Below are 55,501 nucleotides of genomic sequence, written 5' to 3' on the forward strand. Positions count from 1 at the left end.
CGGAGGGGTGGCCGAGCGGCTTAAGGCAGCGGTCTTGAAAACCGCCGATGGGAAACCATCCGAGAGTTCGAATCTCTCCTCCTCCGCCACATTTTACAGGCCAGCACATAGTGCTGGCCTGTTTCGTTTCTGCCACTCCTGTTTCTTCCTCCAGTCTGAAAAATTACGCCTCTTCTGATGACGTGCGGCTGCACATTCATCTGCCCTATGCATCTCTGCTATAGTCCACTCACTGTTTTTGCAAACATCTGGCGCTTTTCTGAGGCGAGCTGAGTTACACTGTTAAATACATCGCTCTGAGGCGAGCTAATCGGTTGATAGCCTGAGTGTTTCTTTACTGAATGAATGGAATAGGCACAATGATCAAGAAACTGAGTCTTTGCGCATTGTCAGTGCTCGCTGCATTGCCGGTCGGAACGGCAGCATTTGCTGCTGATGGCGATATGCAGCTGCAACAGGTGCTGATGGTAAGCCGTCACAATCTGCGCGCGCCGCTGGCCGATAATGGCAGCGTGCTGGAGCAGTCGACCAAAAAGAGCTGGCCGCAGTGGGATGTTCCCGGCGGACAGCTGACCACGAAAGGTGGCGTGCTGGAAGTTTACATGGGTAACTACACCCGTCAGTGGCTGGCACAGCAGGGCCTGGTAAAGAACGGCAGCTGTCCTGACAGCAATAATGTCTTTGTTTACGCGAACAGCCTGCAGCGCACTGTCGCTACCGCGCAGTTCTTTGTCAATGGTGCCTTCCCAGGCTGTGACATTGCCGTCACGCATCAGGATGAAATGGGTTCCATGGATCCTGTCTTCAATCCGGTCATCACCGATGACAGCGAAGCCTTCAATAAAAAAGCGTTAGCCGCCATGGCCGCCGCCAATGAAAAACTGCCGCTAAAACCCGCCTTCCAGCGTCTGGAAAAGATTGTCGACTACAAAAATTCGCCTGCCTGTAACAATAAAAAGCAGTGCGACCTCAGCAGTGGTCAGAACACCTTCAGCGCTGAAAATGGTAAAGAGCCTGGTGTCAGCGGTCCGCTGAAAGTGGGTAATTCGCTGATGGATGCTTTCACGCTGCAATATTATGAAGGCTTCCCGCTGGAGCAGGTTGCCTGGGGGCAGATCAAAACGCCTGAACAGTGGAAAGAGCTGTCAGCCATTAAAAATGGTTATCAGGATGCGCTATTCACCAGCCCGGATGTTTCCCGTGAAGTGGCTGCACCGCTGGTGGATTACATTCGCAGTCAGTTAGTGGATCAGGACAAAGCTAACGCGCCGAAAATTATGCTGATGGTCGGCCATGACTCGAACATCGCCTCGCTGCTGAGTGCGTTACAGGTCAAGCCTTATGACCTGCCTGACACCTGGGAAAAAACGCCGATTGGCGGTCAGGTTGTTTTCGAACGCTGGCATGATGCGAAAAACGATAAAGACCTGCTCAAGGTGGAGTATGTCTATCAGACCGCCGATCAGCTGCGCAATGCGGATGTACTGAGTCTGAAAAACCCGCCGAAGCGCGTGACGCTGCAACTGGCGGGTTGTGAGGCCGATGCGAACGGCTATTGCAGCTGGGATCAGTTCTCTCAGGTGCTGAATGCTGCGCTGCAGGGCACGCCAATGCAGCCAGCGGCGGCACCACAACCGGCAGCCCAGTCTGACGACGACAGTGCGAAAGCCGCAGCGACGAATGACGCTGCTGCTGATAAGGCTGAAGCGGATAAAGCGACCGCAGCCAAAGAGAAGGCTGACGCCGATAAAGCTGCCGCTGAGAAGTCTGAAGCGGATAAAGCTGCCGCAGAAAAGGCAAAAGCGGATAAGGCTGCAGCCGAGAAAGCTGCAGCAGAAAAGGCAAAAGCGGATAAGGCTGCAGCCGAGAAAGCTGCGGCTGAAAAGGCAAAAGCTGACAAAGCAGCAGCAGAAAAAGCCGCTGCTGAGAAAGCGAAAGCTGACAATGCAGCAGAATCAGCCAGTGATAATAAAGCCACGACTGACAAAGCTGACGCCGCAAACGCGCCTGCAACCGCGAAAGAGGACCATTCAACGTCAGCAGCTGTGGCCACACAGTAATTGCGCTTTACGGCCAATACGAAAAAACCCCGTCGAGACGGGGTTTTTTTATGGCTGCAGGACAATTATCCCGCTACGACAACCAGTTTCTGATTAGCAAACTCTTTGATGCCCAGATCAGAAAGCTCACGACCATAGCCTGAACGTTTCACACCACCAAACGGCAGCTCAGCAGAGGTATCGCTCTGGGAGTTGATAAACACCATACCGGTTTCAATGGCAGAAGCCAGTTTACGACCACGTGCAATGTCACGGGTCCAGACTGAGCCACCCAGACCGTAGTGCGAGTCATTTGCCAGCGCCACAGCTGCGTTATCATCACTCACAACGTAGATCTGCGCGACAGGACCAAAGAACTCCTCATAATAGGCGGGGTTGTCCGGGGTAATGCCAGTCAGAATGGTTGGCTGATAAAAGCAGCCCGTTCCTTCAACAGCTTTGCCGCCCGTCACCAGTTTTGCGCCACTCGCTACGGCTTCGTCTACCTGCTTCACCAGGCGGTCGCGCGCGTCAGCAGAAGAGAGTGGGCCAAGGGTGGTCTTCTCATCCAGTGGATCGCCCAGTGTGGCAGAACTCAGCGCGGCGCTGAACTGGCTGATAAAGCGGTCGGCAATCTTCTCATGCAGAATGAAACGTTTTGCGGCGGTACAGACCTGGCCGCAGTTACTGAGACGCGCCTGCACGCCCTGACGGACGGCTTCATCCAGATCGGCGTCATCCAGCACCACAAACACGTCATTGCCGCCCAGTTCAAGCGTCGATTTCTTCAGATGCTTACCGGCCTGCTCAGCCACGGCACTGCCCGCGCGCTCGGAACCGGTCAGGGCAACACCCTGAACCCGATCATCAGCAATCAGATCGGCGACCTGATCTGTAGAGATGAACAGGTTAGTCCAGGCGCCTTCTGGCGCACCTGCTTCACGCACCAGCTTTTCAAAGACATCGGCACAGTGCGGCACAATGTTAGCGTGTTTCGCCAGTACCGGATTACCCAGCGCCAGGTTAGGAGCCAGTACGCGCATCAGCTGATAGTAAGGAAAGTTCCACGGCTCGACAGCGACTAACACGCCAATCGGGTGATACTCAACCCAGGCTTCGCCCAGATCGCTGGGATAGGACTGCGGCTGCAGAATACGTTCCGCATTCTCTGCGTAGTAGCGGGCAATCTGCGAACAGATTTTCACTTCGCCACGGCTCTGACCAATCAGTTTCCCCATCTCTTTACTGGCGATGGTGGCCAGTTCTTCCGCGCGGCTATCAATCAGGTCAGCCAGTTTTTTCAGCACCTGCAGACGCGGCTGAATGTCACCTTTGCTCCATGAGGAGTGGAAAAGATGATCGGCCACATCCAGGGCATGGCTGACGGCGGCCTCATCATGTGACGGCCAGCTTTTCAGCAACTGGTTGTTCGCGGGATTAATGCTTTGATAGGAAGACATAGCGTACTCCTTGGTGAGGTAAAAAAATTGAGGGCGGGAAAGTCCCGCCCCTGAATCAGACGTTCTTACGTTCTACGGGCTTGTCATCCCAGGTCAGGAGATCTTTATCGGTTTTTTCAAAGGCACGAATCAGCACGTCATCGCTGCCTTGCTGACGCCAGATCTCTTCTGCCAGTCTCTCATCGTAATTCGCCACTTCGAAAATGGCCTCGGCAATTTCAGGGGAGGTATGACGCAGACTGGCCCATTCGCCAACGTGATGTGCTTTCGATTGTTCAGTAGACATACTTTTCTCCTTTGTTTAAATCAGTCCTGCAGTTTCACTGTCAGTCCGGCAACATGTTCACCCTGGAAACGGGCAATATTCAGTTCCGCTTCAGTCGGCTGACGCGAACCATCGCCGCCCGCCAGCGTGGTCGCACCATATGGCGTGCCACCGCGAACCTGTGAGATATCGAACAACTCTTTGGTGCCGTAGCCGATAGGCACAATGACCATGCCGTGATGCGCCAGTGTGGTCCAGACCGAGGTAATGGTCTGTTCCTGACCGCCGCCGGTACCGGTTGAGGTAAAGACGCTGGCAACCTTGCCAAACAGCGCGCCTGACGCCCAGAGACCGCCAGTGCGATCCCAGAACGTCCGCATCTGTCCGGACATGTTGCCAAAGCGGGTCGGAGTACCGACGATAATCGCGTCATACTGCGGCAGTACCTCAGGCGTCGCTTCTGCTGCCTGTTGATGGGTTTTGCCGCCCACCTGTGCAAAGCGATCGGCCTCCATCGTTTCAGGAACCCGAAGGATATCCACTTCCGCGCCGGGAACCCGACGAGCGCCTTCTGCAACAGCGTTCGCCATCGTTTCGATATGTCCGTACATCGAGTAGTAGAGCACCAGAATCCTGGCCATAGGTCTCTCCAGATGGTTTTGACGTCCAGAAAAGTATAGAAGAGCTTTCGCTTTACGCAGGCGATGCTTACTCCGCAGTGGATGAGTCGGGCAAGAAATCTGCAGCTAATCGGTTATATGTCGGCAGAATGTTCGTTCTTTAATCAAATTGCTGATGATTACTCTGTTGCTAAATGTGACTGTCGCGGGAGTTAAAGAAGAATCTGGCTATTATTTAACCATGAGTTGAATTCGGCTTCGGGCCGTCAGCTCTCTGCTATTTCATTCTTATTTATCGCACTATGCGACAGGAGCAAATCATGGCAACACATCGTGGAGGTTCAGGGAATTTTGCTGAGAACCGTGAACGTGCCGCAGAAGCGGGACGTAAAGGGGGCAAAAACAGCGGTGGGAATTTCAAAAACGATCCGCAGCGCGCCGCGCGTGCCGGTGAGAAGGGCGGGCGCAGCAGTCCTAAAAAAACGGACGCATAATCCCACTCTGCCGCCGGTTAAGGCCGGCGGTTAACGTCGTTGCTTTTCCCCCTCGCTCTCCCCACAATATCGTCCGGACACATCATCAGGTGAATTATGTCGGACACATCCCGCAGTTTAACCCTGCGCCTGACGCGGCAGGAGCTGGTATTACTTTTTATCACCATGATCTGGGGCGGCACCTTTCTGGTGGTGCATCGGGCGATGCAGCACTCCGGCCCGTTCTTCTTTGTCGGCCTTCGTTTTGCCACCGCCGCACTGCTGCTGGCGCTCTTTTTTCGCCGCTATCTGGCCGACATGACCTGGCTGGAAGTGAAAGCGGGCGCACTGATTGGTCTGTCTATCGCCGGAGGTTATGGTCTTCAGACCTGGGGCATGCAGACTATCTCCAGCAGTCAGTCCGCCTTTCTTACTGCGCTTTATGTTCCGGTGGTGCCATTGCTGCAGTGGCTGTTTTTACGCCGTCCGCCGGGGTTAATGTCGTGGCTGGGGATTGTGCTGGCCTTTGCCGGCTTGTTGCTGGTGGCCGGGCCGCAGGATGGCCGTATCAGCCTGAATGCAGGTGAAATCGCGACGCTGCTCAGCACCCTGGCGATTGCCGCCGAAATTATCTTGATCAGCCGCTATGCCGGTCAGGTTGATGTACGCCGCGTGACGCTAATCCAGCTGGCGGTGGCGTCGCTGTGTGCCTTTGCTTTGATGATCCCCAATGGCGAAACAGTGCCCGCAATTTCAACGCCGCTGCTGCTCAGCGCGCTGGGGCTGGGCGCGGCCAGCGCCCTGATTCAGGTCACCATGAACTGGGCGCAGCGCAGCGTTTCGCCAACCCGCGCCACGGTAATCTATGCCGGGGAACCGGTCTGGGCGGGCGTGGTAGGGCGAATTGCCGGTGAGCGACTGCCTGCGCTGGCGTTGCTGGGTGGGGCGCTGATCGTCTGCGGGGTTATCGTCAGTGAACTGCGGCTGAAACGGAAAAAAGCGGTGCAGCCTGCTGCGACACCGCTGGAGTAGTTAACCCTGCTGTCGCACCAGCGGTTTATCCTGCTGTGTCGCACTGCGTCGGCGCAGAATGGCATTGAGGATAATCGCGCCAAAGGTAGCAGTGCCGATCCCGCCAAGCGTGAAAGAGCCAATTTTCAGCGAGAAATCCCCTGCGCCAAGCACCAGCGTAGTGGCGACCATAATCAGGTTGCTGTTCTGACCTAAATCGACATGGTTCTGCACCCAGATGCGTGCGCCCGCCACCGCAATCAGCCCGAACACCACAATGGATGCACCGCCAATCACCGGGGCCGGAATGGTGTGGATCAGCGCACCAAACTTCGGTGAGAAACCGGCGAGGATGGCGATAATAGCTGCGGCGACAAACGCCAGCGTGGAGTAGACCTTAGTTACGGCCATCACCCCGATGTTCTCAGCATAGGTGGTTACGCCACTGCCGCCCATCGAGCCGGAAAGCATCGTAGCCAGTCCATCGCCCACAAAGGCTCGTCCCATGTAAGGGTCGAGGTTACGGCCGGTCATCCCCGCCACGGCTTTCAGATGTCCCAGGTTTTCCGCCACCAGAATGATCGCGACCGGGGCGATCAGCACCATCGCCTGCAGATCAAAGGTCGGTGCGGTGGTATGCGGCAGGCCAAACCAGGCTGCCTGTGACAGCAGCTTAAAATCGACCGGCTTGCCCAGCCCCAGAACGTTAGTCAGCAGCGCATAGATCGCCCAGGCCAGAATCAGTCCGACCAGAATCAGCAGACGCTGTACCATCCCGCGGGTAAACACTGCGACCAGACCGATACAGAGCACGGTCATCACCGCAACCCAGCTGTCGAATGAAGAGGCGGAGACGCTATGCACCGCGATGGGAGCCAGATTCAGCCCGATTGCCATCACCACCGCGCCGGTCACCACTGGCGGCATCAGATTTTCAATCCAGCGCGTGCCTGACTTCATGACCACCAGCCCAATCAGTGTGTAGAGCAGGCCGCAGGCGATCACGCCGCCCAGCGCCACGCTGAGGTTGGGATTCAGTCCCTGACCGCTGAAGCCGGTCACCGCAATCACCACGCCAACAAAGGCAGCGCTCGACCCGAGATAGCTGGGCACGCGACCACCGGTTATAAAGAAGAACAGCAGGGTGCCAATACCCGAGACCAGAATCGCCAGATTGGGATCCAGCCCCATCAGCAGCGGCATCAGCACCGTTGCGCCAAACATCGCTACCGCATGCTGCAAACCCAGCACCAGCGTCTGCCCCAGCGGCAGTGTTTCATCCGGGGCGATAATACCGTTTTCGGTCAGTGCCGACTTCTTTTGCCATTGCGGAAACCAGGATCGTGCCATCGTTTACTCCAGAGCGTGATGAATGCCGGTAAGGTTCAGGGAAGAGTTATCAGGCTTCCTGCCGCATCAGGGGATGATAGCCCCGGTCAAACCACATGAGGCCATGGGTATCATCATTTCGCACTATGCCCACGACTTCGCAGAACAGCGTGTCATGTGTACCGACGCTGACAATCTGCGTAATGCGACAGTCAAAGGAGGCAACTGCGCCGCTCAGTACCGGCGAGCCGGTCACGGCCGTCGACCACTCAGCGGCAATAAAACGGTCAGCCATCGGCGTTTTTCCGCCGAACAGACTGGAGAGCGCTTCGTGTCCCGCCGCCAGCGTATTGACGCAGAGCTGCATGTTTTCGCGGAACACCGGATATACCGAGGCTGAGCGGTTCAGGCAGACCAGCAGCGTTGGCGGCGAATCGGTGACGCTGCACACCGCTGAGGCGGTAAAGCCTGCGCGTCCGGCCGGGCCTTCCGTCGTGATGATGTTGACCGCAGCGCCGAGCCGCGACATCGCATGACGAAACTCAGTTTTCTCAACGGCGGGGGTAAGGGTATCCAGGCTCATAGTGTTCTCCGCGAAAGGGTTATCCTGCGACGCGCTGCAGCGGCTGCACATCATCAGTCTGATCCAGCCACTGCAGCAGCAGGGCATTAAATTTTTCGGGGTCGGTAACGCTCATGGCGTGGCCGCCCCAGGCCATCATCTGTTCAGTCGCGTTCGGCAGCGCCTCGGCCAGTTCGGTTGAACAGCTCCACGGCACCAGCAGATCGTCCTGGCTGGCAATTACCAGCATCGGTTGCGGAATGGCGGCAGCCCGGGCGCTGAAGTCGGCGCTCATCAGGGCATGCAGCCGTCGCATCAGATTTTCCATCCCCTGAAAATGCGTGACGTGATGGCTGTCTTCCTGCTCCAGACGCGTCTGATGCCCGGCCATCCACTCAGCAGGATAGAGAAACAACGGCTGAGCGCGGACGAAAGCCTCGACGCCGACATTGAGCAGCAGATCCTGCCGCACCTGGAAGCAGCGGCGGGTATGCGGATGCAGCGTCAGCCAGCCGTTGATCACCACGATCCGTTCGATCCGATCCGGATAATCCAGCGCCAGCTGCATTCCCACCAGACCGCCCAGCGCGTGTCCAATCAGGCTGAATCGCAGGATGCCATGCTGCGCCAGCGCGTCGGCCAGCTCCGCCGCCATCATCGTCATGCTGTAGCCTTCCGGTAAGCTGTCCGCGCTGCGACCGGTGCCGCGCTGGTCATAGAGCACGACCCGATAGCGTGCTGTCAGCGCCGCCAGTTGCGGCTGCCAGAAACCCGCCACGCCGCCCAGACCGGAAGAGAGCACCAGCGTCGGTGCTTCGGGATTTTGCAGGCCCAGAATATCCAGCTGCATCAGACCTCCGGCTTGCCGATGTGCGCCACGCTGGCGATCTCAATCAGCGCGTCAGGCTTGACCAGCCCACACTGAATGCAGAAACGGGCAGGCTTATCACCGGGGAAGTATTCGGCGTAAACCTGATTTACCGCGGCATAATTCGACCAGTCGGTGATAAAGATCGAGTTAAATGTCACATCGGCCATGTTGCCACCAGCGGTCTCAATCACCTTTTTAATGGTTTCCAGCACGTGACGGGTCTGCGCGGCAGCATCACCCACATGGACCACGTTGTTGTCACCATCAAATGGCAGCGTGCCGGAAACATAGATCACGCCGTCCGCCAGCGTGCCAGGGACAAACGGGGCGATGGGTGTGGTGGTGCCTGGTGGCACAATAATACTTTTCGGCATAGCGACGTCCTCTTAGTGGATTAGCGGGCATTCAGGCTTTCGCAGAAGGTATCGACATCCGATACCCAGCCAAAAAAGGTTTCGATATTGAACAGCGCTGCCTGCTGAGCAAAGGGCGGGCCAGCCTGATACGTGGCGTCTTCCAGCACCACACCGAAATACTCCAGAAAGAAGCCGTCGCGCAAGGTCGACTCCACACAGACGTTGGTGGCGATGCCGGTGAAAATCAGATGGCGGATCCCGCGACTGCGCAGCATGCTGTCGAGTGGGGTGTTATAGAAGCCGCTGTAGCGCGATTTTGGCAGCACGATGTCACCGGCTTGTGGCATCAGCTCATCGACCAGCGCGTAATCCCAGCCGCCTTTTGACAGCAGTGAACCCTGCAGTTCTGGCCGTTTACGCATGGTTTTCAGCGCATTCGATTTGTGAAAGTTAGGGGAACCGGCGTCACCGGCTTCAACATAGTCGCTGTCCCAGCCGTTCTGGAACCAGATGATCTGAACGCCGGCCGCACGGGCCGCCGTCACCGCCTGATGGATCTTCGCAATCACCGGCTTCGTCGCGGAAACATCAAAGCCCGCCAGGTCGAGGTAGCCACCTTCGGTGGCGTAGGCGTTCTGCATATCCACAACAATCAGTGCCGTCTGGCCAGGCGGAAAGGCGATCGGCTCAGGACGAGCAGGCAGTTCAACCTGGGGAACATCCGGCGTGTGGGCGCAATAAACGGTATTCATTATGCCACCTCCTGCTGTGCGTCGAGCAGGGCGCTGCGACAGGCCATCAGCGGCTGAATGTGCTGGCCGAAGTTCTCAATACCTTCCAGGAAATCATCAAAGGTCAGCAGCACGCCGTGCGTGCCTTCTACCTGCGCCACTTCATCCAGCATCCGCGCGACACTGGCGTATGAACCCACCAGGGTGCCCATATTGATATTGACGGCTGAGGTCGGGTCCGCCATCTGGCGCACATTGGTGTCGCTGCCTGATTTGGTATCCTGCTGACTCTGGGTGGTGAGCCAGGAGAGCGCCTCTTCATCTGCACCAGCTTTGTAGTGTTCCCACTTAGCCCGCGCCTCTTCATCTGTTTCGGCGGCAATAATCATAAACAGCACGTAGGAGCCAACATCGCGGCCCGCTTTTTCGGCGGCCTGCTTCATGCGAATCGAAGTTGAACTGAAAGCAGCAGGTGTGTTAACCCCTTTGCCGAAGCAGAAGTTGTAATCGGCGTGCTGAGCAGAGAAGGCCATACCGGCATCGCTCTGTCCGGCGCAGATCACCTTCATCGGACGCTGCGGCTGTGGACTGACGCGGCAGTCATTCATAGTGAAGAACTCACCTTTGAAGTCCGATTTTCCGGTGCCCCACAGGTCGCGCAGCACGGTAACGTACTCGGTCAGATAAGAATAACGGCTGCCGAAGTACTCATCGCCTGGCCACATTCCCATCTGCTCATATTCAGGTTTCTGCCAGCCGGTCACCAGATTAACGCCGAAACGACCGCCTGAAATGGAATCGATAGTGGACGCCATGCGCGCCACAATCGCCGGTGGCAGCGTCAGGGTGGCCGCGGTAGCGTAGATTTCGATGCGGGAGGTAACGGCCGCCAGGCCCGCCATCAGGGTGAATGACTCCAGGTTATGATCCCAGAATTCTGTTTTTCCGCCGAAGCCGCGCAGTTTGATCATCGAGAGTGCAAAGTCGAAGTGGTAATGCTCTGCTTTCAGCACGATGGCTTTGTTCAGTTCAAAGGTCGGCATGTACTGCGGCGCGTTGGACGAAATCAGCCAGCCATTGTTACCAATCGGAATAAAGACGCCTATCTTCATGTGAAACCTCGTTGCGATGGGGGAAAGGTGTTTCACGCGCTGCACTGCATCCTGCTACGTCCGTATAAGCCGCGCTCAGCCACAATTCTGCAAATCGTGTGCCACATTTTTTATTCTTATAAATAACAAACAGTTAAAATTAAACCGAAAGAGGTAAGTGGAGTAACTGGTCCATTTCGGACCATCTGGTCAAAATTCACTGCACGTTTTGCATGCAGGCTGAGCAAAAAAGGTGCAGGGCGCGGATTGGGCAGCGACTCATCCCTTTGCTATGATGCGCTGACACCAGAAGGATGAGGTAAACGTGTGAATAGCGATGAAAAAAAGCCAACGCGTCGTTCGCGTGCGGTGGCAGCGAAGCGGGCTGCCATACTGGAAGCGGCCTTAACCTTCTTCTCACAGTTTGGCATTCACGGCACCAGCCTCGATAAGGTGGCCGAACGGGCCGATGTCTCTAAAACGAATCTGCTCTACTATTTTCCCTCTAAAGAAGTGCTCTATGTGGCCGTGCTGAAACAAATTCTGGATGTCTGGCTGGCCCCGTTGCGCGCGCTGGCGCATGACCAGGATCCGCTGGTCGCCATCCGGCGTTATATCCGGCTAAAGCTGGAAGTGTCGCGCGATCATCCTCAGGCTTCTCGTCTGTTCTGCCTGGAGATGCTTCAGGGCGCACCCTTGCTGAAAGGGGAACTGGCGGGCGACCTCAAGCAACTGGTGGATGACAAAGCAGCCATTATTGAACGCTGGATTGATGAGGGACGGCTGGCGGGCGTACAGCCACAGCACCTGATCTTCATGCTGTGGGCCACCACGCAACATTACGCCGACTTTGCCACCCAGGTTGAGGCCGTGACCGGTCAGACGCTCAGCGATCCGGCGTTTTTCGATCAGACCGTCGAAAACGTCCAGCGCATGATCATTGAAGGGATTCGCGTACGCTAATTCAGGACACATTTACAATTCGGTGACGGAGTGAATCAATGGATTCTGTTTCGCAGTTGGTGTTGGGTGCTTCAGTCAGTGTTGCGGTGATGGGACGTCGGGTGCCGATCTGGCAGGCCGCGCTGGTGGGCGGCGTCTGCGGCACCTTACCCGATCTGGATGTGTTTATTGACCATGGCGATGCGATACGCAACATGACCCTGCACCGTACGGAAACACATGCGCTGCTCTGGCTTACATTGATCTCACCTCTGATGGCGTGGGGAGTGTCGGCAATGTTCAGGCAGCGGGTGAAGTGGTCGCACTGGTGGCCCGCCGTCTGGCTGGCGCTGATTACCCATCCGCTGCTTGATTTAATGACGGTGTACGGCACCCAGCTTGGCCTGCCGATCACCGATTATCCCTATGCCATCGGCAGTATTTATATCGTCGATCCACTCTATACGTTGCCACTGCTGATAGGGCTGAGTGTCGCGCTGTGGCGTCGTGGTGACAAAGGCATGCGTGGGAACCGGATCGGCCTGGCGCTGAGTACGCTTTATCTGGTCTGGAGTGTGGCCATTCAGGGTGTCGCAGGCTGGCAGATCAGCGCATCGCTGGCGGAGCAGGGTATTCCGGACAATAAAGTGCTGGTGACGCCGACGGCCTTTAATACGCTGGTCTGGCGCAGCGTGATTATGACGCCGGATCGCTATGGCGAAGTTTACTGGTCGCTGTTGTCGCCCTTACGGCCACTGCAGGTGGCTTGGTACCCGCGTCATCCTGAACTGTTCGACACCTTCCGGGGTAGCTGGTATGCAGAACGTGTTGCCTGGTTCAGCCACGGCTTCTACGCGCTGCGTGAGCAGGACGGGCAGACGACGATTGCCGACCTGCGCATGGGCGAAGGCGATAACTATACCTTCACCTTTGGTCTGGGCACGCCTCAGCAGCCCGATCCCCGGCCGCAGCGCTTACCTAATGAACGTCCCACGTTGTCCGCCATTTTCTCTGCGCTCAGTGAACGCCTGTAAAAAAAAGCCCGGTCAGGTGACCGGGCTTTTTTCATGCTGTCAGCGATTAGCGGCTGCGACGCGTACGCAGCATCCAGCCCACACCCAGCAGCGCAAACCAGAGTGGCGTCACCATCAGGGCCTGGCGTGTATCTTCCTGCAACGTCAGCAGCACCAGCACAAACGCAAAGAAGGCCATGCAGACCCAGCACATGAATTTGCCTAGTGGCATCTTAAAGGCCGATCTGGCATGGCGCTCAGGATGCTTTTTACGGTAAGCCAGATAGCTGCACAGAATGATGGTCCAGACGAACATAAACAGAATGGCTGAAACGGTGGTGACCAGCGTAAAGACCTTCATCACATCCGGGATCAGGTAGATCAACGCCACGCCGAGTAACAGACACAGACAGGAGAAGAACAGGCCGGTAGTCGGGACCGAACGGGCAGAGAGACGGCCAAACGCGCGGCTCGCGACGCCCTGCTGCGACAGGCCATAGAGCATACGGCTGGTGGAGAAGATGCCGCTGTTGGCTGAAGAGGCGGCAGAGGTCAGCACAACAAAGTTAACGATACTCGCCGCAGCAGGCAGGCCAATCAGCACGAACATCTCAACAAACGGACTGCGGTCAGCCATAACCTGGGTCCAGGGCGTTACCGCCATGATCACCATCAGCGCCAGCACGTAAAACATAATGACCCGCAACGGAATTGCATTAATCGCGCGTGGTAAGACTTTATGTGGGTCGTGGGTTTCAGCGGCTGCCGTTCCAACCAGTTCAATGCCGACAAAGGCAAACACCGCAATCTGGAATCCGGCAAAGAAGCCGCTGAGGCCTTTCGGGAACATCCCGCCGTGATCCCAGATGTTGCTCAGCGCCGCGGTGCCGCCACCGGGTGAAGGGTAGTGAATCGATACCAGCACAATCCCGGTGACGATCAGCGCAACAATGGCGACGATTTTGATTATCGCGAACCAGAACTCCATCTCACCAAACAGCTTAACCGTGGCGATGTTCAGCGCCAGAAAAACCACCACGCAGAGCAGGGCGCTCATCCAGATTGAGAAGCCCGGAAACCAGAGCTGGAAATAGGCGCTGATGGCCACGACGTCGGCGATGCCGGTTACTACCCAGCAGAACCAGTAAGTCCAGCCGGTAAAATAGCCCGCCCACGGTCCAAGCAGATCCGCGGCAAAATCGCTGAAAGACTTGTACTCAAGGTTGGAGAGCAGCAGCTCTCCCATGGCGCGCATCACGAAGAACAGCATAAAGCCGATGATCATATAGACGAAAATGATCGAGGGACCAGCCAGACTAATGGTTTTACCGGAACCCATAAAGAGGCCGGTACCGATAGCACCCCCTATGGCGATCAGCTGAATATGGCGATTATGCAGGTTACGCTGTAGCTTGTCGGGCGCGTGTGCGGTTTCTTTAGATTGGTCAACCATAGAATTGTCTTTCCTGTCTTGATGTTGTGTCAGCTCTGCTGGCTGTTAGTAAACGAGTCTGCCCGAGGGGCAAGTGGGCATAAGATAGAGGAAGAGGGCCGGAATCGGGTAACGCTTTTTTATCAATTGTGAAGCCTGACGCCCCGCAAGCCGTAATAACGGGCAGTTTCGTTCAATCCTGCGTCAGTATGGGTAATTATTCATCACGTTATGTCAGGCAGACTGCGTGAAGCGGAATGGGCTTCTACACTTTTTAGTTATTAATCATTATGCTGCAAAGGGAATTATGCGCACGCTTATCCTGTTTCTTCTGTTAATTGCGCTGGGATGGGTCAGCTTACCCTGGCTTAAGCAGCATCTCCCGCCGCAGTTCAATCCCTTTACACCGCTCTCCGTCACCGATCCTCCAGGCTGGATGACGCAGATAAAGATGAAAAGGCTGGCCCAGAATCCTGACGAATGTCTGGCGGTGATGCGTCATGCCCAACAGGCGGGCTGGGTCAGTTTCAGCGAGCGTCCTGCCGTCACGGGCAACTGTCCGATCAGCCATCCACTGCGAATTCAGAAATTTGGCCCGGTCAGCCTCAGCAGCAGCTTTCTCGCCAGCTGTCCAATGGCCGTCGCCAGCACCATGTATGCCCTCCGCAGCCGGGAACAGATTGCCCGGGATATGCACAGTCCACTGGTACGAATTACCCATGTCGGCAGCTATGCCTGTCGTAATATTTATCATCGCGCAAAGGGGCGGCTCAGTGAGCATGCCACCGCAGAGGCCTGGGATGTGACCGGCTTCCAGCTGGCTGATGGCCAGCGGCTTGAGGTCAGTCGTCACTGGCAACAGCCAAAAGAGAAAGCGGCCATGCTGCACACGCTGTGGCGTGGCGGCTGTGACGTATTCGGCAATGCGCTGGGACCGGACTACAACGCCGCGCACGCCTCACATTTTCATCTGGGTATGCGTGGCGCGGGCTACTGCCGATAAATCATCAGGCAGGATTAATACCGTGTTTGATTAAGAATCAAACTGCCGGTAAGGGAAAAACCAAACCAGTTATCATTGCCAGCGCGGACATACCTGACAATGAGTAGCAACAAATCAGGCGGCTGATCAGGCAGCCTTTTTCAGGGCCGCAAGTGACAACAGAAAAGTGCCCATAAATGCAATCAGCCGTAAAGTTTCGCCGCCTCATCTGGACAGTGCGAGCAACGTCAGGATGAAATTAATTCACGATGCTGCAAAGTGAATTAAGGGAAATTAACTGCATCGATAAAGTGTGCAGAATTAAATAACGATCGGGGATTATACCTTGGATTTTTTTAGTGATTTTGTTGCGTGACTATCGGTATAGTGATTTTCGTGACTAAAAGAGAGCCAGCGTTGAGCGTACTGCTGCCATAACATACTGTCAGCATAAATAGTGATCTGTACCACGCATTAGGTGCAGGCAGGAGATAAATAAAGCTGATTTTCTTTAATACGTTGCTTTCGGTTCAGATTATTCTCAGTCAAAAATTGTTTAAGGGTTGAGCGGGTCAATTTGTCCGGTAGTGATTGCTGTCGGGCAGAATATTCTAATTAAACAACTCTTCGCTACGCCTGTCGGATAGCTAAGGCAAAGGGAGCTGAATCAGCATTGAGAGGCGGCAGATGTAGTCTGCGCACCTGTTAGCTTTTCCGGTCAGAGAGGCGCGTGCTTCCGTGTAGAGAGACTGTGCACAGGAATGCGGTATCGCCTGAACAGCAGAGCTTATTTCCTGATAAAAAATATGCCAGCAATTTTCGGCTGCCGCTTCGCTTATTAGGACGCAATTAACGCATTGTTTACACATTATTTACTCGACATCCCGTAGACCGATTCAATATTCCCGACAGCTTTTCAACATCTGAGATGAAATTGATTCATTGGCAGGGATTGAATTTCTATCAGAAAAATCTTATTCTCCTGAGGTGATTGAAATTGCTGTGGCTGGCCTCACATTACAGGGGCAGGGGCATTTTTTCACTCTGCCATAACGTTGAATGGCATTTGCGCTGTTTAGGGTTAAGGATTCACCTCAACGATAAATTAATTTTCTAAGATTAATTAAATTTATCCGATGAATCCGAATGAATAATACCGGAAGGGCGAGTGAAAATTAACGCTGAGGCAATATGAGTACTGAAAACTATTTCGCCTGGCGAAATGAGGTGAAAGAAAAATTTCAGGCATTAACGGCTTCTTCTGAATTGAAGACGTTATTGCAACAGTTTACTGAATCATTAGGCTTCGATTATTTTGCCTTTTTGATTCAGCATCCGGTGCCATTTACCCGGCCGCGTTTTCATTTACATAGCACCTATCCCAAATTATGGGTTAAACGTTATGAGAAGCAGAATTATTACGCTGTCGATCCGGTGCTCACATTGTGTCAGCGACCGGGCAGAGGGATGGCCTGGATAGAGGAACAGTTCGCTGACGCCGGCAATCTTTGGCAGGAGGCGAGAGAGTATGGGCTCCAGAGCGGATTTTCTTGCTCCGCAATGGCACCAAATCGCGTCATTGGTATATTATCTATATCGTCGCAACAGCCCATTTCTGTCCAGCTCCGCCATGCTGAGCTGGAGGTGAAACTACACCTTTTAGCGGAACTAAGCCTGGATACGCTGGAACGCTTTAACGATGATGCAATGATGGTACTAAGAAAAACGTTTAGTCAGCGCGAGTTGGAAATTCTGAAATGGACAGCCGAAGGAAAAACGGCGGTCGAAATTTCACTTATTTTATCCATCTCTGAACATACCGTTAACTTTCACCAGAAAAATATGCAAAAGCGTTTCAATGTTTCCAATAAAACGCAGATTGCCTGCTATGCAGCGGCAATCGGACTGATTTGAACATAATACAACTGCTACATTTGGCAGTTCCTTTGTACAGGTCTGTTGTCTACCCTGCGCCGGGGCTTTGCCGGGCTGGCGCAAAGAAATCATTGCAAATATGGGGATGTCAGAGGCGCATGATGAAAATAGTGCAAACGCAATTAAAGGATATGCCATCCTCTTTGCTTGCCGAACTCGGCAGCTACCGTTATAGCGTTTTTGCGCGCGGCGAAGGGTGGTCAATACCCCCACGCCTGAGCACGCCAGGGCAGGAATATGATCGCTACGATCGTTCAGATGTCACCTGGCTAATCGCATGGAATGCGCGCGAGGGCATCAGTGGCTGCGCGCGTCTGATGCCCTGGTTCGAACCTGAGCAGAGTGAGGGCATTGTGCTGCCTTTCAGCCATGAGAAAGTGTGGGAGATGTCGCGCTTCTCGGCACGGCTGGAAGTTGACGCTGAACTGCCGCTGAACATTCTCTGGCACGCGGTACAGCTGGCAGAGCTGAACGGCATGGAGTACATCATCAGTTCGGCAACGCCGATGCTGGAGACGATGTTTGAGGAGCATGGCGTGGTGTATGAGCCGCTTACGCCGGGGCTCATTCTGTCAGAAGATAATCTGTTTGCGATCCGTATTCCGGTTGTTCAGCCCACTCTGGCAGAAAAATATCGGGGAACACGTCGTTTCAGCCCGGAAGAGGTACTGCCAACGCTGGGCGTTTCAGTTAACTGGCAGGCGCACAGTTAGCGTATTTGCCCCCACTACCGGGGGCAAAAAAGCTTACTGACGGTAGGCTGTTTTGATCTGTTTGATGGTATTGCTGAACACTTCCGCCTGAGGCTTGTCGCCCAGCGTCTGCACATAGCGTTCCATGTTAATAATCACTTTTCCGGCATCAGCCTGTCCCATACCTTTGAGAATCAGGGTAATCATCATCTTCAGGCCCGCGATTTCATCCGCTAATTTCCGGGCTTCCTGGGAAGTTGCAAAATCTTCATCGCTCATGCGTTTCTCCTTGGTGAATGACAACGTGTCGGCAATCTGTCCGAACAGCAGTGCGTGAGTATATCACAGGGGCGGTAAGTTGCTGAGACGGCCGCTCCGCTTCGCCCTGAAAGGCGGGTTTGTCCAGTACAACTAATCAATCGCTGAAAGTAATCACAGGCTTCATCGGCTCAGCAGCCGCGAGGATGCACGGCACTGAACCCTGAAGCGATACGGTCTTAATACACTGAAAAAACTATCATTTAACGGTTATTTCGCCATCTGGACACAATGCATAACCGTCCCTGAATCTCTTCAGGATGGACCTGGCAGCAATCATGTAATGCTTACACTGTTTTGCTTTGTTGATGTGCTTTTGAGGTAAAAGCGGGTATGATTGACGCCTGAAATCGTGAATTACTTCTTCTTTTTTAGCCTCTGGAGTTTCCCCGTTGATCAGTGTGCTTCTTGTTGATGACCATGAACTTGTCCGCGCGGGTATCCGTCGCATCCTGGAGGATGTGAAAGGTCTGGCCGTGGTCGGAGAGGTCAACTGTGGTGAGGATGCCGCCAGATGGTGCCGTGCCAATCAGGTTGATGTGATCCTCATGGACATGAACATGCCGGGGATCGGCGGACTGGAGGCGACGCGCAAAATCGTGCGTTATAATCCCGATATCAAAATTATCATGCTGACCATCCACACGGAAAATCCGCTGCCTGCTAAAGTGATGCAGGCGGGTGCAGCAGGCTACCTCAGTAAAGGTGCTGCGCCACAGGAAGTGATTAATGCGATTCGCTCGGTAAATGCTGGTCAGCGTTACATCGCGTCAGACATTGCTCAGCAGATGGCGCTGAGCCAGATTGAGCCGCAAAAAGCGGAATCGCCCTTTAGCTGTTTGTCGGAAAGGGAATTGCAGATTATGCTGATGATCACCCGAGGACAAAAGGTGACGGAAATTTCCGAGCAGTTAAATCTCAGTCCTAAAACCGTTAACAGCTACCGCTACCGAATGTTCAGTAAGCTGAATATCAGTGGCGACGTAGAGTTAACGCATCTGGCCATTCGACATGGCCTCTATAATGCGGAGCCGTTAATCAGTAGTGAATGACGTTTTTGATTCCAAAGCCTTTCTGAGTACGGTAACCAGCAAACCCGGTGTTTACCGCATGTATGACGCCTCAGGCACCGTCATCTATGTGGGCAAAGCCAAAGACCTGAAGAAGCGTCTCACCAGCTACTTCCGCACCCAGGTCGGCAGCCGCAAAACCGAAGCGCTGGTCAGCAATATCCAGCACATCGATGTCACCGTTACCCACACCGAAACCGAAGCGCTGCTGCTTGAGCATAACTACATCAAGCTCTATCAGCCGCGCTACAACGTACTGCTGCGCGATGATAAATCGTATCCCTACATTTTTCTTAGCAGTGATACCCATCCGCGGCTGGCGATGCACCGTGGCGCAAAGCATGCCAAAGGCGAATACTTTGGCCCGTTCCCCAACGGCTATGCGGTGCGTGAAACGCTGGGCCTGCTGCAAAAAGTTTTTCCTATTCGCCAGTGTGAAAACAGCGTCTACCGCAATCGCTCCCGGCCCTGTCTGCAATATCAGATTGGTCGCTGTCTTGGTCCCTGTGTCGCGGGTCTGGTCAGTGAAGAGGAGTATGCGCAGCAGACTGATTACGTACGCCTGTTTTTAGCCGGTAAAGACGATCAGGTTCTCAATCAGCTGGTCAAACGCATGGAAGAGGCGAGCATTGGCCTGCGCTTCGAAGAGGCGGCACGACTGCGCGATCAGATTCAGGCCGTGCGCCGCATCACCGAAAAGCAGTTTGTCTCCAATCAGGGGGATGACCTGGATGTGATGGGTGTAGCTTATGAAGCGGGTATGGCCTGTCTTCACGTGCTGTTTATCCGTCAGGGCAAAGTGTTGGGCAGCCGTAGCTACTTCCCGAAAGTGCCGGTGGATACCGATCTTGCCGAGGTGGTTCAGACTTTTGTCGGGCAGTTCTATCTGCAGGGCAGCGAGGCACGGACGCTGCCGGGTGATATTCTGCTGGACTTTACCTTGCCGGAGCGCGAATTGCTGGCGGAGTCGCTCAGTGCACTGGCGGGACGCCGCGTGAATATCCAGAGCAAGCCGCGTGGCGATCGCGCCCGTTATCTTAAGCTGGCGCGCACCAACGCCGCGACGGCATTAACCACGCGTCTGTCGCAGCACTCCACGATTCATCAGCGGTTGATGGCACTGGCAGAGTTTCTTGAGCTCGACCGGATCACGCGCATGGAGTGTTTCGATATCAGCCACACCATGGGTGAGCAGACCATCGCCTCCTGTGTGGTGTTTGACCAGAATGGTCCGCTCCGTGCTGACTATCGTCGCTATAACATTACCGGCATTACGCCGGGCGATGATTACGCTGCCATGAATCAGGTGTTACGACGCCGGTATGGTAAGGCGATTGAAGAAGATAAAATCCCGGATGTGATTCTGATCGATGGCGGTAAAGGCCAGCTCTCTCAGGCAAAGCAGGTTTTCGCGGAGCTGGATGTGCCCTGGGACAAAAACCGGCCCATTTTACTCGGCGTTGCGAAAGGCAGCGACCGTAAAGCCGGACTGGAAACGCTGTTCTTTGAAGCGGAAGGTGAGGGCGTTTCGCTGCCACCGGATGCGCCAGCACTGCATGTGATTCAGCACATTCGTGATGACGCTCACAATCATGCCATTTCTGGTCATCGTAAAAAACGAGCCAAAGTAAAGAACACCAGCGCACTGGAAAGCATTGAAGGGGTAGGGCCTAAACGGCGTCAGCAACTGCTTAAGTACATGGGGGGCCTGCAACCGCTGATGAATGCGTCGGTAGAGGAGATCGCCAATGTACCCGGTATCTCCCACGCGCTGGCAGAAAAAATATACTACTCGTTGAAACACTAGCATTGAAACGGGGGGGGCAATGTAGGAACATAGGCTAAATTTTACCTATATCCAGACAGTTACCGGCATATGCAATTAAACATCCCGACGTGTCTCACCCTGTTTCGAGTCGTGCTCATCCCGTTCTTTGTGCTGGCTTTCTATCTGCCGTTCACCTGGGCACCGCTGGCTACCGCACTGATTTTCGTTTTTGCTGCCATCACCGACTGGTTTGATGGTTTTCTGGCGCGCCGCTGGAAACAGACGACGCGCTTTGGTGCGTTTCTCGATCCGGTAGCGGATAAAGTGATGGTGGCGATTGCGCTGGTACTGGTGGCGGAATATTTCCACGCGTGGTGGATCACGCTGCCTGCAGCCACCATGATTGCCCGCGAAATCATTATCTCTGCGCTGCGTGAATGGATGGCGGAGATTGGCAAACGCAGCAGCGTATCGGTTTCCTGGATTGGTAAAGTGAAAACCACCGCACAAATGTTCTCTCTGTTTGCCTTGTTGTGGCGTCCTGATGCCACCGTTGTCGCGGTGGGCGTAGTCGCGTTATACATTGCTGCCGTGCTGACTTTCTGGTCTATGTTCCAGTATTTAAGCGCCGCGCGCGGCGATCTGCTCGAACCGTGATCGATACGATTTAAAAAGCAGCAAACGGACACGCTGTAAGGATAATTTTATTGACTCATTGCGTCATCTAAGTAGAATGCAACGCATCGAACGGCAGCCAGGCTGCCAGAAGATAAATGAAATCAGCAGGTTCGACGAAATTGCTGAAAATTGCGGGAATAGCTCAGTTGGTAGAGCACGACCTTGCCAAGGTCGGGGTCGCGAGTTCGAGTCTCGTTTCCCGCTCCAGATTCGCAGGTCAGGTTAACCTGACGGCACATCAGTTTAAGGCGCGTTGGCAGAGTGGCTATGCAGCGGATTGCAAATCCGTGTACCTCGGTTCGACTCCGGGACGCGCCTCCAGTTACACCCTGCCCGGGTGGTGAAATCGGTAGACACAAGGGATTTAAAATCCCTCGGCTGTAAGGCTGTGCGGGTTCAAGTCCCGCCCCGGGCACCATATTTCTGGCGCAGAAAAACGAATAAAACAAAGTAATATGCAGTAATGTCGTAACCGCCCAAGGGCGGTTTTTTTGTGCCTGTTATCTGGCATGACGGCGACGAAACCATCCGACTGGCGGTATTAACCGCCGTCAGCCGCGGGAGCTGAACACCAGTGCATCATCCGTATCACTTACCAGCACCATTCGTTGCGCCTCTCCACTGGATGAAACAAAGGTCACTTCATGCCCGATGCTGATTGCATCGAATGCATCTGTTGGCTGTGACTGCTTCTGGATCTCCAGAACCATTCGCGAGGCAAAGGGCTTATCATTGACCCTATCCAGACGATAGTTGGCGGTAAAGCTCAGTTCGGGCTGATCAACCACGTAGAATTGTCCTGAAGGCATAGTCTTGACCTCTGTGTTGTGTTGGCCATATGTCCCGGCCGGGACAGGCTGCCTGAAATTTAAGGTTAGCGGAATAATCAATGTCTGCAGGTGCCCGTGCCTTGTTTATGGGATTATGCCGCGATTGCTGACTATACACGCCGCTTGCGCTTGTCAGTTCTGAAAGGAGTACTAACCTTGTTTACACAGTGCGCTTTCCTGGCAAACTTTCGGGCATGGTATAAAGGTATTACTGCAACTCTTAATGGGTTGACGATGCGGGTTCAATTCCTGCTGCCCGGTCCATCTCTCGCCTCTTCTTAACCCCCGCTGCTCTGCCTCCGCAAACCCAGTTACATCTGATTTCACTCATTTTTGCGGCCTGCATCGAACTATGTAACCTGTTGTAACACCCTTGCTTACCGTAAAGTGGGGGATTGTTTGTCGTCTCAGAGAAGTTAACGCCAATGAGTTCACCTTCTATTCCTGTTTTAACGGAACCGGCTTTACCCCCGATTATCGGCGTTGTCGCCAGCCAGCTGCTCAACCCCTGCCAACAAAAAATGCTGGATGAGGTAACGCGCCAGCTCAATGCGCGCGGAGTTATCACCGTGCTGCTGAATGCCGAAACCGACGTGGCACTGACCGCACTCATCCAGCAGGCGACACCCCTTGCGCTGCGGGGGTTGCTGCTGTTGCCCGGAAACAAGGCTATCAGTGCCTGCAATCTGCCGGTGCTGGAGATTGACGCAGAACCTGAATGGCAGGCGGATGCGCTACGGGCGGGCGAAGTAACCGCAGCGTTACTGCTCGCGCAGGGGCATCAGCGGTTTGGCTTTTTGCAGAGTCAGCCCGGTGACATGGCGCAGAAGCAGAGCTACTGCACCACATTACAGGCGGCGGGCATGACGCTGGATGCAGAACTGACTGCTGGCGCTGACGACCGTGACGGCGCTTATCAGGCGATGATGCAGTATCTGAAAAAAACCCGTGCCGCTGAGCGCATTCAGGCACTTTTCTGTGAAAGCGATCTGCTGGCGTTTGGTGCGATACAGGCAGTACGCGATTTTGGTCAGGGTACGCATCTGGCGGTGGCTGGATTCGGCGACAGTGAGGAAGCCCGCAGTCCGACCTGGCATCTGACCAGCTGGTCACCTGACATCAGACAGCTCATTGGCCGGGCGTTAGATCGCTGGCTGGGGCAGCAGGCAGAAAACAGCGGTGAAGAGGGGCAATTACAGCAGCGTCATTCTCATTCTGGCAAAGTCATTCCGGGTGAGATGTCAGCCTGCGGCTGCGCCTTCCGGCACTAGCCAGCCTGCGAGGCAGGCTGGCTAAAGAGCATTACGCCTGCGGCTGTCCTGCCGGGCCGACACCGCCCGGTGCACCCACTGGCTGCTGTCCGCCTGGCGGTGGGGGTGGTGGGGCATCTCTGCCCGGCGGTGGCGGTGCACAGGCGGTGAGAGTAGCAAGAATAGCCAGCGTCGATAACAGATAAGCCGTACGTTTCATCGTAATTCCCTGATCAGGTAAGCGGAACGTAAAGTATAGAGAATCGCCAAAAAATCGCGCAGTCAGTGTTGAGCGTCCACAACGTTGCGTAAATTAAGGGTGATTATTTGAAACGCCTCGCAACTCCTGCAAGCCGGAAATGCATTACGGGCAGGAGCACGCTAAGGTAGCGCTTTATTTAAGAGGAGTCGTTATGAATGGCATTATGAAGTTCGTCCGCGGCTGGCTGGTGTTCTCTGTACTGTGGGGCGTATTCATGTGGTTTATGTCATGGCAGCAGCAGGGCAAGGAGCCTGGTCTGGCGATTCTGACAAGTCTCTACGCCGGTTTAATCTATCAGGCGTTGATTACGATGGTGGGCCGTTATCGGGCGCGCCGACAACAGGCTGAGTAAATTCTGCTGCCTGAGAGGCAGCAGAACACACCCTCTTAGCCGAAATTACCGGTCAGGCGCTGATGGAAATCAGTACTGCGTGGATCCAGCCCCTCAATGGTCACCTCTGCACCATAACGCTGATAGCGATACTCAATGCCATCCAGTGCCGCAACGCTGGATGCATCCCAGATTTGTGCGTGGGTTAAATCGATCGTCACCTTTTTCGGGTCATGTGCATAATCGAAATGCTCAAACAGATCGTTGCTGCTGGCAAAGAACAGTGGACCACGCACCACATAGCGCACTGACCTGCCATCGTCGCTCAACTGGCGTTCCGCATGGATAACGTGGGCAATACGGCGGGCAAAGAGCAGCATCGCGAGGAGCACCCCAGCCAGCACGCCCAGCGCCAGATTCCCTGTCCAGACCGTCACTGCCACCGTCAGCACCATAATCAGCGTCTCTGACCACGGCATACGTTTCAGGGTAGCGGGCTGCAGGCTATGCCAGTTAACGGTTTTCACCGCCACCACCATCATGATCCCAGCCAGCACCACCATCGGGATTTGCGCCATAATCCGGCTGAGTCCGGTCACCAGTAACAGCAGCACCAGACCAGCGGCTACGGTGGAGACACGGCTACGCGCCCGGCCCAGCTCAACGTTAACAATCGTCTGCCCTATCATCGCGCACCCGGCAATGCCGCCATAAAAACCGGCAAAGATATTTGCTACCCCAAGGCCCCAGGCTTCACGTCGCTTACTGGAGGGGGTATCGGTCAGATCATCGACCAGTTTGGCGGTCAGCAGTGATTCCATCAGTCCGACAAAGGCGATGCTCAGTGCGGTGGGCCAGATAATCTGCAGGGTCTGCAGGTTGAGCGGCACCAGCAGACTGTTAAAACCGGGCAGGCCGGGGCTCATTGGCCCTTCGTCGCCCACGTTCGGCATGCGATAGCCCATTAACAGTGCGACCGCAGTCACCACAACAATGGCGACCAGAGGAGAAGGAATACTCTTTAACAGGTGCGGTAACAGCAGCACGATAGCCAGGGTGACGGCAAAGAAGATCCACACCAGTGATGACTGCCCCCAGACGTGCGGCACCTGAGCAAAGAAAATCAGCACGCCGAGCGCATTCACAAATCCCAGCATGACCGAGCGGGGGATATAGCGCATCATGCGCGCCAGACCGACGACGCCAAACAGAATCTGAATGACACCGCCCATCACCACTGCCGGCAAAATATATTCAACACCGTGCAGATGGACCATCGGCCCGATAACCAGCGCCACAGAACCTGCCGCTGCCGTGACCATTGCCGGGCGTCCGCCCAGTATCGACAGCGTCAGGCAGAGCACCACCGAGGCGACCAGGCTGACTTTAGGGTCAACGCCAGCAATAACGGAAAAGGAGATCACTTCAGGGATCAGCGCCAGCGCGGTAATCACACCGGCCAGGCATTCGCGGGTCAGCAGCGCAGGCGAACGCAGAACGCGCCCCACACTGACATCGCCCGCCACAACGTCGGTCGCGGCAACATCATTGGTTTGGGTCATAAAGTTTTGCAGGCTCTTTAGTTGTTTTGCTCCCGCACGAGGGGCGGGAAGATTTGGATAATGGTAAGGGCAGATAGTACCGGGCGACTGGCGAAGATGCCAGAAAAAGGGGGATGACTCCCTCCATGGAGTCGCGATTACAGTGAAAAATCGTCCGGGGTTTTATGGACTACCAGGTCAAGCAGCTGCCGGTAGATGTCCAGCATCTCCCTGTCGCTTTCCAGTTCCAGCCGGTGAATAAGCTTTGAGATAATGGCTTTATTACTCACTGGCATGCCTGACTGCAAAATTTCTGCAACAAGGATACCCAGCATTTCCATCTCGCTGGCTGGCTTATTGGCAGCAGGATTAAAGTAATCAGCAATTTCCTGATTGGTCCGGGGAAGAATAGTTTGCATGTGTAAGCCCTTCAGAACAGCCCGATTCCGGTTCGGATGTCAGGACAAAATCGATCAAAAAAACCATCACATGGACAGATGCGATGGTGCCAGCTGCAAAGACTGAACAGATAAAAAATAACCTCTGAAGGTGGAAATCCACTGACACCTTCAGAGGCGACGCAAGTGCATCATTCGTTACAGAGTCGCATGACAACTCATGGCAGTAAACTTATACAATGAAGGGTAATTTGTACAATCAGAACCTTTGATAAAAAGTGCTATTATTCACTTATCAGTCGCTTATAAGGATTAATCCGAATCAAAATCTGTACAAATAACCTATACAAACGACGGGGCCGGCTGATGGAGTGGGAGAGTCAAGGGAAACAGCAGTCTGCTTCCTGTTGAAAAACTAACTGAAAAGCGCCAGTTTTGCCGTCATCTTACGCAGCGCTTTCTTATCGCCAACGATAGCAAGTCCAGACAGACGCCAATGCTGACGCGGTTGTTGCCGTAGTACGTCACCCAGCGCCTGATAATCGGTGGTGCTCTGACCCGCTTCGGGAAACAGCACCAGATCGTACTCCGCCTGTTCGCACTGTTCCCGCAAAACACTGAGCTGTTCGTCGGTGGCGGCCAGGACCGGAATGCCGGTAGTAATCAAACCGGGAGAAGGACGCATCTCTGCGTCTGTCAGCGCGTTGCCAACCAGCATCGGATGACGCTGTCCCAGGGTTAAGGCGATTACGGCGGCGGCGTTGGTTGCTTTGCCTGGCGGCAGAGCGGCATTGAGTATCATTACACATCGTTTGTCCTGCATAGCGCTTCTCCTGTCTGAAAAAACGCATTGTGGCAAGTGGCTTAACCCAGGTCTGGAAGATTTGTGCAGGCGTGCTGATAACGGGCGGGGGAGAGCTGGCAGGCGCGCTTAAACCAGCGGCCCAGATGACTCTGATCGGCGAAACCCAGCGCAGCGGCTACATCGGCGACAGGCTGGCCCTGCGCCAGCTGGCGTCGTGCCTGGCTCAGTCGCCACTGCACCAGCCAGGCGTGGGGCGGCAAACCCCAGTGCGTCTGAAACAGGCGCGACAGCCGGAAGCGATCTGTCTGAAGATGCTGTGCCATCTGCGCTACCCCGGGATTATCCGCATGATGGGCAATCAGCCAGTCACGCGCCTGCAGCGCCAGCCGGGCATCTTTGTCTATGGGCTGTGCGGGCAGTGACCAATGCCGGTGCGGGGTGAGCTGACCAAACATCCGGTCCATCGCTGCCTCTTTGATGATGGCAGGATGGTTGTGCCACAGCGCATCAAATGCGTGCCAGACGGCATACGCCAGCGGGCGGTCATCGCGCAGCGTGGCGGCAAACCGCAGCTCACGCGGTGAGGGGGCATCAGCCTGCTCAGGGGCGAGGTGGCGGGCAATCTGCTGTGGAGAAAGATAGAGCATCCGGTAGGTGAAACCGCTGTCATTGATGGCATCCCCATCATGCAGCTCCTCCGGCTCCAGCATAAAGACCGTTCCGGGACGACTCTGATGCTGTTTGCGTCGCGAATGAAACTGCTGTACACCTTGCTCGGTCACGCCAATCAGATAACTGTCGTGCCAGTGCGGATCATAGGCGTGACCGGTAAAATGGGCGCGCAGAGCCTCGATACCACTGACGGCGTCGCGATGCAGATCGATCCAGTTTGCTGATGCCTGTTGCATGTTGTCTGGCTCCCGGTTGCGGCCTCTGGACATTCTGCCGCGATCCACTAATTTTTAACAGGCCGGACGCTTTTCAATCGTGTTTCGCTCTGCGTATAATAACGCTTCCACTCAATTAGAAATCTTACTATTAGGCTGCTAACATTTGTCTCAGCACACGCGTACCTTTACCCATTTACTGCATCTGACCGCCCATGCCTGGCGGCTGGCGGTGGATCGTCACCTCAAAGATAGCGGCTTAAGCATGAGCAGCTGGATGGCTATCGGGCTGATTGCCAGCGAACCGCAACGCATGACCCAGACCGAACTGGCTCAGTTGCTGGGACTGGAAGATGCCAGCATGGTGCCGCTGGTGGATCGGCTGGTCAAACAGTCACTGCTGACGCGGGTACAACCGCCGGAAGATCGCCGTAAACGCCACCTGGTGCTGACCGAAAAGGGCAACGAAGCGTTTGCTAAAGTGAAAACCGAAGCTGATGCACTCCGTACTGAAATGCTGGCCGATATTGATCCGCAGGATCTGGCCGTCACCGAACGTGTACTGCAACAACTGCTGAGCCGTATGGGAAGTATGTAGCAGTGGCAAAGCGAAATCCCTACGCTGTCCGCGAGTGGTTGCCGCATGAAAAACCGATGCTGCCGGGTTCGCCCTCGACCCCGCTGCATCCGATGCCAAAACGTCTGGCGTTTGGTCTGATCGGCTTACTGATCTCGTTGACTGGTGCGCTAAGTAACGCGCTGGTCACGGCAAATCTGGTTAATCTGCAGGGCACCTTTGGGGCCTGGTCGAATGAGATTGCCTGGCTGCCTGCGGTCTACGTAATGGGTAATATCTCGATCAACCTGCTGCTGGTGAAGTTCCGTCAGCAGTTTGGCCTGCGTGTCTTTACCGAAGCGTTTCTGGTGCTCTATGTGCTGGTGGCGTTCTTTCATCTGTTTGCCAACGACCTCAGCTCGGCGATCGTTGTGCGCACGGCCCATGGTATGGTGGCTGCGGCGCTCAGCTCGCTGGGTATTTACTACCAGGTACAGGCCTGGCCCGCGAAACACAGGCTGAAAGCGCTGGTGATAGGCCTGACGGTCTCGCAGCTGGCTATCCCGCTGGCCCGCTTATTCTCGTCGGAACTACTGCAGCTCAACGAGTGGCGCGGTCTCTATCTGTTTGAACTCGGTCTGGCGCTGATTGCGCTCGGTGGGGTCCTGCTGGTGAAACTGCCTCCGGGCGATCGCATTAAAACTTTTGAGAAGATGGACTTCGTCACCTTTATCCTGCTGGCGCCCGGCATGGCGCTGTTGTGCGGTGTATTGACGCTGGGGCGTATTGAGTGGTGGTTTACCACGCCCTGGCTCGGTATCTGTACCGCGATTGCCCTGACGCTAATTGTCGCGGCGATCGTCATTGAGCATAACCGGCGCAACCCGCTGATTAATACCCGCTGGCTCAGCAGCGGCATGATGGTGCGGCTGGGCATTGTGATGATCATGATCCGTATTGTGCTGGCGGAACAGAACACCGGTGCGGTCGGCTTTTTGCAGCAAATCGGCCTGCAGAACGATCAGATGCGCGGTCTGGCATTGGCAATCATGGCCGGGGTTATCGCGGGCATTGCTGCCAGTGCGCTGACCATCAAGCCTGCACATCTTAACTGGCCAATTGTCACCTCGCTGCTGGTGATGATTATCGCCTCACTGATGGATGCGCAATCCAGTCCGCTGACCCGTGGCCCCGAGATGTATTTCAGCCAGTTTCTGCTGGGTTTCAGCAGCGCTTTTTTCATGGCACCCGCCATGCTGATGGGCATTGGCAGCGTAGTTACGCAGCCGAAAAATCTGGTGAGCTTTGTGGTGCTGTTTGGCATGAGTCAGAACCTGGGCGGGCTGATCGGCTCGGCGATTCTGGGCACGTTTCAGGTCTGGCGGGAAAAATATCACTCCAGCCTGCTGGGCGATCAGCTCTCATTGCTCGATCCCAATGTTACCGAGCGACTCAGCCAGTACAATGCGCTGTTTAATTCGCTGGTGGGTGACGACGTTCTGCGCAGTGCGCAGAGCACCAGCCAGTTACAGACGGTTGCCACGCTGCAGGCCAATGTGCTCGCCTGGAACGACACTTATTTGTTAACCGCGGCACTGGCGTTGATTACGCTGATGTGGGTGATCTGGCGTTTAACCCGACGTCGCTATCTTGACTGGCGTCAGGCGCAATTTAACCTGCGTGAGCAGCAACAGCTGGCCGCGTTACAGGAATCAACGGAGAAACAATGAGTCAGCAGGATGAGCTTCAGGCGGCGGAACGCGAGCGCGCGAATCGCCGCCGTATTCTTTCTATTGCCGCAGGCAGCGGCATTGTGGTGATTGGCGTACTGGTTATTCTCTACGCCTGGCAACTCTGGCCCTTCACCAGCGCTATACAAAGTACCGAAAACGCCTATGTGCGCGGTCAGGTCACCTTTATCAGCCCGCAGGTTAATGGCTATCTCACTTCGGTAGAAGTGATTGACCTGCAGCCGGTGAAAAAAGGGCAGCTGCTGATGACGATTGACGACCGTATCTATCGCCAGCGGGTGCATCAGGCGCAGGCGCAGCTGGCGATGAAGCAGGCGGCACTCAACAATAATCTGCAGCAGCGGCGCAGTGCCGAAGCTACTATCCAGAGCAACAAAGCGGCGCTGGAGAATGCTAAAGCCCAGGCGCTGAAAAGCGGCTTTGACCTGAAGCGCGTTGAAAATCTTACGGCAGATGGATCGCTGTCAGTGCGTGAGCGCGACGCCGCCCGAGCCGCAGACGCCCAGGCGCAGGCGCAGGTACGTCAGGCTGCGGCGCAGATCGCCGTCGCCCAGCAGAATCTGCAAACCGTCATCGTTAACCGTGATGCGCTGGAAGGCGATGTCGACAGCGCACGCGCTGCGCTGGAGCTGGCGGAGATCGATCTGGCAAATACCCGCATTACTGCGCCCGACGATGGCCAGCTCGGTCAGCTGTCGGTTCGCACCGGTGCCTATGTCACGGCAGGTACGCGCCTGACCTCGGTGGTCCCGAATCACAAATGGATTATCGCGAATCTGAAAGAGACCCAGCTGGCCCATATTCGTCCCGGCCTGCCGGTGACAATTCGGGTCGATGCACTGGATGGCAAACGCTTTAACGGGCAGGTGGAATTTATCTCACCGGCCGCCGGTTCGGAGTTCAGCGCCATTTCGCCCGACAACGCTACCGGCAACTTCGTTAAAATCGCACAGCGTATTCCGGTTCGCATCCGCATCCACGATCAGGATATGCATCAGTTGCGTCCGGGGATGTCGGTCGAAGTTAACATCGACACCGCCGCTCAGCCCACTGCTGAGGCCGCGCCATGATACGACGCGGCTTACTGATCAGCGCGCTGACGCTGGCACTGACAGGCTGCGCCACGCAGGTTGAAAAGGCACCGGCCTCTCTGCCGATCCCCGAAGCCTGGCGCAACAGTGTCGGGCCAGCGGCTGCGCCGGAAGCAGAGTGGTGGCGCGCGTTTCATGATGAATACCTCAACCGGCTGGTGACGCAGGCGTTGCGCAATAATCCCGATATTCTCACAGCGCGATCCCGCGTTGATCAGTATCGTGCTCAGCTACGCGCCACGCAGGGCGATAACTTTCCGACCCTGAGCGCCGGGGTTGCTGCGTCCCGCGAACGCACGCTCTCATCAGTGACGGGCCAGCCGTATGAAACCGATGTTTTTCAGGGCTTATTACAGGCGAACTATGAGGTCGATCTCTGGGGAGCGCGCAGCAGTAGCATTTCGGCCGCACAGGCGACCTTAGCGGCGCAGCAGGCCGCCGCATCTGCGGCCGAGCTGACCATCGCCAGTTCGGTGGCGTCAGGATATCTTAACCTCTGTGCGCTGGATGAGCAGTTGCGGGTGACGGAGGCGACGCTGGCGACCCGCAACAATTCGCTGAAGCTGGCACAGCGTCAGTTTGAAACCGGCTATACCTCCAGACTGGAGTGGATGCAGGCCGCCTCGGAATATCAGTCTGCCAGAGCGCAGATGCCGCAGCTGCAGCATCAGATCACCCAGCAGGAGAATGCGCTAAGCATTCTGGTGGGCATGAATCCGCGCAACATCGCCCGTCGTCAGCAGTTCGACCAGATCTTACCGCAGCAGATGCCGTCACTGCTGCCCTCAGAGCTGCTCAATCGCCGTCCGGACATTGTGCAGGCACAGCGTCAGTTACTGGCCGCAGATGGGAGCCTGGCATCGTCGCGGGCGAAGCTGTTGCCAGGTCTGAACCTCACCGCCACCGGCACCCTGCAGAGTTCGGTGCTACATCAGCTGGCGGATGACCCGTTCCGGTTGTGGAGCGTGGGTGGCAGCATCCTCGCACCGCTGCTGAACCGTGAAGCGCTGACGGCGCAGGTGGATGTCTCCATGGCGACACGCAATCAGGCACTTTATGGCTATGAAAAAGTGGTGCGCAACGCCTTCTCGGAAGTTAACGATGCGATAGACGCTATCAGGCAGCGTGAGGCACAACTTCAGGAGCTGCAAAAGCAGGAGGCCTATGTAACGGAGGCGCTGCGCATTGCCCGCAATCGCTATCAGAACGGTTACGCCTCTTATCTGGATGAACTGGATGCCCAGCGAACTCTGTTTTCAACCCAGCTCAATCGGGTGACGGTTAAAAATAATCTGCTGCTGGCGCAGATCGACCTCTACCGCGCGCTGGGCGGTGGCTGGACTCCCGCTGCCACACAGTAATCCTCAGACCGATCCAGTCGCAGCCAGAGTTTCTGCGGCCGGGATCGGCCTCTGCGCTATCGCGGCAACTGCGCATATCCCTCGCTTTAATCCCCCAAATAACCCCCTAAAACCCATGCATACTTCTGCTTACCTGTCTTTACATTCGGTGGTATCATGCGCGGGTTTTAAGCCAGTCAGACGGAAAAGCGCACTGAAAGCTTAGTCTGAGCAAGGCAGATTATCCGTTTAACTTACTGATATAAAAATAAATGAAGGGATTCATCATGAATAAAAAAACTGTTTTCACGCTGGCCGTGGTCGCTGCGTTATTAACCGGCTGCGCGCGCACTGCGCCGATTCATAACGTGAATCAAACACTCACTCAGCGTTACAGCGACAACCAGATGAAACTGGCGATCATTGAAGCGGGTATTGGCCGGAAATGGGTGATGACTCCCGTTTCGCCTGGCGTGATCAATGGTCGTCTGGCCCAGCGTGATTTCGTGGCGACTATTCGCATCACGTATACCAGCCAGAACTACCGCATTGATTATGTCAGCAGTGAGAACCTGAAAGCGGGGCAGGGCGAGATTCACAATAACTACAACCGCTGGATTGCCAATCTCGATCAGGATATTCAGTTACGACTCTCTGCTCTTGCCGCTCAGTAATGCGTGCGCTGTCGCAATGATGTGTCGCCAGACGATCTGAGCATAAAGATCTCTGGCAGCCGGCCGACAAATCAGATGAGCTGCTATTGCTGAACCACTGAGTAACCCTCTACCGTGAAGGCCTGATGCGGAATCGGCAGAGGGTTTCCCGGACGCACTTTTTTTGCAAAGGGCCGGGGTGACGCCTCGATGAACGTCGACGCCACACATATGACAAAAAGAGTGTTGAGATGAGACTCGCTTACTCACTGGTCGACTGGCAGGCTCTGGCTCCGGGATTACACGGGGGCGAGGGCTGGCAGCACTGGGCGCAACAGGGCACCGTCATAGACCCTAAAGAGGCGATGGCAAAGCCGCAATTTTTACCGATGATGACAGCACGTCGTCTGAGCGGCGGCAGTCGTGCGGCGGTAGAGTGTGGGCTGGCGCTGCTCGCGCGTCAGCAGGTCGACGCTATCGTGTTCACCAGTCGTCACGGTGAACTGGAACGTAATCTGCGTATCCTCACCATGCTGGCCGATCAGCAGTCAATGTCACCCACGGATTTTGCCATGTCGGTTCACAATTCGGCGGTCGGCAGCCTGACCATTGCAGCCAAAGCACCACTGGTCTCCACCTCAATCGCCGCCGGAGTCGACTCGTTTCAGCAGGGATTGATCGAAGTCAGCGCGCTGCATCAGGCGGGTTATCAGCAGGTACTGCTGGTCGATTTCGACGGCGTCGTGCCTGACTACTATCTGCCGTGGCTGCCGGAACAGCGTGTGAACTTTCCCTATGCGGTGGCGCTGCTGCTGCGCCCGGGCGACCAGCTGCACTGCACTGGCCGTGCTGGCAGAGAGGAGAGGGCAGACACAGGGTTACCGCAGAGCCTGCGCTTTCTGCAGCAGTGGCTGGCGGAATCGTCCACCTTCAGCCTGCCGGGCGAACGCCTGACATGGCACTGGGAGAGACATCATGGCTGATTGTTCACAACCGGAGCACTACACCGGCAGCCGCATGAACTATTGCTGGCGGCTGGTGATGACGGCGGTGAGTTTTACGCTGTTTGGCATAGGCGGGCTGCTGCTGTCGCTGATTGGCTTCAACCTGCTGCTGCTGGTACAGCGCGATTCGCTGCGCCGCCGCCTGCTGGCCCGACGCGCTATCGCCTTTAGCTTCCGTTGCTTTCTGCGATTCTGCCGGATGACCGGGGTCTATGACTACCGGATTGAAGGCGCAGAGCTGCTGCAACAGGATCGCGGATGCCTGATTGTCGCCAATCATCCATCACTGATCGACTACGTGATGATCGCTTCAGTACTGCCAGAGATGGATTGTCTGGTTAAAGCCGATCTGCAAAAGAACCCCTTTATGCGTGGGGTGATCCGCGCCGCGGACTATCTGATCAACAGTGAAGCGGAGACGCTGTTGCCGGACAGCCAGCAGCGACTGGCGCGCGGCGACAATATCCTGATCTTTCCGGAAGGCACCCGCACCCGCTACGGTCATCCACTGACTCTGCAGCGCGGGGCAGCCAATATTGCGGTGCGCGCCGGATGCGATCTGCGTGTGGTTCACATCACCTGTAGCCAGCGTATGCTCGATAAACAGAGCCGCTGGTATCAGATTCCGCCGGTTAAACCGCTGTTTACCGTGCGTGTACAAACGCGAATCGACAGTCAGTCGTTTTGTGAAAGCAATCCCGATGCGCAGCCGCTGGCCGCGCGTCGCCTGACCCGCCATTTACAGCAGGCGCTGGTCCCCCAGAACAGGTAAGACGAAAACCGGTATGGATTCATTAATTAACGATATCAAACAGATGATTATCGACACGCTCAACCTTGAAGATCTCAGTCCCGATGATATAGAGACCGACGCTGCACTGTTTGGTGACGGCCTGGGGCTGGACTCGATTGATGCACTGGAACTTGGCCTGGAAGTGAAAAATCGCTACGGCGTGGCGCTGTCTGCTGAGAGTGAAACCCTGCGCGCCCACTTTTTCTCTGTTGCGACGCTGGCTGCGTTCGTCAACCAACAGCGCGGCTGAAAGCGGAGACAACCTTATGATGAACAAAGAACAGATCTATCAGGAAGTGGCTTCGCTGCTGACCAGCCTGTTTGAAATTGCGCCTGAGGATATCCATTCCGAGGCACGTCTGTATGAAGATCTCGAACTCGACAGCATTGATGCCGTCGATATGGTGGTTCATCTGCAAAAACGTACCGGCCGTAAAATTAAACCTGAAACCTTCCGCGCAGTGCGCACCGTGCAGGATGTGGTGGATGCCGTGGAACAACTGATGCGCGAAGACGCCTGATCCCGCCGTGCCTGCTGCTACGCTTCGCCTGCTGAATCTGCTTACGCTACTGGCCTGGCCACTGCTGGTCTGGCTGGCGCTGACCCAGCCGCGCTGGCAGGGGCTTTTCTGGCTGCTGGCACTGCTGTTTGGCCTGCGCTGGCTGCAGCTGCGTCGTCAGCAACACGCCATGGGCGCGGTCATGGGCTGGCTGGCGCTGCTCGGTGCACTGCTCTGTGTCAGCAGCCAGCTATTACGCACTCAGCATCTGCTGCTGTGGTACCCGGTAGCGGTAAATCTGGCGATGCTGCTGGTGTTTGGCGCCTCACTCTGGAGTGCGATGCCGCTGGTGGAACGCATCGCCCGGCTGCGTGAGCCCGTGCTTCCCCCTGCGGCAGTGCGCTATACCCGCCGCGTCACCCAAATCTGGTGCCTGTTTTTTATCGGCAACGGCAGCATGGCGATCTATACCTGTTTGCTGGGCGATCTGCGGCTCTGGACGCTGTGGAATGGCGGCATAAGTTATCTGCTAATCGCAGCGCTGATGAGTGCTGAATGGCTGGTACGTCAGCGCGTGAGGCGAAAAGCATGAGAGTGGCCGACTGGCTGACGGGAGACGATCGCGAGGTTGCCTGGCGCGGCGATCAACGTTTGATGCTCAGCGCGATGCATCGTCAGGTCGTGGCGCTCCGCCAGCGCTTGGCAGCACAACCGGGCAGCCACTGGGCGCTCTGTTTTGATGACAGTTATCGTTTTTGTGTGGCGCTGCTGGCATGCTGGTATGCCGGCAAAACGCCGGTGATGCCGGGTCACTGCCGCGCCGCGCTGCTGGATGAGAGGCATGATCGGCTGGATGGCGTGCTGTGCGACATGCCGCTGGCGGTCAGCCTGCCGCTGCTGGCGTGGGACGACGCAGAAGCGCAGGGGCCGCTGCCGCCGCTGCCGGAGAGTGCAGAACTGGTGCTCTTCACCTCGGGATCCACCGGCGCACCGCGTCAGGTAGTGAAGTCGCTGGCGGTGATGGAGCAGGAGAGCCGCTGGCTCAGCAGCCTGTGGGCCGAACAGTTGCGTGGGTGCCGGGTCATCGCCTCGGTCAGCCATCAGCATCTGTACGGTTTATCGTTTCGACTTTTCCTGCCGATGACGCTCAGGCTGCCGTTTGCCGCCCAGCCGCTGTTTTACGGCGAACAGCTGGCCCAGCTTCCGCGCGACGTTCGCTATGCCTTTATCAGCAGCCCGGCCTTTTTATCGCGGCTGGACAGCACGCTGAAAGCGCCCGCCTGTGAACTGATTGTCTCTGCCGGTGGCGCACTGAGCGACTCTGATGCGGAGCAGGTCTGGCAGCGATTTGACTGTCAGGTCAGTGAAATCTACGGCAGCACCGAAACCGGCATTCTGGCCTGGCGTCAGTGTGATCGGGCTGAGGTGCCGTGGCGCTGCTTCCCGCACGTCAGGCTGGAGCAGGTGACGCCCGATCGCTGGCAGGTCTGGTCGCCGCTGATTGCCGGTGACAGCGGACTGCTGCTCGACGATCGACTGACTACGCAACCGGACGGCGGATTTCAGCTGGCAGGCCGCCACGATCGCATCGTAAAAATCGGTGACAAGCGCATCTCATTAAGCGAGATAGAGCGCCGTCTGACCGACCTGCCGGAAATCGAGGATGCCGTGGCGCTGGTGGTCACGCGTCATGAGCGTCAGGCGATTGGTGTCGTGCTGTCGCTGAACAGCGTACTGGATGAGGCGGCTCTGCATCAGCGCAGGCAGCAGTGGAAAAGTCAGCTGCAACGCTGGCTGGAACCACTGGCGATGCCGCGCTACTGGCGGATTGTGGCCACTATTCCGGTGACCAGCCAAAGCAAACGCGCCTGGCCGCAAATAGAGGAACTTTTTCATGTTGCCGATTGAACGCAGCCGGGAGCTGCGGCCTGACAGCGTCACGCTGACCCTGCAGATAGATGCCGGACTCTTCTGGTTTCAGGGCCACTTTCCGCATCTGCCCATTCTGCCTGGTGTGGCTCAGCTCGACTGGGTAATGCACTACGGGGTATCACTGCTTGCGCCCGGTAAACAGTTTGCCGCCGTTGATAACATTAAATTTCAGCAGCCGGTATTACCAGACTCGCTATTGCAACTGCGTCTGGACTGGGACGCTGAAAAATCCCGCCTGAGTTTCCGTTACAGCCTGCTGAAGAACGACGGCGAGCAGATCGCCAGCAGCGGGAAGATTGCGCTGTGCTAAGCGCCCCGTTTTCACCCTGCGTGGTGATCCCCTGCTACAACCACGGCGCGATGATGGCGTCAGTGCTGGCACGGCTGGCATCCTTTAATCTGCCGGTAATCGTGGTGGATGATGGCAGCGATGCGGCCACTCAGCTTCAGCTGGCGACGCTGCACGCCCCGCAGCTCAGCCTGCTGCGACTCGACAGCAATCAGGGTAAAGGCGCGGCGGTGATCCACGGACTGCGCGCTGCGGCGTCACGCGGCTTCACCCATGCGGTGCAGCTTGACGCGGACGGCCAGCATCAGGCGGAAGATCTGCCGCTGATGCTGGCGGAAGCAGAGCGTTATCCCGACGCGCTGATCTCCGGTCAGCCGCTCTATGACGACTCGATCCCCAAATCACGCCTTTACGGTCGCTACATTACCCACTTCTGGGTCTGGATTGAAACGCTGTCGCTGTCGATCCGCGACAGCATGTGCGGCTTCCGCGTCTATCCCCTGGCCGCGACGCTGGCGCTGTGCGATCGCCGGGCCATCGGTCAGCGCATGGATTTTGATACCGAGATTATGGTGCGGCTCTACTGGCAGGGAACCCGCAGTCGCTTTATCCCGACCCGTGTCACCTATCCGGCCAGCGGGCTGTCACACTTCGATGCGCTCTACGACAACCTGCGCATCTCCTGGATGCATACCCGGCTGTTTTTCGGCATGCTGCTGCGCATTCCTCGTCTGCTGGCGATGCGTAAACCGCCGACGCACTGGTCTGCGGAAACGGAGCGGCGCGGACAGTGGGGATTACGTTTTATGCTGGCGGTCTATCGCTACGGCGGGCGGCTGCCCTTTACGCTGCTACTCTGGCCGGTAGTGGCGGTCTACTGGCTGAGCGGTCAGCGCGCGCGACGCGCTTCCCGGCAGTGGCTGGCGCAGGTCACTACCGCCGCGCAGCAGCAGCAGATCGCGTTACCGCCACGGCTTAACAGCTACCGCCATTTCCTGCGGTTCGCCGGGGCAATGCTGGATAAAGTGGCCAGCTGGCGCGGCGATCTGCGCTGGGGACGTGATATCGATTTTGCGCCAGGCGCAGAAGCGGTGATCCGTACACCCACGCCGCAGGGCAAGCTGATTCTCGCTTCCCATCTTGGTGACATTGAAGCCTGTCGCGCGATGGCGCAGCAGGTCAGCGGGCTGGTGATTAATGCGCTGGTGTTTACCGACAACGCCCGGCGTTTTCGGGCGGTGCTGGAAACCATCGCCCCGCAGGCGGGGGTGAATCTGATGCCGGTGAGCGATATCGGGCCGGAGACCGCTATCCTGCTGCAACAGAAGCTGGATGCGGGCGAATGGGTGGCGATTGTCGGGGATCGCACCGCGGTCAATCCGCAGCGCGGCGGCGAGCGGCGGGTGATCTGGAGCGACTTTCTGGGCCGCGCCGCGCCCTTTCCACAGGGGCCGTTTGTACTGGCGGCCGCGTTGCGCTGCCCGGTGCTGCTGATGTTCGCCCTGCAGCAACAGGGTAAACTGCGTATTCACTGTGAGCCCTTCGCCGATCCGCTGCTGCTGCCGCGTGCGCAACGTCAGCAGGCACTGCAACAGGCGGTCGATCGCTATGCAGCGCGGCTGGCCCATTACGCACTGCTGGCGCCGCTCGACTGGTTTAACTTTTTCGATTTCTGGACGCTGCCTGATCAACAGGCGCACCACAAGGAGTTTGACCATGACTAAACATCATGCTGAAGTCGTGCTGACCGTTTCATTCCACGACTGCGATCCTATGGGCGTGGTCTGGCACGGCAACTATTTCCGCTTTTTCGAAGTGGCGCGTGAAGCCCTGCTGCGCAGCATTAACTACAGCTATGCCGAGATGGCCGCCAGCGGCTACGTCTGGCCGGTGGTCGATACCCGGGTCAAATACCGCCAGCCACTGCGCTGCGAAGAGACGATCCGCGTCAGCGCCCGGATTACGGAATACGAGAACCGTCTGCGCATCGACTATGAAGTGCGAAACGCTGCCGGCCAGATCACCACCAAAGCGCATACTCTGCAGGTGGCGGTGGAGCAGGAGAGTCAGGCGTTGTGCTTTGTTTCACCCGATATTTTACTGGAACGTTTAGGAGTGAAAGGATGCTGAAAATTGTGCTTACCAGCCTGCTGCTGTGGGCCAGTGCCGCCAGCGCGGTCACGCTGGATCAGCTGCAGCAGCGTTTTGCCAGCCAGCCGGTGATTCGGGCAGACTTTATCCAGACGCGTACCATTTCCGGCATGCGTCAGCCGCTGGTCTCGCACGGGCAGATGCTGATCGCTCGCGAGCAGGGCTTATGGTGGCATCAGCAGACACCTTTTGTGATGACGCTGCTGCTGGATGATAAACGCATGGTGCAGAGCCTCAGCGGCCAGAAGCCTCAGGTGATCACCGCCGACAGCAACCCGCAGATGTTCCAGTTCAACCATCTCTTGCGGGCGCTGTTCCAGGCCAACCAGAAAGTGCTGAACGAGAACTTCAGCGTGGCCTTCAGCGATCGCGGCAACGGCGCCTGGACGCTGGAGCTGACGCCCAAAGCGGCGCCGCTCAACAAAATCTTCAACCGTATCTCGCTGGCGGGCAGCGCCTACCTGGACAGCATCAACCTGGATGATAAGCAGGGCGATAAAACCCAGATTCAGCTCAGCAACACCCGAATTGAACCGCCGCAGTTAAGCGACGAGGAGCAGGCGCGTTTTGCCGGGCCGTAACGATCGGCTGCTGGCCCTCCTGTGGCTGGCCCTCTGTCTGCTACTGGCGGCTGCGCTCTCTTTTTTGCTGCCGCGCAGCCAGCTCAACAGCAGTGTGCTGGCGCTGCTGCCGCAGCAGAATCTGGGGGCGGCACCGCCTGCGCTGCAGCAGGGCTTTATGCAGCGGTTGGATCGCCAACTGGTGTGGCTGGTTTCACCCGGTGAGCAGGACGATCCCCAGGTCGCCGCCTGGTGGCTGGCCCAGCTGCGCGCGCTGCCTGACCTGAAACAGGTGCAGGGTGATCTCGACGGGCAACAGCAGCAGCAGTGGGGCCGCTTTGCCTGGCAACACCGTAACGGCCTGATCGATGAGGTGACGCGCGACCGCATAGAGAACGGCGGCGAGGCGCAGGCTGACTGGCTGCTGGCGCAGCTCTTTTCGGCCTTCTCTGGCGTCAGCAGCAAAGAGTTGCAGGGCGATCCCCTGATGCTGGTGCGGGGTTCGCAGCTGGCGCTGGCACAAAACGCCGGGCGCATGACGCTGCATGATGGCTGGCTGACAGTAAAAGATGCACAGGGTCAGCAGTGGTATTTTCTGCATGGCGAACTGGCGAACAACGCCTTCAGTATGCAGCAAAGTCATGCGCTGGTTACCCGACTCAGCGCGCTGGAGCAACAGCTTAAAAGCCGCTGGCCGCAGGCGAAACTGCTGACGCGTGGCACGGTGCTGTTCAGCGACAACGCCAGCCAGCGTGCGCAGCATGACGTTAAAACGCTGGGCAGTGTGACGCTGGGTGGCGTCGTCCTGCTGGTGCTGCTGGTCTTCCGCTCACTGCGCCCGCTGTTGCTGACGGCCTCGTCCGTGGCCACCGGCGCGATGGCGGGCACGGTGATGACGCTGCTTTGCTTCGGTGAACTGCATCTGATGACGCTGGTGATGAGCCTGAGTATTGTCGGCATCTCTGCGGATTACACGCTCTATTATCTCACCGAGCGCATGGTTCACGGCGATCAGCAGACGCCGTGGCAGAGCCTGCGAAAAGTCCGCGGCACGCTGCTGCTGGCGCTGGCGACCACCGCCATCGCCTGGCTGCTGATGCTGCTGGCACCGTTCCCGGGGCTGCGGCAGCTGGCAGTGTTTGCCGCCAGCGGCTTAACGGCTTCCTGTCTGACGGTGATTCTGATCTATCCGTGGCTGGTACGCGGATTACCGGTGCGTCCGGTGCCGCTGATGGTGCCGCTGGCGCGCTGGCTTGCCGCCTGGCGTCGCCAGCGCGCGCTGCGCGTCGGATTACCGGTGGCGATGGCGATCTTTGCGCTGGCCGGTATCGCCCAGTTAAAGGTGGATGATGATATCGCCCATCTGCAAAGTGCGCCTGCGCATCTGCTGGAGCAGGATCGCCAGCTGGCAACCCTGACCGGACAGCGCGCCGATCAGACCTGGTTTGTGGTCTGGGGCGATGACGCGCAGCAGACGCTGCAGCGGCTGGAAAAACTGGCACCGGATCTGCACCAGGCGCAGCAGCAGGGCTGGCTGCAGCACTATCGTCTGCTGCCGCTGACGTCGCTGGCGCAGCAACAGCGGGATCTTCAGCTGTTGAAACAGGCAGCACCGGATATTACGGCCCGCCTGCAGCAGGCGGGTATCACGCTGCCGGTACCGGATCTGACTCCGATGCCGGTAACACCAGAGGCGTGGCTGTCGAGTCCGCTGAGTGAAGGCTGGCGACTGCTGTGGCTGACGCTGCCAGACGGGCGCAGCGGTGTTTTGATCCCCACCAGCGGTGTAAAAAACAGCGCTGCACTCGCGGAGCTGACCAAACAGCATCCGGGCGTCAGCTGGATTGACCGCAAATCAGGTTACGATTCGCTGTTCAGCTTCTGGCGCACCCTGCTGAGCGGGTTACTGGCGCTGGCGCTGCTGCTGATCACCCTGAGTTTTGTCCTGCGCTTGGGGTTAAAGGCGGGCTTACGCAGCGCGCTGCCGTCAGTGCTGTCGCTGGCGATGGCGCTGGCAACGCTGGGTTGGATCGGCGCGTCGCTGAATCTGTTTGCGCTGCTCGCTCTGATTCTGGTGCTGGGCATCGGCATTAACTACACGCTCTTTTTCAGCAACCCGCAGGGTACGCCGCTGACCTCGTTGCTGGCGGTGTCGCTGGCGATGATTACCACCTTACTGACGCTGGGTATGCTGGTATTCAGCAGCACCAGCGCGATTGCCAGTTTTGGCACCGTGTTATGCAGCGGCATCTTCAGCGCTTTCCTGCTGTCGCCGCTGGCGATGCGACCCACCCGATCAAGGAGTAAACGATGATCCGCGCCGCTCTTATTCTGCTGACGGCTCTGCTGCTCAGCGCCTGTGCCGGACCTGCACCCGACAGCAGCCGTCCCACCGCCTGGCTGAAACCGGGCGTGAAGGTGACGCTGCCGCCGCCGGGCATCCGTCCCGCCTTTCAGCAGCAGCAGTTGCTGACCGGACAGGTGAAAGGCCAGAGTCAGTCACTGCTGGTGCTGCTCAGCGCCGATGAACAGCAAATTGATCTGGCCGGACTCTCCTCGGTGGGTATTCGCCTGTTCAGCCTGCGCTACGATGCCAGCGGTATTCACACCCAGCAGCTGATGCCGCTGCCGCAGATGCCGCCTGCCAGTCAGGTGCTGGCGGATATTATGCTCAGCTACTGGCCACGGGAGCTGTGGCAAAAACAGCTGCCGCCAGGCTGGACGTTGCAGGATCAGGGGTTAAAGCGACGGTTGATCGATGCCGATAACCAGCTGGTTACCGAAATCGATTATCTGCAACGCGGTAATCAGCGCCAGCCCATCAGCATTCAGCAGCATGCGTTTGGCTATCAGATCCGCATTCAACATCTGGACGGCTCATGATTTACATCTCTGCCATCGGCATGCTGAATGCCCTGGGGAACAACACTCAGCAGATTGCGGCCAGTCTTACCAAGGGTGAGGCACCCGGCATGCAGCTGCGTCATGGCTGGCTGAGCGGTGACCGCACCTGCTGGCTTGGCAGGGTTGAAGGCGATTTGCCATCGATTCCTGCTGCCCTGAGCGTGCACAACACGCGTAATAACCAGCTGCTGCTGGCCGCGCTGGCGCAAATCCGTCCGGCGCTCGACGCGGCGATTGCGCACTATGGTGCCAGCAGAGTAGCAATTGTGCTGGGAACCAGCACCTCGGGCGTGGATGAGGGCGATCACCAGATTGGCGGCAGTCAGTCCGGTTATCACTATCAGATGCAGGAGCTGGGCGATCCCTCCCGTTTCCTGGCTCACTATCTGCGCCTGGATGGCCCGACCTATACCATTTCAACCGCCTGCTCCTCCAGCGCCCGCGCCATTATCAGTGGTGAGCGGCTGATCGCGGCGGGGCTGGTGGATGTGGCGCTGGTGGGCGGTGCGGACTCGCTGAGCCGGATGCCGATCAACGGATTCGACAGCCTGGAGTCGCTCTCTGAACGTCGCTGCGCCCCCTTCAGCCGCGATCGCGACGGCATCTCGATTGGCGAAGGGGCCGCACTGATGCTGCTGACGCGGGAACCGCAGCCGCTGGCGCTACTGGGAGCTGGCGAATCGTCTGACGCCTGGCACATGTCCGCTCCCCATCCTCAGGGCGAGGGCGCTGAACGGGCGATGCGTATGGCGCTGCAACAGGCGAACCTGTTGCCAGAGCAGGTGGGTTATATCAATCTGCACGGCACCGCGACGCCGCTTAACGACCAGATGGAAGCCGCCGTGATTCAGCGTCTGTTTGGCAATGCGGTGCCGTGCAGCTCGACCAAACATCTGACCGGCCATACGCTCGGCGCGGCGGGCGTGTGCGAAGCCGCACTCAGCGCGCTGATCCTGCAAAACAATCTGCCGCTGCCCGCGCAGGATTTCAGTGAGATGGCGCCGGATGAGACGCTGCCGGATTGCGGATTGTTATTACAGCCGCAGGCGCTGCAACGGCCTGTCATCGCTTCTAACTCCTTCGCCTTTGGCGGCAACAACACCTGTCTGATTCTGGGACGCCAACATGGTTATTAATTCTCCCGCGGCACGCTGGCTGCCGCACGCTGCGCCGATGCTGCTGCTTGATCAGCTGATCGCCGTGGATGATGAGCAGGTCCACTGTCAGGTGTCGACCTGCGCCGGTGGCGTACTGACACCGTTTCTGACGCCTCAGGGTGAACTGCCCGCCTGGTTTGGCGTCGAGATGATGGCGCAAACCGTGGGCGTCTGGTCGGGCTGGCATGCAAAGCAGGGCGGCGCCACCCTTATCCCGCCCGGCATGCTGCTGGGCGGACGCGGCTGGCGGGCAGAGCGATCCCTCTTTCCCGCCAGTGTTACGCTGGATATCAGAATAACGCTGCTGATGCGCGATGACCGCATGGGCAGCTTTGAGGGCGATATTCATTACGGCACCCAGCGGCTTGCCAGCGGTCGTCTGAATACGTATCAACCCAATGAAGCAGAATTACAGCAATTGATGTCACAAGGAAATCAGCCATGACAGATTCGGTATTAGTGACGGGCGCCAGTAAAGGGATTGGCCGCGCGATTGCGTTGCGTCTCGCCCAGGATGGCTATCAGGTTATCGTCCATTTCAACCGTGACCGCGCAGGCGCTGAGCAGTGCCTGCAGCAGATCGAAACCGCAGGCGGCAGCGGCCGTGTGCTGGGATTTGATGTGGCCGATCGGGCGGCAACCCGCGCTGCGCTGGAGGCGGATATTGAGCAACATGGCGCCTATTATGGTGTGGTGAGCAACGCCGGTATCACCCGCGATGCGGCGTTTCCCGCCCTGACGGATCAGGAGTGGGACAGCGTCATCCACACCAATCTCGACAGTTTTTACAATGTGATTCAGCCCTGCGTGATGCCGATGATCGGTCTGCGGCGCGGCGGCCGCATTATCACGCTCTCGTCGGTGTCGGGGATAATGGGCAATCGCGGTCAGGTGAACTACAGCGCGGCGAAAGCGGGCATTATTGGTGCCACTAAGGCGCTGGCGATTGAGCTGGCGAAACGCAAAATCACCGTTAACTGCATCGCGCCAGGCCTGATTGATACCGGTATGGAGGGGCTGGAACCTCAGGTGATTGAGGAAGCGATGAAGATCGTGCCGATGAAGCGCATGGGCGCGGCTGAAGAGGTCGCCGGACTGGCGAGCTATCTGATGTCCGATATCGCAGGCTACGTGACGCGTCAGGTCATTTCTATAAACGGAGGCATGCTGTGATCCAGCGGGTAGTCGTAACCGGCATGGGCGGCGTAACCGCCTTTGGTGAGTCCTGGGCTGAAGTTTCGGCACGGATCCGTGCGGGCCGCAATGCGGTGCGCTTTATGCCGGAGTGGCAGATCTACGACGGGCTGCATACGCTGCTCGGCGCACCGGTGGATGACTTTGTGCTGCCGGCGCACTATACCCGCAAGCGCATCCGCGCCATGGGCCGCGTTTCGCTGCTGGCAACGCGCGCGACCGAGCTGGCGCTGACCCAGGCGGGCCTGATTGACCATCCGGTGCTGACCAGCGGAGAAACGGGTATCGCCTACGGTTCTTCCACCGGCAGCACCGGGCCGGTCAGCGAGTTCGCGACCATGCTGACCGAAAAGCACACCAACAATATCACCGGCACCACCTATGTGCAGATGATGCCGCACACCACGGCCGTCAATGCCGGGCTCTTTTTCGGCCTGCGCGGCCGGGTGATCCCGACCTCCAGCGCCTGTACCTCTGGCAGCCAGGCGATTGGCTATGCCTGGGAAGCGATTCGTCACGGGTATCAGACGGTGATGGTGGCTGGTGGCGCAGAAGAGCTCTGTCCGTCGGAAGCCGCGGTGTTTGACACCCTGTTTGCCACCAGCCAGCGTAATGACGCGCCGCACACCACGCCTGCACCCTTTGATCAGCAGCGCGATGGTCTGGTGATTGGCGAAGGGGCAGGCACGCTGATCCTTGAGTCGCTGGAACATGCCCTGGCACGCGGTGCAACGATCTACGCCGAGCTCACCGGTTTCCATACCAACTGCGATGCCGCCCATATTACTCAGCCGCAGCGGGAAACCATGCAGATCTGCATCGAGCGGGCGTTGCAAAGCGCCGGTATCACGGCCGCAGACGTTGGTTATGTGAATGCCCACGGCACCGCCACAGAACGGGGTGATATGGCCGAAAGTCTGGCGACGGCGGCGGTGTTTGGCGAAACGACGCCGATCTCCTCGCTGAAGTCCTATTTTGGTCATACGCTGGGTGCCTGTGGGGCGCTGGAAGCCTGGATGAGTATTGAGATGATGCGGGAAGGGTGGTTTGCGCCAACCCTGAACCTGACGCAACCGGCAGCAGATGGCGGCCAGCTGGATTACATCATGGGTGAGCCGCGTGAGATTGAAACCGACTATATCCAGAGCAACAACTTTGCCTTTGGTGGCATTAATACTTCACTGGTTTTCAAACGCTGGCGCGGCGTCTGATCTCAGGCCCGTGCCGCGCTGGCACGGGCCAGTTTATTTTTCGGACGAAAGAACCGGACGATAATCAGCCTTTCATCTACACTGTCACTCACCGCATCACTCCGGGCGGCCCATGTTTTTCACAGGATAGTTATGTCTTTGCCCTTGCCGCCCGACGATCACGATGAGCCAATTCGCCAGTCACTTGACGATGCGCACTTTGCGATAGTGGTGCTTGCGGTGACATCGGTAACGCTTATAATCTTTGTGCTGATGATTACGCTCTGGATGAGCTGACGCACACAGGGGCTCCAACGGACTGAATAAGGAGAAGGCGATGGACTCCGGAGATGATAAATTAATCGCAATTATCGGTTTACTGGCTGCCTGCCTGATCGGGGTGACGTTCCTGTTTACGATGGTCTGGCTGACCGACGTTCGTCATCCTGCCGACCCCACGCTCGACGTTCAGTCGTGTCACCCCAAAAAGCCACCGTCTGAGCATGTCTGATTACGCGTCGCAAACTTAATCTGCTGACTGCGCAACACCAGCGCTAACGCCTCATGCAGGTTTCGGTTGCCATTAGGATCGGCGAGTCCCAGCAGCGGACCTGGCGACCGCCGGTCATCGGCCCAGGCGGGATATTCCACCACCGGATAGAGCGAAATACCCTCCACCGCAATGCCCTGATCCAGCGCCACCGCCACATTTTCACTGATTTCCTGCAGCCAGGGCGCACGTGCGTCACCTTCTGCGCCGGTTTCGGCAATCAGCATCGGCCGCTGGTAGCGCTGCCAGCACTGCGCCAGCATAATATGCAGCGGCTCGCGCACCGGATCATCCTGTGACATCGGTTGATCGGGGAAAAACCAGTGGTTGTCGGGATAGTAGTTCAGGCCGAGAATATCCAGGCAATCTTCACTGCCGCCTAACTCCTTATCAACGCGACCGGCCAGCATATCCCAGGCTTCGAACTGCGCCTGATGCTGTGCATCGGCATAGGGTTTGCTGTCCGGGTTATCGGGATGATGGGCAATCTGAACCAGCGGGTCGGTCAGGACAAAACGTGCCTCCGGATAGATGTCGCGAATGGCATGAATGGCTGCCAGCGAGGCGCGGACCAACTGGCGCTTCAGCTCTTTACCACGCTGTGCGGCATGGGGATTAAACCAGGCGACATCTGCACCAGCCCATGACCAGAATGATATTTGATTCACCGGCGTAAAGAAGGGGCGTTCAATGCCCTGGTCGCGCATCAGTTGCGCCATTGCGCGGGCGAACCGGCTAAAGTGATCAACAAATTCGGCTTTCCAGATATTAAGATGCTCGGGATAACCGAAGTGCGCCAGCTCCCAGATGATCTCCATCTGCTGACGTCGTGCGGCGTCAATCATGGGCAGAAAGCTCTGCCAGTCATACTGACCTGGAATCTTTTCAATCAGATGCCAGCGCGCACCGTCACGGGCGGTATGCAGATGCTGCTCAGCCAGTGCGGCATAATCTTTTTCCAGCAGCATATCGTGTCCGCTGCTGATCACCATATCCAGCCGTTTCCCTGGCGTACGGCAGGCAGTGGAGCAGGGAAAACTGCCCTGGAAAAAGCTGCGGAACAGGCTGGGATGGTAGCGCTGGCGGGCATCTGTAAGGGATTGATGGGACATATTCCTCTCCTGCCGGACAAATGCCGGTCACAGATCGTCCGGTTAAGTCTAGACTAAAAAACGCCCGTGACCGCTCATTCAATCGGCGCAGAGGTATGGCGTCAGACGCCAGGCCGGGGAATAATAAAAATAACTGCATTTTACAGGGAATTTTCATGACCGAAGCGTTTGAGCTCTCGCAGCGATCAGAACAGACCAGCTGGCTGGAAACACGGCTGGAGCCTCAGTGCCAGTGCCACCCAGGGCTGAGCGGTGTCCATCAGTTGAGCGACGGGCTGGATGCCTTTGCTGCCCGTTATCTGCTGATGCAGAAAGCGGAGCGGTCACTCGATATTCAGTATTACATCTGGCAAAACGATCTCTCTGGCCGGCTGCTGTTCAGCGCCGTACTGGAGGCAGCCCGACGCGGCGTAAAGGTACGGCTGTTGCTGGATGATAATAATACGCCGGGCCTGGACGAGACGCTGGCCCAGCTTAATCGCCATCCCAATATTGAGGTCCGGCTGTTTAACCCATTCTCGTTTCGCACCCTGCGAGCGCTGGGCTATCTCACCGATTTTGCCCGTCTGAACCGCCGCATGCACAACAAGAGCTTTACGGTGGATGGCGTGACGACCGTGGTTGGCGGGCGCAATGTCGGCGACGAATATTTCGGCACCGGTAATGAACCGCTGTTTGCCGATCTCGACGTGATGGCGATTGGCCCGGTGGTGAAAGAGGTGGCAGAGGATTTTGAGCGCTACTGGCACAGTAAGCCGGTGTCCCCGCTGCAGAAGGTGCTGGATGATGAGGCGCCGGATGAGGACAGTGTGAGTCTGCCAGCAGAATGGCGTCACAGTGAGCCGGTTCAGCGCTATCTGAAGCGGCTGGAAAATTCATCGCTGCTGCAGGAGCTGGAAGAGGGGACGCTGGCGCTGACCTGGGCAAAAGCACGCCTGCTGAGTGACGATCCGCGTAAAGGGCTGGGTAAAGCGCGCGCCAGAAGCCTGCTGCCGCAGCGGATGCTGGAGGTCATTGGCACGCCGCAGGAGCAGTTCGATATCATCTCTGCCTACTTTGTGCCAACCCGTGCAGGCGTCGCCCAGTTGCTGGCGCTGAAGCGCAAAGGGGTGAAAATTGCCATTCTGACCAACTCGCTGGCGGCCAACGATGTGTCGATTGTTCATGCCGGTTACGCCAAATGGCGCAAGAAATTGCTGCGCCATGGCATTGCGCTCTATGAGCTAAAACCACAGGCGAACGTCCCTGAAGCCCCGCACGATCGGGGATTAACCGGTAACTCTGGCTCCAGCCTGCATGCCAAAACCTTTTCGGTGGATCAACAGACGCTGTTTATCGGCTCGTTTAACTTCGATCCCCGTTCAGCGGTGCTGAATACGGAAATGGGACTGGTGATTGAGAGTGCGGCGCTGGCCGGAGAAACGCATCAGCGCTTCAGTCTGTCGATGCGCGATCGGGCATGGACGCTGCGGCTGGATAAGTGGGGACGGGTAAACTGGCTGGAGTATCCGGATGAGCCGCAGCAGATCGTGCATAAACACGAGCCGGGCTGCTCCTGGTGGCAACGGCTGCAGGTGCGGTTAGTGTGGCGACTGCCGATTGAATGGCTGCTGTAAGCTGTAACTTACCTGGGTACAGGCTCTGGCTCAGAAAGCATACGCCTTCCGCAAAGACGCAAAACCCGCCATCCCTGGCGGGCTCAGCGCGGGCCGTACCTGGCCCGCTATGCTTTGCTGCGGGCGTATGCGCCCATCGCTTTTGAACTCTTTAGCTGTCTGCGGCTAAAACCATAAATGGCTGAACCATCTTATTTACGCTCAAACTTCCCCGAGAACAGGAACCGCAGCAGCGGGATGCGCAGGTGAATCTCATACAGCAGAAATGCGATGCCAAACACCATCAACAGGCCAACGAAGAAGCCCAGCGTGTTGTTTTCGATGCGCGGCGTGACATAAATGCCATACAGCAGCGTCAGCGGATGGTGCACCAGATAGATAAACAGTGATGCATTGACCAGATACATGATGCGCGGTGAATGCGCGTTAAGCAGTTTGTGACCAAAGCAGAAGCAGACGTTCAGCATGCAAAGTCCCATGAGCGTCGTGATGATTGCATCCAGCTCATATAACCAGCCATCGCCGCTGCTCAGACGCTGATTGGTACAGTAGGCGACAAACATCAACACCGCGCCAATCCACATCACGGGATTAAACCGCACAAACAGCTGCTTCAGCGGTGGATGCTTCCACGCCAGCGCCCCGAGCATAAAGAACGGCAGATAGAAAAGTGTCTGCATCACGATGATATTGAACAAACCATCCATCAGCCAGGCGGGCTGGAACAGAAACACCAGACGGCGAAACACGCACCAGACCAGCGCCCACGCCAGTACGCCAGCGGTCAGTGCACCCCAGCCAACCCGCGTGTAATCAATGGTGCGATGCTGATCGCGCAACCAGCGGAACGTCACCATGCCCAGCGTGGTCAGCATCACCAGTACTACCAGGAACCACAGGTGTGAAATCAGTTCCCACATCAGGTTATTAAATTTCTCATACGGCGTGAAACGAGGCCAGTCAGCCAGTTTATCTGTCCACGCTTTCAGCATGAAAAATTGTGGCAGCGTGAGCAGTGGAACGGCGGTGAGAAGCGGTATCCCCACGCGTTCCAGACGCACCTTCAGGAAACGTCGTGGCTGATAGCGCAGATACAGCATGTAGGAGAAGTAGCCCGAGATGACAAAAAAGACCTGCATACGAAACGCATGAATAAAATCATTCAGCAGCGTCAGCCATAATGAGGCCTCCTGGCTGTTTACTGCCCATTTCTGTGCTGAGTAGATGAGGGAAACGTGAAACGGTACCCCCAGTAACATCAGATACGCGCGGATGGAGTCGAGGAAGTATTCACGTTCAGGTTTTACAGTACTCATAAAGTTCCAGTTCGTTAGTACGTTTGGCCAGTTTCACCCTGAAACCGGATTATGCTCGGGCAAAATTCTACCTGGGATAAACCGGGTATACTATCAGTGGAATCCGTAGTGTCTAATTGTCCTAAAAGTAGCGTTAAGCCTGACGAAATGCGGGAACAATGTTGCGCATAAGCTGTCGGAAAACCGAATAATCCTTTAAGATAAACGGGTTTGATTTAAGCACACGAAAGGGGGGGATGTGCTGACTAAAGAAAAAAATAAAGCCGGACTGATGAAGGTACGCTGGATTGGTACTGCAGTTCTGCTGGCGTTGTACGCTAATAACAGTTGGGCGTTTAATATCGATGATGTTGCAAAACAAGCCAAAGCGTTGGCAGGGAAAAGCTTCGAAGCGCCTAAAAGCAATTTACCCTCTCAATTTCGTGAAATGAAATTTGCTGATTATCAGCAGATCCAGTTTAACCACGATAAAGCGTATTGGGGCAAACTGCGCACGCCATTCAAGCTGGAGTTCTATCATCAGGGCATGTACTTCGATACCCCGGTGCAGATTAACGAAGTGACCGCCAGCGCGGTGCGCGAGATTAAATACAACCCCGATTATTTTAATTTCGGTAATGTAAAACATGACGCGGATGCGGTGAAAAACCTCGGTTTTGCCGGTTTCAAAGTCCTTTATCCACTGAACAACAAGGGTAAAAACGATGAGATCGCCAGCTTCCTGGGTGCCAGCTACTTCCGGGTGATCGGTGCCGGTCAGGTTTATGGCCTGTCGGCGCGTGGACTGGCCATTGATACGGCGCTGCCGTCCGGTGAAGAGTTCCCGCGTTTCAAAGAGTTCTGGATTCAGCGTCCTAAACCACAGGACAAACAGCTGGTGATCTATGCACTGCTCGATTCGCCGCGCGCGGCGGGTGCGTATCGCTTTGTGCTGCATCCGGGTGAGGCGTCAACCGTTGATGTGCAGTCAAAAGTTTACCTGCGTGATAACGTTGGCAAACTGGGTATTGCACCGCTGACCAGTATGTTCCTGTTCGGGCAGAACCAGCCATCTACGGTGAACAACTTCCGTCCGGCTCTGCACGACTCTGACGGTCTCTCCATCCACAATGGCAACGGGGAGTGGATTTGGCGTCCGCTGAATAACCCGCGTCATCTGGCGGTGAGCACCTATACTATCGAGAATCCAAAAGGCTTTGGTCTGCTGCAGCGCGGGCGTGACTTTAACAACTATCAGGATCTTGATGACCGCTATGATCTGCGTCCAAGCGGCTGGGTTGAGCCAATCGGCGACTGGGGTAAAGGCCGGGTCGAACTGGTTGAAATCCCGACGGCCGACGAAACCAACGACAACATTGTTGCGTTCTGGACGCCAGAGACGCTGCCAGAGCCTGGCAAAGAGATGAACTTCAAATATCGTCTGCATTTCTCACGCGATGAAAACCAGCTGCACTCCGACGATACGGCCTGGGTCAAAAACACCCTCCGTTCAGCGGGTGACGTGAAGCAGTCTAATCTCGTGCGTCAGCCGGATGGCACCGTGGCTTTCACCATCGACTTCGTGGGTAAAGACATGAGTAAGATGGCGGAAAACAGCCAGGTGGCACCGCAGGTCAGCGTCGGCAAAAATGCTGATGTGGTCGAGCAGAGCGTACGTTATAACCCGGTCACCAAAGGCTGGCGTCTGGTGTTGCGTCTGCGTGTAAAAGATGCCAAACAGTCCACCGAAATGCGTGCGGCCCTGGTCAGCGGCGACAAGACATTGACGGAAACCTGGAGCTATCAGTTACCTGCCAATGAATAAATCCACTTTTACACCTCAACGTTATGTGGAATCTCTGCCGCTGGATGCGGCAGGGAAGGCCCGCCTGAGCGTCTCATTGCAGAATGCCAGCGAGTTCCACTTCATCCATGATGCGCTGGGCAGGGATGTCGCAGCCAGTGATCGTCCCGACGATGCGCCGTTAAAATCGGTCTCATCGCGGGTCGAAATGGCCTGGCCCGATTCGCTGGCCGACGGCCAGCAGTTGGGTAAAGATTATCTCGACCGTACCACGCTGAAAGCGATGCCGAAGGTTAAACGCTCACTGATGTTCCCGGAAGCCTGGCGTACCAACCCGGTTGCCCGTGCCTGGGACTCACTGCGTGGTCACAAATCGGTGCCGCGTTATGCCAATGCGGAAGAGCAGCGTGCCGAAGAGAAGTGGCGTCATGTCGGTTCGATTCGCCGCTATATCCTGCTGATCCTGACCATTTTCCAGACCGTGGTCGCCACCTGGTACATGAAAAGTATTCTGCCCTATCAGGGCTGGACGCTGCTGGACCCGATGGAGATGATCAATCAGAACTGGCAGCAGTCAGTGATGCAGATCCTGCCCTATGTGTTGCAGACCGGCATCCTGTTCCTGTTCGCTATCCTGTTCTGCTGGGTTTCAGCCGGTTTCTGGACCGCCCTGATGGGCTTCCTGCAACTCTTGATTGGCCGTGACAAATACAGTATTTCGTACTCAACGGTCGGAGATGAGCCGCTTAATCCGGAACATCGTACCGCGCTGATTATGCCGATCTGTAATGAAGACGTTGAGCGTGTCTATGCGGGTCTGCGTGCAACCTGGGAGTCTGTGGTTCGCACCGGTAACGCTGAACATTTCGATGTCTACATCCTCAGTGACAGCTACGATGCGGATATCGCCATTGCCGAGCAGAAAGCCTGGATGGAACTGGTGCGGGATGTTGGCGGGGCGGGCAAGATCTTCTATCGCCGTCGTCGTCGTCGTGTGAAGCGTAAAAGCGGTAACATCGATGACTTCTGCCGTCGCTGGGGCAGCAACTACAGCTACATGGTCGTACTGGATGCCGATAGCGTCATGAGCGGTGAGTGTCTGACCGGTCTGGTGCGCATGATGGATGCGAATCCGAATGCCGGTATCATCCAGTCGTCGCCGAAAGCCTCGGGTATGGATACGCTCTATGCGCGCTGTCAGCAGTTCGCAACCCGCGTCTACGGTCCGTTGTTTACTGCCGGTCTGCACTTCTGGCAGTTGGGCGAGTCTCACTACTGGGGTCACAACGCCATTATCCGCGTGAAACCCTTTATTGAGCACTGTGCGCTGGCCCCGTTACCGGGTGAAGGCTCTTTTGCCGGTTCAATCATGTCACATGACTTCGTTGAAGCCGCGCTGATGCGTCGTGCCGGCTGGGGCGTCTGGATTGCCTATGACCTGCCGGGTTCCTATGAAGAGCTGCCACCGAACCTGCTGGATGAGCTGAAGCGTGACCGTCGATGGTGTCACGGCAACCTGATGAACTTCCGCCTGTTCCTGGTAAAAGGGATGCACCCGGTTCACCGTGCGGTGTTCCTGACCGGCGTCATGTCTTACCTGTCGGCTCCGCTGTGGTTTATGTTCCTGGCGCTCTCCACTGCCTTACAGGTGGTGCATACGTTGATGGAACCGACCTACTTCCTGCAACCGCGGCAGCTGTTCCCGGTCTGGCCGCAGTGGCGTCCTGAGCTGGCGATAGCGCTCTTCTCGACCACGATGGTGCTGCTATTCCTGCCAAAGATGCTGAGTGTGGTGTTGATCTGGTTTAAAGGATCGAAAGCCTACGGTGGGCCGCTGCGCCTGCTGGCATCACTGGTGCTGGAAACGCTGTTCTCAGTGCTGCTGGCACCGGTGCGCATGCTGTTCCATACGGTGTTTGTGGTCAGTGCCTTCCTGGGCTGGGAAGTGGTCTGGAATTCACCGCAGCGTGATGACGATGCCACGCCGTGGAGCGAGGCGTTTAAACGTCACGGTTCGCAGATGGCATTGGGTCTGGTATGGGCAATTGGTATGGGACTGCTGGATCTCAACTTCCTGTGGTGGCTGGCTCCTATTGTTTTCTCACTGATCCTGTCGC

General features: G+C 56.6%; 58 protein-coding genes and 5 tRNA genes (1 of these 63 cut by a window edge). 44 read left to right on the top strand and 19 right to left on the bottom strand.

Annotated elements, in window-relative coordinates; translation table 11 throughout:
• Position 1 precedes the first annotated feature (1 nt).
• Both N1689_RS02800 and agp read left to right on the top strand, forming a co-directional pair.
• A tRNA-Ser gene (locus tag N1689_RS02800) sits at positions 2-89 on the top strand.
• A gap of 270 nt (positions 90-359) precedes the next feature.
• Positions 360-2,060, top strand: coding sequence for a bifunctional glucose-1-phosphatase/inositol phosphatase (agp, locus tag N1689_RS02805; protein ID WP_260057827.1), 1,701 nt, complete (start codon positions 360-362; stop codon positions 2,058-2,060).
• 65 nt (positions 2,061-2,125) lie between these two features.
• Here the strand turns inward: agp and N1689_RS02810 are convergent, their stop codons facing one another.
• The 3 genes from N1689_RS02810 to wrbA are packed head-to-tail and all read right to left on the bottom strand — an operon-like array spanning position 2,126 to position 4,405.
• Complete coding sequence (locus N1689_RS02810; RefSeq protein ID WP_260057829.1) at positions 2,126-3,499, bottom strand: NAD-dependent succinate-semialdehyde dehydrogenase; 1,374 nt, start codon at positions 3,497-3,499, stop codon at positions 2,126-2,128.
• Between the two features lie 55 nt (positions 3,500-3,554).
• Positions 3,555-3,785, bottom strand: coding sequence for a YccJ family protein (locus N1689_RS02815; protein ID WP_003850006.1), 231 nt, complete (start codon positions 3,783-3,785; stop codon positions 3,555-3,557).
• A gap of 20 nt (positions 3,786-3,805) precedes the next feature.
• Positions 3,806-4,405 (bottom strand): NAD(P)H:quinone oxidoreductase, encoded by a 600-nt coding sequence (gene wrbA, locus N1689_RS02820; RefSeq protein WP_161736438.1) that lies wholly within the window; start codon positions 4,403-4,405, stop codon positions 3,806-3,808.
• A gap of 299 nt (positions 4,406-4,704) precedes the next feature.
• Here wrbA and N1689_RS02825 point away from each other — a divergent pair, with 299 nt between their 5' ends.
• Together N1689_RS02825 and N1689_RS02830 are read left to right on the top strand one after the other, a co-directional pair.
• A complete protein-coding gene (locus tag N1689_RS02825) occupies positions 4,705-4,878 on the top strand; it encodes a general stress protein (protein ID WP_161736437.1) in 174 nt (57 codons plus the stop codon).
• Between the two features lie 96 nt (positions 4,879-4,974).
• Positions 4,975-5,889, top strand: a complete 915-nt coding sequence (locus N1689_RS02830) for a DMT family transporter (RefSeq protein ID WP_253421539.1) — start codon at positions 4,975-4,977, stop codon at positions 5,887-5,889.
• On the opposite strand, the gene rutG is transcribed toward N1689_RS02830, so the two are convergent.
• The 6 genes from rutG to rutA are packed head-to-tail and all read right to left on the bottom strand — an operon-like array spanning position 5,890 to position 10,829.
• The gene (rutG, locus tag N1689_RS02835; RefSeq protein WP_260057831.1) at positions 5,890-7,218 is read right to left on the bottom strand and encodes a pyrimidine utilization transport protein G; all 1,329 of its coding nucleotides are present in this window, start codon (positions 7,216-7,218) and stop codon (positions 5,890-5,892) included.
• Between the two features lie 49 nt (positions 7,219-7,267).
• Positions 7,268-7,780, bottom strand: coding sequence for an NADH-dependent FMN reductase RutF (gene rutF / locus N1689_RS02840; protein WP_161736434.1), 513 nt, complete (start codon positions 7,778-7,780; stop codon positions 7,268-7,270).
• A gap of 19 nt (positions 7,781-7,799) precedes the next feature.
• Positions 7,800-8,609 (bottom strand): pyrimidine utilization protein D, encoded by an 810-nt coding sequence (gene rutD / locus N1689_RS02845; protein ID WP_222924213.1) that lies wholly within the window; start codon positions 8,607-8,609, stop codon positions 7,800-7,802.
• Complete coding sequence (gene rutC / locus N1689_RS02850) at positions 8,609-9,004, bottom strand: pyrimidine utilization protein C (protein ID WP_161736432.1); 396 nt, start codon at positions 9,002-9,004, stop codon at positions 8,609-8,611. Before rutC ends, rutD begins: the two co-directional genes overlap by 1 nt.
• A gap of 20 nt (positions 9,005-9,024) precedes the next feature.
• Positions 9,025-9,738, bottom strand: coding sequence for a pyrimidine utilization protein B (gene rutB / locus N1689_RS02855; RefSeq protein WP_161736431.1), 714 nt, complete (start codon positions 9,736-9,738; stop codon positions 9,025-9,027).
• On the bottom strand, positions 9,738-10,829 hold the full coding sequence (gene rutA, locus N1689_RS02860; RefSeq protein ID WP_161736430.1) for a pyrimidine utilization protein A: 1,092 nt from the start codon (positions 10,827-10,829) through the stop codon (positions 9,738-9,740). The genes rutB and rutA overlap by 1 nt, the downstream gene beginning before the upstream one ends.
• 306 nt (positions 10,830-11,135) lie before the next feature.
• Here rutA and rutR point away from each other — a divergent pair, with 306 nt between their 5' ends.
• Both rutR and N1689_RS02870 read left to right on the top strand, forming a co-directional pair.
• Positions 11,136-11,771 carry an HTH-type transcriptional regulator RutR gene (gene rutR / locus N1689_RS02865; RefSeq protein WP_033732203.1) on the top strand — a complete coding sequence of 212 codons (636 nt, stop codon included), beginning with the start codon at positions 11,136-11,138 and terminating at the stop codon, positions 11,769-11,771.
• A gap of 38 nt (positions 11,772-11,809) precedes the next feature.
• Positions 11,810-12,784 carry a metal-dependent hydrolase gene (locus N1689_RS02870; protein ID WP_260057832.1) on the top strand — a complete coding sequence of 325 codons (975 nt, stop codon included), beginning with the start codon at positions 11,810-11,812 and terminating at the stop codon, positions 12,782-12,784.
• 46 nt (positions 12,785-12,830) lie between these two features.
• Here the strand turns inward: N1689_RS02870 and cycA are convergent, their stop codons facing one another.
• Positions 12,831-14,216 carry a D-serine/D-alanine/glycine transporter gene (gene cycA, locus N1689_RS02875; protein ID WP_253421548.1) on the bottom strand — a complete coding sequence of 462 codons (1,386 nt, stop codon included), beginning with the start codon at positions 14,214-14,216 and terminating at the stop codon, positions 12,831-12,833.
• Between the two features lie 286 nt (positions 14,217-14,502).
• Between cycA and N1689_RS02880 the strand changes: the two genes are divergently transcribed.
• The 3 genes from N1689_RS02880 (at position 14,503) to N1689_RS02890 (ending at position 17,825) form a co-directional block, all read left to right on the top strand.
• A complete protein-coding gene (locus tag N1689_RS02880) occupies positions 14,503-15,198 on the top strand; it encodes an extensin family protein (protein WP_161736427.1) in 696 nt (231 codons plus the stop codon).
• A gap of 1,170 nt (positions 15,199-16,368) precedes the next feature.
• Positions 16,369-17,091: a transcriptional regulator SdiA gene (gene sdiA, locus N1689_RS02885; protein ID WP_222924209.1), complete on the top strand. Its 723-nt coding sequence runs from the start codon at positions 16,369-16,371 to the stop codon at positions 17,089-17,091.
• A gap of 122 nt (positions 17,092-17,213) precedes the next feature.
• Positions 17,214-17,825 (top strand): acyl-homoserine-lactone synthase, encoded by a 612-nt coding sequence (locus N1689_RS02890; RefSeq protein ID WP_161733856.1) that lies wholly within the window; start codon positions 17,214-17,216, stop codon positions 17,823-17,825.
• 33 nt (positions 17,826-17,858) lie between these two features.
• Here the strand turns inward: N1689_RS02890 and N1689_RS02895 are convergent, their stop codons facing one another.
• The gene (locus tag N1689_RS02895) at positions 17,859-18,083 is read right to left on the bottom strand and encodes a DUF2594 family protein (protein WP_003849983.1); all 225 of its coding nucleotides are present in this window, start codon (positions 18,081-18,083) and stop codon (positions 17,859-17,861) included.
• A gap of 431 nt (positions 18,084-18,514) precedes the next feature.
• Between N1689_RS02895 and uvrY the strand changes: the two genes are divergently transcribed.
• The 6 genes from uvrY to N1689_RS02925 all read left to right on the top strand — a co-directional run bounded on the left by uvrY (position 18,515) and on the right by N1689_RS02925 (position 22,056).
• Positions 18,515-19,174 carry a UvrY/SirA/GacA family response regulator transcription factor gene (gene uvrY, locus N1689_RS02900; RefSeq protein WP_013357383.1) on the top strand — a complete coding sequence of 220 codons (660 nt, stop codon included), beginning with the start codon at positions 18,515-18,517 and terminating at the stop codon, positions 19,172-19,174.
• Positions 19,167-20,999: an excinuclease ABC subunit UvrC gene (gene uvrC, locus N1689_RS02905; protein WP_161733847.1), complete on the top strand. Its 1,833-nt coding sequence runs from the start codon at positions 19,167-19,169 to the stop codon at positions 20,997-20,999. The genes uvrY and uvrC overlap by 8 nt, the downstream gene beginning before the upstream one ends.
• A gap of 69 nt (positions 21,000-21,068) precedes the next feature.
• A complete protein-coding gene (pgsA, locus tag N1689_RS02910; RefSeq protein ID WP_013357385.1) occupies positions 21,069-21,617 on the top strand; it encodes a CDP-diacylglycerol--glycerol-3-phosphate 3-phosphatidyltransferase in 549 nt (182 codons plus the stop codon).
• 152 nt (positions 21,618-21,769) lie between these two features.
• Positions 21,770-21,845, top strand: a tRNA-Gly gene (locus N1689_RS02915).
• A gap of 40 nt (positions 21,846-21,885) precedes the next feature.
• Positions 21,886-21,959, top strand: a tRNA-Cys gene (locus tag N1689_RS02920).
• Between the two features lie 10 nt (positions 21,960-21,969).
• Positions 21,970-22,056: transfer RNA gene (locus N1689_RS02925), tRNA-Leu, on the top strand.
• Positions 22,057-22,189: 133 nt separating this feature from the next.
• On the opposite strand, the gene N1689_RS02930 is transcribed toward N1689_RS02925, so the two are convergent.
• Positions 22,190-22,447 (bottom strand): hypothetical protein, encoded by a 258-nt coding sequence (locus N1689_RS02930; protein WP_161733845.1) that lies wholly within the window; start codon positions 22,445-22,447, stop codon positions 22,190-22,192.
• 209 nt (positions 22,448-22,656) lie between these two features.
• Here N1689_RS02930 and N1689_RS02935 point away from each other — a divergent pair.
• Both N1689_RS02935 and N1689_RS02940 read left to right on the top strand, forming a co-directional pair.
• Positions 22,657-22,732 (top strand) — tRNA-Lys (locus N1689_RS02935).
• A gap of 161 nt (positions 22,733-22,893) precedes the next feature.
• Positions 22,894-23,739 carry a substrate-binding domain-containing protein gene (locus tag N1689_RS02940; protein ID WP_161733843.1) on the top strand — a complete coding sequence of 282 codons (846 nt, stop codon included), beginning with the start codon at positions 22,894-22,896 and terminating at the stop codon, positions 23,737-23,739.
• Positions 23,740-23,770: 31 nt separating this feature from the next.
• On the opposite strand, the gene N1689_RS02945 is transcribed toward N1689_RS02940, so the two are convergent.
• Positions 23,771-23,938, bottom strand: a complete 168-nt coding sequence (locus tag N1689_RS02945) for a hypothetical protein (RefSeq protein ID WP_202604934.1) — start codon at positions 23,936-23,938, stop codon at positions 23,771-23,773.
• Between the two features lie 193 nt (positions 23,939-24,131).
• Here N1689_RS02945 and N1689_RS02950 point away from each other — a divergent pair, with 193 nt between their 5' ends.
• Positions 24,132-24,332: a DUF6404 family protein gene (locus N1689_RS02950; RefSeq protein ID WP_161733841.1), complete on the top strand. Its 201-nt coding sequence runs from the start codon at positions 24,132-24,134 to the stop codon at positions 24,330-24,332.
• A gap of 35 nt (positions 24,333-24,367) precedes the next feature.
• Here the strand turns inward: N1689_RS02950 and N1689_RS02955 are convergent, their stop codons facing one another.
• From N1689_RS02955 to N1689_RS02970, 4 genes are all read right to left on the bottom strand, one after another.
• Complete coding sequence (locus tag N1689_RS02955; RefSeq protein ID WP_161733839.1) at positions 24,368-25,873, bottom strand: SulP family inorganic anion transporter; 1,506 nt, start codon at positions 25,871-25,873, stop codon at positions 24,368-24,370.
• A gap of 137 nt (positions 25,874-26,010) precedes the next feature.
• Positions 26,011-26,271 carry a biofilm/acid-resistance regulator YmgB/AriR gene (locus N1689_RS02960; protein WP_161733837.1) on the bottom strand — a complete coding sequence of 87 codons (261 nt, stop codon included), beginning with the start codon at positions 26,269-26,271 and terminating at the stop codon, positions 26,011-26,013.
• Between the two features lie 394 nt (positions 26,272-26,665).
• Positions 26,666-27,073, bottom strand: coding sequence for a DUF2000 domain-containing protein (locus tag N1689_RS02965; protein WP_222924206.1), 408 nt, complete (start codon positions 27,071-27,073; stop codon positions 26,666-26,668).
• A gap of 41 nt (positions 27,074-27,114) precedes the next feature.
• Positions 27,115-27,963, bottom strand: coding sequence for an AraC family transcriptional regulator (locus tag N1689_RS02970; RefSeq protein WP_260057834.1), 849 nt, complete (start codon positions 27,961-27,963; stop codon positions 27,115-27,117).
• Between the two features lie 145 nt (positions 27,964-28,108).
• Here N1689_RS02970 and N1689_RS02975 point away from each other — a divergent pair, with 145 nt between their 5' ends.
• The 23 genes from N1689_RS02975 (at position 28,109) to N1689_RS03085 (ending at position 47,518) form a co-directional block, all read left to right on the top strand.
• On the top strand, positions 28,109-28,540 hold the full coding sequence (locus N1689_RS02975; protein ID WP_013357394.1) for a MarR family winged helix-turn-helix transcriptional regulator: 432 nt from the start codon (positions 28,109-28,111) through the stop codon (positions 28,538-28,540).
• 2 nt (positions 28,541-28,542) lie between these two features.
• On the top strand, positions 28,543-30,228 hold the full coding sequence (locus N1689_RS02980) for an MFS transporter (RefSeq protein ID WP_161733831.1): 1,686 nt from the start codon (positions 28,543-28,545) through the stop codon (positions 30,226-30,228).
• The gene (locus N1689_RS02985) at positions 30,225-31,319 is read left to right on the top strand and encodes an HlyD family secretion protein (protein ID WP_161733829.1); all 1,095 of its coding nucleotides are present in this window, start codon (positions 30,225-30,227) and stop codon (positions 31,317-31,319) included. Before N1689_RS02980 ends, N1689_RS02985 begins: the two co-directional genes overlap by 4 nt.
• Positions 31,316-32,701: an efflux transporter outer membrane subunit gene (locus N1689_RS02990; RefSeq protein ID WP_260057836.1), complete on the top strand. Its 1,386-nt coding sequence runs from the start codon at positions 31,316-31,318 to the stop codon at positions 32,699-32,701. The genes N1689_RS02985 and N1689_RS02990 overlap by 4 nt, the downstream gene beginning before the upstream one ends.
• A gap of 266 nt (positions 32,702-32,967) precedes the next feature.
• Positions 32,968-33,354, top strand: coding sequence for a hypothetical protein (locus N1689_RS02995; RefSeq protein ID WP_260057837.1), 387 nt, complete (start codon positions 32,968-32,970; stop codon positions 33,352-33,354).
• 230 nt (positions 33,355-33,584) lie between these two features.
• On the top strand, positions 33,585-34,316 hold the full coding sequence (locus tag N1689_RS03000; protein ID WP_260057838.1) for a beta-ketoacyl synthase chain length factor: 732 nt from the start codon (positions 33,585-33,587) through the stop codon (positions 34,314-34,316).
• A complete protein-coding gene (locus tag N1689_RS03005) occupies positions 34,309-35,109 on the top strand; it encodes a 1-acyl-sn-glycerol-3-phosphate acyltransferase (RefSeq protein ID WP_260057840.1) in 801 nt (266 codons plus the stop codon). Before N1689_RS03000 ends, N1689_RS03005 begins: the two co-directional genes overlap by 8 nt.
• A 13-nt stretch (positions 35,110-35,122) precedes the next feature.
• A complete protein-coding gene (locus tag N1689_RS03010; protein WP_260057842.1) occupies positions 35,123-35,380 on the top strand; it encodes a phosphopantetheine-binding protein in 258 nt (85 codons plus the stop codon).
• A 16-nt stretch (positions 35,381-35,396) separates the two neighbouring features.
• Positions 35,397-35,651, top strand: a complete 255-nt coding sequence (locus N1689_RS03015) for an acyl carrier protein (protein WP_260057843.1) — start codon at positions 35,397-35,399, stop codon at positions 35,649-35,651.
• Positions 35,652-35,658: 7 nt separating this feature from the next.
• Positions 35,659-36,222 (top strand): hypothetical protein, encoded by a 564-nt coding sequence (locus tag N1689_RS03020; protein WP_260057846.1) that lies wholly within the window; start codon positions 35,659-35,661, stop codon positions 36,220-36,222.
• Positions 36,219-37,538, top strand: coding sequence for an AMP-binding protein (locus N1689_RS03025; RefSeq protein WP_311202145.1), 1,320 nt, complete (start codon positions 36,219-36,221; stop codon positions 37,536-37,538). The genes N1689_RS03020 and N1689_RS03025 overlap by 4 nt, the downstream gene beginning before the upstream one ends.
• A complete protein-coding gene (locus N1689_RS03030) occupies positions 37,525-37,872 on the top strand; it encodes a 3-hydroxyacyl-ACP dehydratase FabZ family protein (protein ID WP_260057849.1) in 348 nt (115 codons plus the stop codon). Before N1689_RS03025 ends, N1689_RS03030 begins: the two co-directional genes overlap by 14 nt.
• On the top strand, positions 37,866-39,575 hold the full coding sequence (locus tag N1689_RS03035; RefSeq protein ID WP_260057851.1) for a glycosyltransferase: 1,710 nt from the start codon (positions 37,866-37,868) through the stop codon (positions 39,573-39,575). Before N1689_RS03030 ends, N1689_RS03035 begins: the two co-directional genes overlap by 7 nt.
• A complete protein-coding gene (locus N1689_RS03040; RefSeq protein ID WP_260057853.1) occupies positions 39,568-39,981 on the top strand; it encodes a thioesterase family protein in 414 nt (137 codons plus the stop codon). Before N1689_RS03035 ends, N1689_RS03040 begins: the two co-directional genes overlap by 8 nt.
• Positions 39,975-40,583, top strand: coding sequence for an outer membrane lipoprotein carrier protein LolA (locus N1689_RS03045; RefSeq protein WP_260057854.1), 609 nt, complete (start codon positions 39,975-39,977; stop codon positions 40,581-40,583). The genes N1689_RS03040 and N1689_RS03045 overlap by 7 nt, the downstream gene beginning before the upstream one ends.
• Positions 40,570-42,876 carry an MMPL family transporter gene (locus tag N1689_RS03050; RefSeq protein ID WP_260057855.1) on the top strand — a complete coding sequence of 769 codons (2,307 nt, stop codon included), beginning with the start codon at positions 40,570-40,572 and terminating at the stop codon, positions 42,874-42,876. Before N1689_RS03045 ends, N1689_RS03050 begins: the two co-directional genes overlap by 14 nt.
• On the top strand, positions 42,873-43,445 hold the full coding sequence (locus N1689_RS03055) for a DUF3261 domain-containing protein (protein ID WP_031593666.1): 573 nt from the start codon (positions 42,873-42,875) through the stop codon (positions 43,443-43,445). The genes N1689_RS03050 and N1689_RS03055 overlap by 4 nt, the downstream gene beginning before the upstream one ends.
• Positions 43,442-44,602, top strand: coding sequence for a beta-ketoacyl-[acyl-carrier-protein] synthase family protein (locus N1689_RS03060; RefSeq protein WP_260057857.1), 1,161 nt, complete (start codon positions 43,442-43,444; stop codon positions 44,600-44,602). Before N1689_RS03055 ends, N1689_RS03060 begins: the two co-directional genes overlap by 4 nt.
• A complete protein-coding gene (locus tag N1689_RS03065) occupies positions 44,592-45,068 on the top strand; it encodes a 3-hydroxy-fatty acyl-ACP dehydratase (RefSeq protein WP_260057859.1) in 477 nt (158 codons plus the stop codon). The genes N1689_RS03060 and N1689_RS03065 overlap by 11 nt, the downstream gene beginning before the upstream one ends.
• Positions 45,065-45,796: a 3-ketoacyl-ACP reductase FabG2 gene (locus N1689_RS03070; protein ID WP_010246433.1), complete on the top strand. Its 732-nt coding sequence runs from the start codon at positions 45,065-45,067 to the stop codon at positions 45,794-45,796. The genes N1689_RS03065 and N1689_RS03070 overlap by 4 nt, the downstream gene beginning before the upstream one ends.
• The gene (locus N1689_RS03075; protein ID WP_260057862.1) at positions 45,793-47,028 is read left to right on the top strand and encodes a beta-ketoacyl-ACP synthase; all 1,236 of its coding nucleotides are present in this window, start codon (positions 45,793-45,795) and stop codon (positions 47,026-47,028) included. Before N1689_RS03070 ends, N1689_RS03075 begins: the two co-directional genes overlap by 4 nt.
• A 132-nt stretch (positions 47,029-47,160) precedes the next feature.
• Complete coding sequence (locus N1689_RS03080; protein ID WP_010246429.1) at positions 47,161-47,304, top strand: hypothetical protein; 144 nt, start codon at positions 47,161-47,163, stop codon at positions 47,302-47,304.
• Between the two features lie 40 nt (positions 47,305-47,344).
• Entirely contained in the window at positions 47,345-47,518 is a 174-nt protein-coding gene (locus N1689_RS03085; protein WP_202604932.1) for a hypothetical protein, read from the top strand.
• Here N1689_RS03085 and N1689_RS03090 read toward each other — a convergent pair.
• Complete coding sequence (locus N1689_RS03090; protein WP_260057864.1) at positions 47,485-48,669, bottom strand: beta-glucosidase; 1,185 nt, start codon at positions 48,667-48,669, stop codon at positions 47,485-47,487. The two genes, N1689_RS03085 and N1689_RS03090, sit on opposite strands and share 34 nt — an antisense overlap.
• A gap of 155 nt (positions 48,670-48,824) precedes the next feature.
• Between N1689_RS03090 and N1689_RS03095 the strand changes: the two genes are divergently transcribed.
• On the top strand, positions 48,825-50,285 hold the full coding sequence (locus N1689_RS03095) for a phospholipase D family protein (RefSeq protein WP_260057866.1): 1,461 nt from the start codon (positions 48,825-48,827) through the stop codon (positions 50,283-50,285).
• A 191-nt stretch (positions 50,286-50,476) separates the two neighbouring features.
• On the opposite strand, the gene mdoC is transcribed toward N1689_RS03095, so the two are convergent.
• A complete protein-coding gene (gene mdoC, locus N1689_RS03100) occupies positions 50,477-51,601 on the bottom strand; it encodes a glucans biosynthesis protein MdoC (protein ID WP_161733823.1) in 1,125 nt (374 codons plus the stop codon).
• Between the two features lie 268 nt (positions 51,602-51,869).
• On the opposite strand from mdoC, the gene N1689_RS03105 reads away from it, so the two are divergent.
• A complete protein-coding gene (locus N1689_RS03105) occupies positions 51,870-53,405 on the top strand; it encodes a glucan biosynthesis protein G (protein WP_190285891.1) in 1,536 nt (511 codons plus the stop codon).
• Positions 53,398-55,501, top strand: the 5' portion of a protein-coding gene (gene mdoH, locus N1689_RS03110; RefSeq protein ID WP_161733821.1) for a glucans biosynthesis glucosyltransferase MdoH. Its footprint extends 449 nt past the window's final position; only the first 2,104 of its 2,553 coding nucleotides appear in the window; it begins with the start codon at positions 53,398-53,400; its stop codon lies beyond the right edge, outside the window. The genes N1689_RS03105 and mdoH overlap by 8 nt, the downstream gene beginning before the upstream one ends.

Source organism: Pantoea sp. XY16 (assembly GCF_025153065.1).
GTDB classification, from domain to species: Bacteria; Pseudomonadota; Gammaproteobacteria; order Enterobacterales; family Enterobacteriaceae; genus Pantoea; species Pantoea alfalfae.

What these genes read in the sequence shown, in the direction of transcription:
- N1689_RS03080 (WP_010246429.1), top strand. Translation starts at nt 47,161, where the DNA reads ATGTCTTTGCCCTTGCCGCCCGACGATCACGATGAGCCAATTCGCCAG.
- N1689_RS02990 (WP_260057836.1), top strand. Translation starts at nt 31,316, where the DNA reads ATGATACGACGCGGCTTACTGATCAGCGCGCTGACGCTGGCACTGACA.
- N1689_RS03010 (WP_260057842.1), top strand. Translation starts at nt 35,123, where the DNA reads ATGGATTCATTAATTAACGATATCAAACAGATGATTATCGACACGCTC.
- N1689_RS03040 (WP_260057853.1), top strand. Translation starts at nt 39,568, where the DNA reads ATGACTAAACATCATGCTGAAGTCGTGCTGACCGTTTCATTCCACGAC.
- N1689_RS02930 (WP_161733845.1), bottom strand. Translation starts at nt 22,447, where the DNA reads ATGCCTTCAGGACAATTCTACGTGGTTGATCAGCCCGAACTGAGCTTT.
- N1689_RS02985 (WP_161733829.1), top strand. Translation starts at nt 30,225, where the DNA reads ATGAGTCAGCAGGATGAGCTTCAGGCGGCGGAACGCGAGCGCGCGAAT.
- N1689_RS02895 (WP_003849983.1), bottom strand. Translation starts at nt 18,083, where the DNA reads ATGAGCGATGAAGATTTTGCAACTTCCCAGGAAGCCCGGAAATTAGCG.
- N1689_RS02970 (WP_260057834.1), bottom strand. Translation starts at nt 27,963, where the DNA reads ATGCAACAGGCATCAGCAAACTGGATCGATCTGCATCGCGACGCCGTC.
- N1689_RS02945 (WP_202604934.1), bottom strand. Translation starts at nt 23,938, where the DNA reads ATGAAACGTACGGCTTATCTGTTATCGACGCTGGCTATTCTTGCTACT.
- N1689_RS03095 (WP_260057866.1), top strand. Translation starts at nt 48,825, where the DNA reads ATGACCGAAGCGTTTGAGCTCTCGCAGCGATCAGAACAGACCAGCTGG.
- N1689_RS02955 (WP_161733839.1), bottom strand. Translation starts at nt 25,873, where the DNA reads ATGACCCAAACCAATGATGTTGCCGCGACCGACGTTGTGGCGGGCGAT.
- N1689_RS03000 (WP_260057838.1), top strand. Translation starts at nt 33,585, where the DNA reads ATGAGACTCGCTTACTCACTGGTCGACTGGCAGGCTCTGGCTCCGGGA.
- N1689_RS02965 (WP_222924206.1), bottom strand. Translation starts at nt 27,073, where the DNA reads ATGCAGGACAAACGATGTGTAATGATACTCAATGCCGCTCTGCCGCCA.
- N1689_RS03005 (WP_260057840.1), top strand. Translation starts at nt 34,309, where the DNA reads ATGGCTGATTGTTCACAACCGGAGCACTACACCGGCAGCCGCATGAAC.
- wrbA (WP_161736438.1), bottom strand. Translation starts at nt 4,405, where the DNA reads ATGGCCAGGATTCTGGTGCTCTACTACTCGATGTACGGACATATCGAA.
- N1689_RS03070 (WP_010246433.1), top strand. Translation starts at nt 45,065, where the DNA reads ATGACAGATTCGGTATTAGTGACGGGCGCCAGTAAAGGGATTGGCCGC.
- N1689_RS02995 (WP_260057837.1), top strand. Translation starts at nt 32,968, where the DNA reads ATGAATAAAAAAACTGTTTTCACGCTGGCCGTGGTCGCTGCGTTATTA.
- N1689_RS02950 (WP_161733841.1), top strand. Translation starts at nt 24,132, where the DNA reads ATGAATGGCATTATGAAGTTCGTCCGCGGCTGGCTGGTGTTCTCTGTA.
- sdiA (WP_222924209.1), top strand. Translation starts at nt 16,369, where the DNA reads ATGAGTACTGAAAACTATTTCGCCTGGCGAAATGAGGTGAAAGAAAAA.
- N1689_RS03065 (WP_260057859.1), top strand. Translation starts at nt 44,592, where the DNA reads ATGGTTATTAATTCTCCCGCGGCACGCTGGCTGCCGCACGCTGCGCCG.
- N1689_RS02825 (WP_161736437.1), top strand. Translation starts at nt 4,705, where the DNA reads ATGGCAACACATCGTGGAGGTTCAGGGAATTTTGCTGAGAACCGTGAA.
- rutD (WP_222924213.1), bottom strand. Translation starts at nt 8,609, where the DNA reads ATGCAGCTGGATATTCTGGGCCTGCAAAATCCCGAAGCACCGACGCTG.
- rutA (WP_161736430.1), bottom strand. Translation starts at nt 10,829, where the DNA reads ATGAAGATAGGCGTCTTTATTCCGATTGGTAACAATGGCTGGCTGATT.
- N1689_RS03060 (WP_260057857.1), top strand. Translation starts at nt 43,442, where the DNA reads ATGATTTACATCTCTGCCATCGGCATGCTGAATGCCCTGGGGAACAAC.
- N1689_RS03085 (WP_202604932.1), top strand. Translation starts at nt 47,345, where the DNA reads ATGGACTCCGGAGATGATAAATTAATCGCAATTATCGGTTTACTGGCT.
- rutC (WP_161736432.1), bottom strand. Translation starts at nt 9,004, where the DNA reads ATGCCGAAAAGTATTATTGTGCCACCAGGCACCACCACACCCATCGCC.
- N1689_RS02880 (WP_161736427.1), top strand. Translation starts at nt 14,503, where the DNA reads ATGCGCACGCTTATCCTGTTTCTTCTGTTAATTGCGCTGGGATGGGTC.
- mdoC (WP_161733823.1), bottom strand. Translation starts at nt 51,601, where the DNA reads ATGAGTACTGTAAAACCTGAACGTGAATACTTCCTCGACTCCATCCGC.
- N1689_RS02940 (WP_161733843.1), top strand. Translation starts at nt 22,894, where the DNA reads ATGAGTTCACCTTCTATTCCTGTTTTAACGGAACCGGCTTTACCCCCG.
- N1689_RS02870 (WP_260057832.1), top strand. Translation starts at nt 11,810, where the DNA reads ATGGATTCTGTTTCGCAGTTGGTGTTGGGTGCTTCAGTCAGTGTTGCG.
- cycA (WP_253421548.1), bottom strand. Translation starts at nt 14,216, where the DNA reads ATGGTTGACCAATCTAAAGAAACCGCACACGCGCCCGACAAGCTACAG.
- N1689_RS03090 (WP_260057864.1), bottom strand. Translation starts at nt 48,669, where the DNA reads ATGTCCCATCAATCCCTTACAGATGCCCGCCAGCGCTACCATCCCAGC.
- pgsA (WP_013357385.1), top strand. Translation starts at nt 21,069, where the DNA reads ATGCAATTAAACATCCCGACGTGTCTCACCCTGTTTCGAGTCGTGCTC.
- agp (WP_260057827.1), top strand. Translation starts at nt 360, where the DNA reads ATGATCAAGAAACTGAGTCTTTGCGCATTGTCAGTGCTCGCTGCATTG.
- N1689_RS02960 (WP_161733837.1), bottom strand. Translation starts at nt 26,271, where the DNA reads ATGCAAACTATTCTTCCCCGGACCAATCAGGAAATTGCTGATTACTTT.
- N1689_RS03030 (WP_260057849.1), top strand. Translation starts at nt 37,525, where the DNA reads ATGTTGCCGATTGAACGCAGCCGGGAGCTGCGGCCTGACAGCGTCACG.
- rutB (WP_161736431.1), bottom strand. Translation starts at nt 9,738, where the DNA reads ATGAATACCGTTTATTGCGCCCACACGCCGGATGTTCCCCAGGTTGAA.
- N1689_RS03015 (WP_260057843.1), top strand. Translation starts at nt 35,397, where the DNA reads ATGATGAACAAAGAACAGATCTATCAGGAAGTGGCTTCGCTGCTGACC.
- N1689_RS03055 (WP_031593666.1), top strand. Translation starts at nt 42,873, where the DNA reads ATGATCCGCGCCGCTCTTATTCTGCTGACGGCTCTGCTGCTCAGCGCC.
- N1689_RS03045 (WP_260057854.1), top strand. Translation starts at nt 39,975, where the DNA reads ATGCTGAAAATTGTGCTTACCAGCCTGCTGCTGTGGGCCAGTGCCGCC.
- N1689_RS02815 (WP_003850006.1), bottom strand. Translation starts at nt 3,785, where the DNA reads ATGTCTACTGAACAATCGAAAGCACATCACGTTGGCGAATGGGCCAGT.
- N1689_RS03025 (WP_311202145.1), top strand. Translation starts at nt 36,219, where the DNA reads ATGAGAGTGGCCGACTGGCTGACGGGAGACGATCGCGAGGTTGCCTGG.
- rutG (WP_260057831.1), bottom strand. Translation starts at nt 7,218, where the DNA reads ATGGCACGATCCTGGTTTCCGCAATGGCAAAAGAAGTCGGCACTGACC.
- N1689_RS02830 (WP_253421539.1), top strand. Translation starts at nt 4,975, where the DNA reads ATGTCGGACACATCCCGCAGTTTAACCCTGCGCCTGACGCGGCAGGAG.
- N1689_RS02890 (WP_161733856.1), top strand. Translation starts at nt 17,214, where the DNA reads ATGAAAATAGTGCAAACGCAATTAAAGGATATGCCATCCTCTTTGCTT.
- N1689_RS02810 (WP_260057829.1), bottom strand. Translation starts at nt 3,499, where the DNA reads ATGTCTTCCTATCAAAGCATTAATCCCGCGAACAACCAGTTGCTGAAA.
- rutF (WP_161736434.1), bottom strand. Translation starts at nt 7,780, where the DNA reads ATGAGCCTGGATACCCTTACCCCCGCCGTTGAGAAAACTGAGTTTCGT.